This window comes from Methylocystis sp. WRRC1 (assembly GCF_020733155.1).
Taxonomy (GTDB): domain Bacteria; phylum Pseudomonadota; class Alphaproteobacteria; order Rhizobiales; family Beijerinckiaceae; genus Methylocystis.
Genome location: NZ_JAJFZJ010000001.1, coordinates 1,521,583 through 1,577,833, shown reverse-complemented (window position 1 = coordinate 1,577,833; position 56,251 = coordinate 1,521,583). Strand labels below are relative to the sequence as shown.

51 protein-coding genes (2 of these 51 running past the window's edge) are annotated in these 56,251 nt (G+C 64.7%); 30 read left to right on the top strand and 21 right to left on the bottom strand.

Annotated features, from left to right (window positions below; genetic code table 11):
• Positions 1–996, bottom strand: partial view of an AAA family ATPase gene (locus LG047_RS07700; protein WP_227966171.1) — the 5' portion only. 504 nt of this gene lie to the left of the window's left edge; the window shows 996 of its 1,500 coding nt (coding positions 1–996); it begins with the start codon at positions 994–996; its stop codon lies beyond the left edge, outside the window.
• Entirely contained in the window at positions 993–3,623 is a 2,631-nt protein-coding gene (gene mgtA, locus LG047_RS07695) for a magnesium-translocating P-type ATPase (RefSeq protein WP_227966170.1), read from the bottom strand. The genes LG047_RS07700 and mgtA overlap by 4 nt, the downstream gene beginning before the upstream one ends.
• Positions 3,624–3,796: 173 nt before the next feature.
• On the opposite strand from mgtA, the gene LG047_RS07690 reads away from it, so the two are divergent.
• On the top strand, positions 3,797–4,657 hold the full coding sequence (locus LG047_RS07690) for a glycosyltransferase family 2 protein (protein ID WP_227966169.1): 861 nt from the start codon (positions 3,797–3,799) through the stop codon (positions 4,655–4,657).
• Positions 4,658–4,755: 98 nt separating this feature from the next.
• Here the strand turns inward: LG047_RS07690 and LG047_RS07685 are convergent, their stop codons facing one another.
• The 5 genes from LG047_RS07685 to LG047_RS07665 form a co-directional block, all read right to left on the bottom strand.
• A complete protein-coding gene (locus tag LG047_RS07685; RefSeq protein WP_227966168.1) occupies positions 4,756–6,180 on the bottom strand; it encodes a lipopolysaccharide biosynthesis protein in 1,425 nt (474 codons plus the stop codon).
• Between the two features lie 34 nt (positions 6,181–6,214).
• On the bottom strand, positions 6,215–7,870 hold the full coding sequence (locus tag LG047_RS07680) for an outer membrane beta-barrel protein (RefSeq protein ID WP_227966167.1): 1,656 nt from the start codon (positions 7,868–7,870) through the stop codon (positions 6,215–6,217).
• A gap of 95 nt (positions 7,871–7,965) precedes the next feature.
• Positions 7,966–8,208, bottom strand: a complete 243-nt coding sequence (locus LG047_RS07675) for a DUF2312 domain-containing protein (RefSeq protein WP_036283553.1) — start codon at positions 8,206–8,208, stop codon at positions 7,966–7,968.
• A 108-nt stretch (positions 8,209–8,316) separates the two neighbouring features.
• A complete protein-coding gene (locus LG047_RS07670) occupies positions 8,317–10,932 on the bottom strand; it encodes a DUF2235 domain-containing protein (RefSeq protein WP_227966166.1) in 2,616 nt (871 codons plus the stop codon).
• Between the two features lie 143 nt (positions 10,933–11,075).
• Complete coding sequence (locus LG047_RS07665; protein ID WP_227966165.1) at positions 11,076–12,299, bottom strand: histidine decarboxylase; 1,224 nt, start codon at positions 12,297–12,299, stop codon at positions 11,076–11,078.
• A gap of 175 nt (positions 12,300–12,474) precedes the next feature.
• Here LG047_RS07665 and LG047_RS07660 point away from each other — a divergent pair, with 175 nt between their 5' ends.
• The 4 genes from LG047_RS07660 to LG047_RS07645 all read left to right on the top strand — a co-directional run bounded on the left by LG047_RS07660 (position 12,475) and on the right by LG047_RS07645 (position 15,965).
• On the top strand, positions 12,475–12,957 hold the full coding sequence (locus tag LG047_RS07660; protein ID WP_227966164.1) for an RDD family protein: 483 nt from the start codon (positions 12,475–12,477) through the stop codon (positions 12,955–12,957).
• A 65-nt stretch (positions 12,958–13,022) separates the two neighbouring features.
• Positions 13,023–13,760: an arginyltransferase gene (locus tag LG047_RS07655; RefSeq protein WP_227966163.1), complete on the top strand. Its 738-nt coding sequence runs from the start codon at positions 13,023–13,025 to the stop codon at positions 13,758–13,760.
• Between the two features lie 111 nt (positions 13,761–13,871).
• Entirely contained in the window at positions 13,872–14,435 is a 564-nt protein-coding gene (locus LG047_RS07650) for a LemA family protein (RefSeq protein ID WP_227966162.1), read from the top strand.
• 222 nt (positions 14,436–14,657) lie between these two features.
• On the top strand, positions 14,658–15,965 hold the full coding sequence (locus LG047_RS07645; protein WP_370635023.1) for a murein L,D-transpeptidase: 1,308 nt from the start codon (positions 14,658–14,660) through the stop codon (positions 15,963–15,965).
• 36 nt (positions 15,966–16,001) lie between these two features.
• Here LG047_RS07645 and LG047_RS07640 read toward each other — a convergent pair whose 3' ends face one another.
• Positions 16,002–16,400, bottom strand: coding sequence for a hypothetical protein (locus tag LG047_RS07640; protein ID WP_036283541.1), 399 nt, complete (start codon positions 16,398–16,400; stop codon positions 16,002–16,004).
• Entirely contained in the window at positions 16,397–18,262 is a 1,866-nt protein-coding gene (locus LG047_RS07635; protein WP_227966161.1) for a methylmalonyl-CoA mutase family protein, read from the bottom strand. The genes LG047_RS07640 and LG047_RS07635 overlap by 4 nt, the downstream gene beginning before the upstream one ends.
• A 283-nt stretch (positions 18,263–18,545) precedes the next feature.
• Between LG047_RS07635 and LG047_RS07630 the strand changes: the two genes are divergently transcribed.
• Genes LG047_RS07630 through LG047_RS07600 form a run of 7 tightly spaced genes read left to right on the top strand, consistent with a single transcriptional unit; the run spans position 18,546 to position 24,097 of the window.
• Complete coding sequence (locus tag LG047_RS07630) at positions 18,546–18,821, top strand: acyl carrier protein (protein WP_051134195.1); 276 nt, start codon at positions 18,546–18,548, stop codon at positions 18,819–18,821.
• Positions 18,822–20,054, top strand: coding sequence for a beta-ketoacyl synthase (locus LG047_RS07625; protein ID WP_227966160.1), 1,233 nt, complete (start codon positions 18,822–18,824; stop codon positions 20,052–20,054). It abuts the gene before it with no gap.
• Positions 20,044–20,442, top strand: a complete 399-nt coding sequence (locus tag LG047_RS07620) for a hypothetical protein (protein WP_227966159.1) — start codon at positions 20,044–20,046, stop codon at positions 20,440–20,442. Before LG047_RS07625 ends, LG047_RS07620 begins: the two co-directional genes overlap by 11 nt.
• Positions 20,439–20,846, top strand: a complete 408-nt coding sequence (locus LG047_RS07615) for a MaoC family dehydratase (protein WP_227966158.1) — start codon at positions 20,439–20,441, stop codon at positions 20,844–20,846. The genes LG047_RS07620 and LG047_RS07615 overlap by 4 nt, the downstream gene beginning before the upstream one ends.
• Positions 20,843–21,634 carry an SDR family oxidoreductase gene (locus tag LG047_RS07610; protein ID WP_227966157.1) on the top strand — a complete coding sequence of 264 codons (792 nt, stop codon included), beginning with the start codon at positions 20,843–20,845 and terminating at the stop codon, positions 21,632–21,634. Before LG047_RS07615 ends, LG047_RS07610 begins: the two co-directional genes overlap by 4 nt.
• 17 nt (positions 21,635–21,651) lie before the next feature.
• Positions 21,652–22,791: a glycosyltransferase gene (locus LG047_RS07605; protein WP_227966156.1), complete on the top strand. Its 1,140-nt coding sequence runs from the start codon at positions 21,652–21,654 to the stop codon at positions 22,789–22,791.
• Positions 22,792–22,798: 7 nt separating this feature from the next.
• Entirely contained in the window at positions 22,799–24,097 is a 1,299-nt protein-coding gene (locus LG047_RS07600) for a glycosyltransferase family 2 protein (RefSeq protein ID WP_036288061.1), read from the top strand.
• Between the two features lie 4 nt (positions 24,098–24,101).
• Here LG047_RS07600 and LG047_RS07595 read toward each other — a convergent pair whose 3' ends face one another.
• Positions 24,102–24,902 carry a protein-disulfide reductase DsbD domain-containing protein gene (locus tag LG047_RS07595; protein WP_227966154.1) on the bottom strand — a complete coding sequence of 267 codons (801 nt, stop codon included), beginning with the start codon at positions 24,900–24,902 and terminating at the stop codon, positions 24,102–24,104.
• A 109-nt stretch (positions 24,903–25,011) separates the two neighbouring features.
• On the opposite strand from LG047_RS07595, the gene LG047_RS07590 reads away from it, so the two are divergent.
• Complete coding sequence (locus tag LG047_RS07590; protein ID WP_051134522.1) at positions 25,012–25,647, top strand: YqgE/AlgH family protein; 636 nt, start codon at positions 25,012–25,014, stop codon at positions 25,645–25,647.
• Positions 25,648–25,650: 3 nt separating this feature from the next.
• Here LG047_RS07590 and LG047_RS07585 read toward each other — a convergent pair whose 3' ends face one another.
• Genes LG047_RS07585 through LG047_RS07575 form a run of 3 tightly spaced genes read right to left on the bottom strand, consistent with a single transcriptional unit; the run spans position 25,651 to position 28,314 of the window.
• Entirely contained in the window at positions 25,651–26,700 is a 1,050-nt protein-coding gene (locus LG047_RS07585) for an aldo/keto reductase (protein ID WP_227966153.1), read from the bottom strand.
• 9 nt (positions 26,701–26,709) lie between these two features.
• Entirely contained in the window at positions 26,710–27,423 is a 714-nt protein-coding gene (locus LG047_RS07580) for a hypothetical protein (protein WP_036283515.1), read from the bottom strand.
• 39 nt (positions 27,424–27,462) lie between these two features.
• Entirely contained in the window at positions 27,463–28,314 is an 852-nt protein-coding gene (locus tag LG047_RS07575) for a hypothetical protein (protein WP_192815602.1), read from the bottom strand.
• Between the two features lie 278 nt (positions 28,315–28,592).
• On the opposite strand from LG047_RS07575, the gene LG047_RS07570 reads away from it, so the two are divergent.
• The 7 genes from LG047_RS07570 to cysN are packed head-to-tail and all read left to right on the top strand — an operon-like array spanning position 28,593 to position 34,782.
• Entirely contained in the window at positions 28,593–28,964 is a 372-nt protein-coding gene (locus tag LG047_RS07570) for a 2Fe-2S iron-sulfur cluster-binding protein (RefSeq protein ID WP_227966152.1), read from the top strand.
• Positions 28,964–29,281 carry a DUF2849 domain-containing protein gene (locus LG047_RS07565; RefSeq protein ID WP_227966151.1) on the top strand — a complete coding sequence of 106 codons (318 nt, stop codon included), beginning with the start codon at positions 28,964–28,966 and terminating at the stop codon, positions 29,279–29,281. Before LG047_RS07570 ends, LG047_RS07565 begins: the two co-directional genes overlap by 1 nt.
• Entirely contained in the window at positions 29,278–31,002 is a 1,725-nt protein-coding gene (locus LG047_RS07560; RefSeq protein ID WP_227966150.1) for a nitrite/sulfite reductase, read from the top strand. Before LG047_RS07565 ends, LG047_RS07560 begins: the two co-directional genes overlap by 4 nt.
• Positions 30,986–31,492 carry a DUF934 domain-containing protein gene (locus LG047_RS07555; RefSeq protein WP_227966149.1) on the top strand — a complete coding sequence of 169 codons (507 nt, stop codon included), beginning with the start codon at positions 30,986–30,988 and terminating at the stop codon, positions 31,490–31,492. The genes LG047_RS07560 and LG047_RS07555 overlap by 17 nt, the downstream gene beginning before the upstream one ends.
• Positions 31,489–32,247: a phosphoadenylyl-sulfate reductase gene (locus tag LG047_RS07550; protein ID WP_227966148.1), complete on the top strand. Its 759-nt coding sequence runs from the start codon at positions 31,489–31,491 to the stop codon at positions 32,245–32,247. The genes LG047_RS07555 and LG047_RS07550 overlap by 4 nt, the downstream gene beginning before the upstream one ends.
• Complete coding sequence (gene cysD, locus LG047_RS07545; RefSeq protein ID WP_036283502.1) at positions 32,247–33,164, top strand: sulfate adenylyltransferase subunit CysD; 918 nt, start codon at positions 32,247–32,249, stop codon at positions 33,162–33,164. The genes LG047_RS07550 and cysD overlap by 1 nt, the downstream gene beginning before the upstream one ends.
• 1 nt (position 33,165) lies before the next feature.
• Positions 33,166–34,782 carry a sulfate adenylyltransferase subunit CysN gene (gene cysN / locus LG047_RS07540; RefSeq protein ID WP_227966147.1) on the top strand — a complete coding sequence of 539 codons (1,617 nt, stop codon included), beginning with the start codon at positions 33,166–33,168 and terminating at the stop codon, positions 34,780–34,782.
• A gap of 66 nt (positions 34,783–34,848) precedes the next feature.
• On the opposite strand, the gene polA is transcribed toward cysN, so the two are convergent.
• The 3 genes from polA to eno all read right to left on the bottom strand — a co-directional run bounded on the left by polA (position 34,849) and on the right by eno (position 42,060).
• Complete coding sequence (gene polA, locus LG047_RS07535) at positions 34,849–37,839, bottom strand: DNA polymerase I (RefSeq protein ID WP_227966146.1); 2,991 nt, start codon at positions 37,837–37,839, stop codon at positions 34,849–34,851.
• A gap of 141 nt (positions 37,840–37,980) precedes the next feature.
• Positions 37,981–40,692, bottom strand: coding sequence for a valine--tRNA ligase (locus LG047_RS07530; protein ID WP_227968453.1), 2,712 nt, complete (start codon positions 40,690–40,692; stop codon positions 37,981–37,983).
• 84 nt (positions 40,693–40,776) lie between these two features.
• Positions 40,777–42,060, bottom strand: a complete 1,284-nt coding sequence (gene eno / locus LG047_RS07525; protein ID WP_227966145.1) for a phosphopyruvate hydratase — start codon at positions 42,058–42,060, stop codon at positions 40,777–40,779.
• Positions 42,061–42,369: 309 nt separating this feature from the next.
• On the opposite strand from eno, the gene LG047_RS07520 reads away from it, so the two are divergent.
• Positions 42,370–43,137: a hypothetical protein gene (locus LG047_RS07520; RefSeq protein WP_227966144.1), complete on the top strand. Its 768-nt coding sequence runs from the start codon at positions 42,370–42,372 to the stop codon at positions 43,135–43,137.
• Positions 43,138–43,161: 24 nt separating this feature from the next.
• Here the strand turns inward: LG047_RS07520 and LG047_RS07515 are convergent, their stop codons facing one another.
• Positions 43,162–43,695: a ferritin-like domain-containing protein gene (locus LG047_RS07515; protein WP_227966143.1), complete on the bottom strand. Its 534-nt coding sequence runs from the start codon at positions 43,693–43,695 to the stop codon at positions 43,162–43,164.
• A 176-nt stretch (positions 43,696–43,871) separates the two neighbouring features.
• Here LG047_RS07515 and queF point away from each other — a divergent pair, with 176 nt between their 5' ends.
• The 3 genes from queF to LG047_RS07500 all read left to right on the top strand — a co-directional run bounded on the left by queF (position 43,872) and on the right by LG047_RS07500 (position 45,557).
• Positions 43,872–44,333, top strand: coding sequence for a preQ(1) synthase (queF, locus tag LG047_RS07510; protein WP_036283493.1), 462 nt, complete (start codon positions 43,872–43,874; stop codon positions 44,331–44,333).
• Between the two features lie 96 nt (positions 44,334–44,429).
• Positions 44,430–45,086, top strand: a complete 657-nt coding sequence (locus LG047_RS07505; protein ID WP_227966142.1) for a Crp/Fnr family transcriptional regulator — start codon at positions 44,430–44,432, stop codon at positions 45,084–45,086.
• A gap of 96 nt (positions 45,087–45,182) precedes the next feature.
• Positions 45,183–45,557, top strand: coding sequence for a hypothetical protein (locus LG047_RS07500; RefSeq protein ID WP_227966141.1), 375 nt, complete (start codon positions 45,183–45,185; stop codon positions 45,555–45,557).
• 45 nt (positions 45,558–45,602) lie between these two features.
• On the opposite strand, the gene kdsA is transcribed toward LG047_RS07500, so the two are convergent.
• Genes kdsA through LG047_RS07485 form a run of 3 tightly spaced genes read right to left on the bottom strand, consistent with a single transcriptional unit; the run spans position 45,603 to position 47,705 of the window.
• Positions 45,603–46,439, bottom strand: a complete 837-nt coding sequence (gene kdsA, locus LG047_RS07495) for a 3-deoxy-8-phosphooctulonate synthase (RefSeq protein WP_227966140.1) — start codon at positions 46,437–46,439, stop codon at positions 45,603–45,605.
• Between the two features lie 12 nt (positions 46,440–46,451).
• Positions 46,452–47,093 (bottom strand): uracil-DNA glycosylase family protein, encoded by a 642-nt coding sequence (locus LG047_RS07490; protein ID WP_227966139.1) that lies wholly within the window; start codon positions 47,091–47,093, stop codon positions 46,452–46,454.
• On the bottom strand, positions 47,094–47,705 hold the full coding sequence (locus LG047_RS07485; RefSeq protein WP_227966138.1) for a glutathione S-transferase family protein: 612 nt from the start codon (positions 47,703–47,705) through the stop codon (positions 47,094–47,096).
• Between the two features lie 133 nt (positions 47,706–47,838).
• On the opposite strand from LG047_RS07485, the gene LG047_RS07480 reads away from it, so the two are divergent.
• From LG047_RS07480 to LG047_RS07460, 5 genes are all read left to right on the top strand, one after another.
• Positions 47,839–49,374, top strand: coding sequence for a HAMP domain-containing sensor histidine kinase (locus LG047_RS07480; protein WP_036283482.1), 1,536 nt, complete (start codon positions 47,839–47,841; stop codon positions 49,372–49,374).
• A 48-nt stretch (positions 49,375–49,422) separates the two neighbouring features.
• Positions 49,423–50,145, top strand: coding sequence for a 7-cyano-7-deazaguanine synthase QueC (queC, locus tag LG047_RS07475; RefSeq protein WP_227966137.1), 723 nt, complete (start codon positions 49,423–49,425; stop codon positions 50,143–50,145).
• 89 nt (positions 50,146–50,234) lie between these two features.
• On the top strand, positions 50,235–52,484 hold the full coding sequence (locus tag LG047_RS07470) for a TonB-dependent receptor (RefSeq protein ID WP_370635022.1): 2,250 nt from the start codon (positions 50,235–50,237) through the stop codon (positions 52,482–52,484).
• 116 nt (positions 52,485–52,600) lie between these two features.
• Positions 52,601–52,726, top strand: a complete 126-nt coding sequence (ykgO, locus tag LG047_RS07465; RefSeq protein ID WP_036283477.1) for a type B 50S ribosomal protein L36 — start codon at positions 52,601–52,603, stop codon at positions 52,724–52,726.
• Positions 52,727–52,990: 264 nt separating this feature from the next.
• Positions 52,991–54,511, top strand: a complete 1,521-nt coding sequence (locus LG047_RS07460) for a hypothetical protein (protein WP_227966136.1) — start codon at positions 52,991–52,993, stop codon at positions 54,509–54,511.
• Here LG047_RS07460 and LG047_RS07455 read toward each other — a convergent pair.
• Positions 54,498–55,382, bottom strand: coding sequence for a histone deacetylase family protein (locus LG047_RS07455; protein ID WP_227968451.1), 885 nt, complete (start codon positions 55,380–55,382; stop codon positions 54,498–54,500). The two genes, LG047_RS07460 and LG047_RS07455, sit on opposite strands and share 14 nt — an antisense overlap.
• A 305-nt stretch (positions 55,383–55,687) precedes the next feature.
• On the opposite strand from LG047_RS07455, the gene LG047_RS07450 reads away from it, so the two are divergent.
• A protein-coding gene (locus LG047_RS07450; RefSeq protein WP_036283471.1) for a L,D-transpeptidase crosses the window boundary here: on the top strand, positions 55,688–56,251 show its 5' portion. It continues 42 nt past the right edge of the window; only the first 564 of its 606 coding nucleotides appear in the window; the start codon lies at positions 55,688–55,690; its stop codon lies off the right edge, out of view.

Here is a 56,251-nt window from a genome sequence, read left to right as displayed (position 1 = left end):
GCCCGAGCCGCTGAACCCGCCGATGGCGACGATTGCGCCATGCGACGGCGCGAGCAGCTCGCGCGCGAGATTCAGATAGGGGCGTGATTTTTCGGCGTGCCCCTGCGACGCCTCCACATGCGCGCGGATCGACGCGCGCATCGACATGAAGAAGGGCAGGAGCGGCAAGCCGTCGGTCTCGTCGCGCGCATCGAGATAACGGTTCAGAGCCACATTGGCGAGATCGCGCAGATCGACGCGCCACAGATCCATCAGCAGGAAAGCGAAATCATAGAGAACGTCGATCGTCGATATGTCGTCGGAAAATTCCAGACAGTCGAAGGGCGTCGGCTCGCCCTCGAAGAGACAGATGTTGCGCAGGTTCAGATCGCCGTGACAGGGGCGCACCTTGCCCGCAATCCTGCGGGCGTCGAGCCGCGCAGCCTGCGCCTCAAGCGCCCCGCGCAATCGCGCGACATGCGCGTCGATTCCCGCCGGCGCCGCCGCCGAGGCTTCGCGCAGGCTCGCGTCGATGTTGTCGACGATCCTGCCCAACGCCGTCACGCCGCCGCGCACATAATCGGGCGGCTCCGCGTCCTGAACCTGCGCGACATGACGCGCGAGCCGCTCGATCATGTCGCGCGTGAGCCGGCCGGCGAGCGCCATTTTTTCGAAAAGCGCGTCGTCGTCGAAGCGGCGCATCACGACGACGGCGTCTATCGTCTCGCCTGCGCCATCGAGCGCGAGGCTTCCGTCTTTTTCCCGCGTCACGCGCCTTGCGCCGAGATAGAGACGAGGCGCGTATCGGCGATTGAGCGCGACCTCGCGCTCGCACATTTCTAGGCGTAGCTGCGGCGTCGAGAAATCGAGATAAGGAAAGCGCACCGCGCGCTTGAGCTTGTAGACCCGCTTCTTGCCGAGCAGCACGATGGAAATATGCGTCCTGACGGTCTCCTGCGCGCCGCCGTCGAGCGTGGAGAGAAAACGGACAGTCTCATCCTGCGCATTCGTGCTCATGAATGATCCATATCGTTTTCCCAGCGTTTGACGAAAGCGGTCTTCGCAATATGCGCGAGCGCCGCGTAGCCGATCAGGAAGCCGCCGACGACTGGCCAGTAGCTCCACGGGAGCGGCGTGAAGTCGAAGACATTCGCAAACGGCGAATAGGGCAGCGCCGCGCCGAACAGGCAGACCGCAATCGTGGTCGCGATCAGCGCGCCGCTCGCGCGGCTCTGGAAAAAGGGAATCCGGTTGGTGCGTATGATGTGAATGATGAGCGTCTGCGTCAGCAGGGATTCGACGAACCATCCGGTCTGGAAGAGCGAGGGCTTGTTCCAGGCGTCGAAGACGGCGAGCATGAGGATGAATGTCGCATAGTCGAAGATGGAGCTGATCGGCCCGACATAGATCATGAATTTGGCGATGCCGCCGATATCCCATTTGCGCGGGCGCGTGAGATATTCCTCGTCGACATTGTCCGTCGGAATGGCCGTCTGCGAAAAATCGTATAGAAGGTTGTTGGTGAGAATCTGGATGGGCGTCATCGGCAAGAAGGGCAGGAAGACGCTCGCGCCGAGCACGCTGAACATGTTTCCGAAGTTCGAGCTCGCCCCCATCTTCACATATTTGAGAATGTTGGCGAAGACCTTGCGGCCTTCGATGACTCCGTCGTTGAGCACCGCGAGGCTTTTCTCCAGCAGGATGATGTCGGCGGATTCGCGCGCGATGTCGACGGCGGTGTCGACCGAAATGCCGACGTCCGCAGCCTTCAGCGCAGGGCCGTCATTGATGCCGTCGCCGAGATAGCCGACGACATGGCCCTGCCGTCGCAGCGCTGCGACGACGCGGGCCTTCTGCGGCGGCGTCAGCTTGGCGAATACGGTTGTCGACGCGGCGCATGCGGAGAGCTGCGTGTCGTCCATGCGATCGATTTCCGCGCCGAGCGCGAGACGATCGACCTGCAGGCCGACGTCGCGACAGATCTTGCGCGTGATGATGTCATTGTCGCCGGTGAGAATCTTCACGGCCACGCCGCCCTTCGCCAGATTGGCGATGGCCTGCGCGGCGCTATCCTTGGGCGGATCGAGAAAGGCTATGTAGCCCAGTAGCGTCAGACCGGTTTCGTCGGCGGTGGAATAGACGTCCTGTTCCGGCGGCATTTCCTTGTAGGCGACGGCGACGACCCTGAAGCCGTCGACGTTCAGATCCGCCATCTCCTGCTGCGCGGTCGAAAGATGCGAGGGGTCGAGCGGCCCGCAGGCGTCGACGGAATCGAAACGCGTGGAGACGGCGAAGATTTCCTCCACCGCGCCCTTGCAGATGAGTAGATGCTGGCCATCGTCGCGCTGCACGACGACCGACAGCCGACGCCGCTCGAAGTCGAATGGAATTTCGTCGATCTTCGTGAAGCTGTGCCGGGGTTGCAGCCGTTCCTCGATCTCCGCATGTTGCAGGACCGCGATGTCCAGCAGGTTTTTAAGCCCGGACTGGAAATGACTGTTGAGATAGGCGAACTCCAGCACGCGGTCGGAATCTCTTCCGTAAATATCGAGGTGGCGCTTCAGGATGATCCGGTCCTGAGTCAGCGTGCCGGTCTTGTCGGTGCAGAGCACGTCCATCGCGCCGAAATTCTGTATGGCGTTGAGTCGCTTGACGATGACCTTCTCGCGCGAGATCGCCAGCGCGCCCTTGGCGAGATTGACGGTCACGATCATCGGCAACATCTCGGGCGTGAGGCCGACTGCAACCGAGATCGCAAACAGAAGCGCTTCGAACCAGTCGCCTTTCAGATAGCCGTTGATGAGAAAGACGGCGGGCGCCATCACTGTCATGAAGCTGATCATCAGCAGGGTGAATTTCTTCACACTCTCGTCGAAGGCGGTGGAGTCGTCCTGCTCCCCGAGCCTTTCGGCGATCTCGCCGAAAAGCGTGCGGCTTCCCGTCATCAGCACCAGGGCGCGCGCATAGCCGCTGACGACATTCGCGCCCATGAAGGCGAGATTGCCGACGTCGAGCGGCTCGACCGGCGCCGCCACGACATGGGCGAATTTCTCGACCGGCAGGGATTCGCCGGTCAGCGCCGATTGATTGACGTAGAGATCCTTCGCGTCGATGAGCCTGACATCGGCCGGGATCATGTCGCCCGCCGACAGGCGCACGATGTCGCCGGGAACGAGGTCTTCGAGAGACGTCTCCACGAAGCCATCGTCCGCGGCGCCGGCCTCCGGCCGCCGCACGGAGGCGCGGATCCGCACCATGGCGCGCAGCTTTGCCGCTGCGGCGTTGGAGCGATGCTCCTGCACGAAGGCGAGGAGCACGCTCAGGACCACCATCGCCGAAATGACGATCGCCGCGCGCCGATCGCTCAGCGCCCAGGACACGACCGCGAGGGTGAGCAGAAGCGCATTGAGCGGATTGAACAGATGGCCGGCGAATTCGCGCAGCAGGCCGACGCTGGCTTCATGCGCGATGCGGTTCGGTCCATAGACCCTGCGGCGTCCCCGCGCCTCGTCGCGGGTGAGTCCGGCGGTCGTGGTCGCGAAACTGGCGAGAAGCGGATCAACGTCGCTCGACGCCGCGCCGATGAGCAGGGCGCGAACCGCTTCGTCCCCATGGAATCCCCCGGACTCGACTCGACTGGGCATTTCGGCGCTTCCTCGGCGGAGCGGGCAGACCCTTTCGATGTCGCAAATTCGCGCCCCTTCCGCAATGCGTTGCGCCCGCGTCGCCGCGTCGCGCTGGCCGATCCGGCCGGCGCCTAACCTTTCCTAAAGGCCCGCGCGCCATCTTGGACGCGACTGTGAAGGAAGCGCGCCGCATGAAAATCGCCATCGCCATCGCCACCACCGGACGACCGCGAACCGTCGCTGAAACGCTGCGCCGGTTGACTCGCCAGACGCGCGCGCCGGATCGGCTCGTCGTGGTCGGCGCGGCGACGGAGGACGCGCCGCAGGTCACACAGGGCGCCGAATTCTTCATCGCGCCGGGCCGTGGGCTCTCGCTTCAGCGCAACCATGCGCTCGATCTGATCGCGGACGAGGCGGACGTCGTTGTTTTCATCGACGACGATTATGTTCCCGAGCCCGGTTTTCTGGCCGGCGTCGAGCGGCTGTTTACGGACCGCGGCGAGGTCGTCGCCGCTTCCGGCCATCTGATTGCTGACGGCATACATTCACGCGGACTGACCTTCGAGGAAGCCGACGCCCTCATCGCCGCTTATCGGCAGCCGGGCGATTATCGTCTCGTCGACGATACCGGCACCTATGGCTGCAACATGGCGTTCCGGCTGAGCGCGGCGCCGCGGGTGCGCTTCGATGAAAATCTGCCCCTCTATTCCTGGCTGGAGGACACGGACTTCTCCGCCCAATATGCGCGCGTCGGGCGCGTCGTGCGGACCAATCATTTCGCCGGCGTGCATCTGGGCGTGAAATCCGGCCGCACCCCGGGCGTGCGCCTCGGCTATTCGCAGATCGTCAATCCGCTCTATCTCGTGCGCAAGGGCACGGCGGTGCCGCGTTTTGCGCTCGGGCTCGCGTCACGCAATCTGATCGCCAATATCGTGAAGTCGCTGCGTCCCGAGCCATGGATCGACCGGCGCGGCCGTTTGCGCGGCAATCTCCTCGCGCTCGCGGACATCGCGCGCGGCCGCGCCGACCCCCGCCGGGTGCTGGAGCTTTAGCGCAAATCCGGCGAATTTGGATTTGCCGAATTTGCTCTCGCTTCATGTCTCGTCGCGCGTTCGAAAGGAAAACCGCCTACACTTTTCCTGAACGCGCTTTAACGCTTCAGCCGCGCGCGAATCTTCGGCGCGAAGACGCTGCGCATCTCGCCGATGTCGAAGGCGTAGGCGACGGCGCCGTAAACCGCCGCGCCGGCCGTCACCTGCGCGAAAAGCGCCAAGACGCCCGGCGTCATGGCGCGCATCGGCGCGCCGGCCGCGAGCATGGCGACAGTCGCAATCGACGCGCCGAACATGTCGCGCGCGCGCGGCCACATGGGTTCGAGCAGAAACATCATCGCAAGGAGCGCGGCGAGTCCGCTGCATGAAGAGATCGATTGCGCGACGGCGAAGCGCGAAGCGTCGGGCGTCGGCGGCAGATAGATCACGCAAAGCGAATTTGCGATCGAGGCGACGAGGGCGGCGATGACGAGCGGCGAGAGCTTGTGCGAAATCTGAAAGGCGCTGTTGACGCCGTAGTTGATCAGCGCAAAGGCAAGGAGCGCCGGGGTCATCAGCGTGAAATAATGCGCGAAGGGTCCACGGAAATTCTCCGGCACGAAGAGTTCCTGAAAGCTCGGCAGGATGAGCCAGCAACCTGCGACGGCCGGCAACGCCACGGCGAAGACGACGCCGAGATTTCTGGAAATCTGATTATGCGCGGCGCCGACGCCGTCGGTCGTTTCCGCATGCACCGCGATCTGGAACAGGATCACGTCGAGCGCCGAGGCCACGGCGCCGACGATGCGGATGCCGATCTCGAAGGCGAGCGATATGCGGCCGACTTCGGCGAAGCCGTTGATCTGCGACGCCACGGCGCGATTGGTCAGCGGCACTGTCTGATACAGGAAATTCGCCAGCACGATCGGCAGGCCATAGGCCAGAAAGCGCGTGACGAGCGCGCGCTCCGCGGCGCCGAAGCCTGCGTCGGCGTCGATCAGTCCCGCGCGGCCGACGACGAGCGACCCCGCGACGGAAATCATCATGCCGACAAGCGCGACATTGGCCGAACGAAACAGAAGCGCGCCGCCGACGGTGAGCGCGAAGGCGAGGAGGTTCTTCGAGATCACCAGAGCGCCATAGGCCCTGTCCTGAAAACGCGCGCGCACCAGAGCGCTGGCGAAATCGAAGAGCCCGTTGGAGATGGCGACGCCGATGGCGAGCGCGGCGAGATCATGCGTGAGCGTGAGATCGATTCCCAGCGCCCATATGACGATCGCGAGCAGCGCCGCGAGCGCGGCGAGAACGGCGAAGGCTGAGTCCAGCGTCGCGCGGATCTGCGGTCGCTCCCGCCGGTCGCGCTCGGAGTAGAAGCGCGTCGCGGCGAGCCGCAACCAGTCGAAAAGCAGCGTCTGGACGACGACCGCCACCGCGAGCGCCAGCACGAAACGGCCGTATTCGGCGGGACCGAGGAATTTCGCGACGAGCAGGCTGACGACGAAGTTCAGGAGGCTGTTGAGGATGAAAGGAGCCATCATCCACATCGGCGCGAGCCCTCCCGGGAACGCATACGCATGATCAAAGCTGGAACCTCAGGCCCACGAGATAGACGTTCGCCGTATAGTCGGCGTTGGGGAAGCTGCTGTCGAGCAACTCGTGCATATAACTTCCGCGCAGTGAAATCGAGCGTGTGATCTTGTAGTCCAGTTTGACGCCAATACTGCCGCCGCGTTCAACCACATCGGCGCCCTGATAGTTGTTGTTGTAGTAGGAGGCCAGCAGGGAGACGTTGAGATTGCGCAGAAGATCATGCGACAGCTGCAGGCTGACCGATTGCGTCAGCACGCCGCTGGCGTTGGCGAGCGTCGTTTCGTTCAGCGTCGTGGAGCCACGCAGCGTGAGCGTCGTCAGGGCGGAGGGCGTGTAGATCAGCGAGGCGTCGATCACCGGCCCGCGCAGCGGGGGCAGGCGCCAGTCCGCGTAATGGCGCTCGGCGTAGCCGCCGGAGACTTCGCCCTTCACCAGTTCCGTAACGTTGAACGCGGCGCCGCCGCGCAGCAGGAAACCGTTGCTGTCGCGGTAGAAGCCGTTGAAGTCGGTCGGCTGGTCATGGACGCGCCAGCTGTAGGCCCCGTCCACGAAAGGCTTGAGGTCCGGCGACACTTCGTAGGAGACGCGGCCGCCGCCGCCATATCCGTCGTAGCTGGTGCGCGCGAGATCGAGGACGTCGCCGTTTGAATAGCGGGTGTTGTCGTACATGACCCGCTCCAGCGTTCCGCGCAGCGAAACCTCGAGACGATTGAACCTGTGCGTGACGCCAGGCGCCGCGCTCACGCCGAAGACGATCGGCCGGTTGACCACCTGCACGGTCTGGACGCCGGAGAAGAGCGCCGGCGCGCCTGGGCGGATCGTGTCGAGCGACAGGCTGCCTTTCAGGTCGAGCGAAGTGTCGCGAGTCAGTTCGTAGCGGCCGGTCAGCGAGCCGACGGCGTCCGGACGGCTCGCCAGCGGATAATCGAAATATTCCGAATAGCCCCCGCGCATATCGGCGACGAGGCTATGGCGCCCCCACTGGGACTGAAGCGTGAAGCCGCCCTCGGCGCGAAAGAGTTTCGACGGACGCGGATTGAACTGCGGCGCGAGGCGATTGGGGTTGTCGTCATAGCCGCCGGAGGTCTCGACGTAAGGGAAGAGCCGCAGCGAGCCGATCCCGACGCCGACAGGGTCATAAGGCTTTTCCTCTATCTTCGGCCTCGGCCTGACCTTGATCGTCGGCTCCACGGCGACCGTCACGGGCGGCGGCGGGGCGGGGAGCGGCGGCTGCGTCGTCGGGCGCAGCTTCAGCGCCCGTTTGGCGATGGCCGAGGTCTTGTAGGGTTCGAGCGGCGGCAGCGGGTTTTGCGGGCCGAAGGGCTTCGGCAGGCCGATCCGCCGCGGCGGGTAGGGTTTGGGGAGCTTTTGCGGCTTGACCGGCGCGCCGTAATTGGCGGCCCCCGAGCGGCGCGGATCGGCCTCCGGCTGCATCCCGCGCATGAGAGGAGCGGGTCCGGGCGGAATTTCGAGATCGAGCTGGCGCATCGGCGGCGCCGGTTGCGAGAGGGGCGGCAGCGTCGGCTGGCGTTTCGGGGCGGCGGTGGGGCGGGCCTGGCCGGTCGCAGGCGTCGCCGCGAGCGCCGCCAAGGCGGCGCAAAGCGCAGCCCAAGCGACGCGGCTCACCGAATAGACTGACGGCACGTCTTCCCTCGCCCGCGCGCCGGTCGTCCGAGCGGAAGCTTGGCGGCGCTAGCGTAGCGTTAGGGAAATATGGTTAACGAGAGCTTATCCGTAAGCTATTCCATGCCGAGCGCGGAGAGGTAGAGACCGAGGATTTCCTCCTCTTCCTGCCGCTTGCTCTTGTCCTGCCTGCGCAGCGAGACGATCTTGCGGATGATTTTCGCATCGAAGCCCGTGCCCTTGGCCTCCGCATAAACATCCTTGATGTCGTCGGCGATGGCGCGCTTCTCCTCCTCGAGCTTTTCGATTCGCTCGATGAAGGCGCGCAGATGCCCGCCGTCGACGCCGTTGCTGTCCATGAGATTTATCCCGAAACGGTTGCGCCGGCCGGGCGCGAGGACGCCGGGCCGACTGTGTCTCGGAGCCTTGCGACAGGTTTTACGGCGTCGTCAAGGCGGTAACAGGGACTAATCCCCGCTTTCCTCCGGCGCGAGCGCCGTCACCGTGACACGAGCGGCGCCTTTGTTGTCGCCATAGCTATGTCGCCAGGAGCTGTCGGAATTAGAGGAATATTTCCCGGTAAGCCAGGCGATGGGGAGAAAGCCGGTGTAGGCGTCGTTCACGAAGACGAAGAGTTCGCCGTCATTTGGCGCCTTGAACTTTATGGAGAGTTCCTGCCTTGCTGCGCCGTCCGTCGAAGACGCGTCCGCATCGACAGCGAATTCCGCGTCCCCCTTCTCGCCAACCCGGATCATGGGCTTGAGCCAGGGTTGCAACCATTCTCGCCGAAAGAAGATCCCGGCGAGATATTTCATTTTTTCCGAGCCGTCGAGATTCGAAAAGTCCAGGCCGGCGGAAGTCGCCGGGTGAGAGTCGTCTGTCCAGGGCTGCAAAAGCTCGAAGCGCGCCACATAGCTTCGGCCCTTCTCCAGCAGCAGCGCGCTTCGATGGCAGGGGGCGTCGATCGGAAAGTCGAATTGTGTCGGTGTGGAAAGACGCTTGGCGTCGACCGAGCCTTCACACACAGCGCCGAAATATGACTCGCCCAAAAACACCACATGGTCGACCATCACAACAGCCAGGAGCACACCCACCAACACGACGGCATAAGGGAGGGCCGGATACACCGTGGTCTTGATCGCGCGAACCGCCGGAAATTTCCGGAGTAAATTCGAAATGCGCTCCAGCAGGGGCGTTCCGGGCAGTTGGGGGCTCTCCATCATTCCCCACGCGATACGTGATCTGTCGGCAATCTCGCTCTTCAGACTGGCGCCTTGTCGCCAGGACAGGAGACCGATGAGCATGCATCCGGCGAACACGACCGGATGCGCGCGAAACGCGTCGAGCCAGTATTCCGAAAAAGGCGGGGCGAATTTTGCCGCTGTGTCCATGATCCAGTCGACCATGCCGCTCAGCAGAGAGACGGCGCCGCCAACATATCGATCGATTGCAGAAGTTATCGTCGGCGAAATATACGCGCCGATCGTTTCGGCGAGCCTGGCCCTGATTCCCGCGGTCAAATCAAGCCCCGAGAACAATTTGGCGAAAGGCAATGTCAGCAGGACGGAGAGCGAAACGACCGTGCAAACGTAATACAGTCCGCGCCACCACACGGCCGAGTCAATCCATTCCAACTGGTCGCGCGACGGCGTTTTCAGCCTGCCGACTGCCGCCGCCATCGCCGCCATTCGCCCCTCTATGTCGGCATATTCGGAGCGGGCGAACCGGCCGGCGCGGTCTTTCGCGGAATTGATATAATCCGCCAGTTTCTGAATGCGTCCCCGTTCGGAGACGACGCCGCACTCCTCCGGCAGCGCGATCGGCGCATAACCGTCGAAATCGACCGCCATGCGGAAGATTGCGCTTTCATGGACGAGCGGCAGATAATCGACTTCATCGGGACGAAGCGCATCATCCTTGCCCGCTTTGAGCGCCTCGGTGACGCGCTTGCGGCTTTCGCGCATGAATTCGTTGATATCGCGCGGCTTGTATCGATAAAGCACGCCCACGCCCGCGCGTGAGTCGTAGATCTGGCCAAAGGCGGTCGCTTTGGCGTTGATTTCATCGATGACCGGTTGCCGGAAGCAAACGCCATGTTGTCCCGCCTCGAGCATGATCCATTTCAACGGCAACAAGGACATCGTGTCGTTGGGGTATCCGCCGCCGACGTTTGCGTGCACTCCGGGGAACCATAATTGAACAGATCGCTCGGTGACGGTTCTCCATGCCTCGTCCTCCGCCCTTGCTCTCGCTTCGGCGCTCTCCTGGCCGCCGTTTTCCGACAGGAACTTCGAGACGCACGCCTCCCGCGCGCGGCGGGAATTGCTGCGATCCACGGCGTCGTCGAAGAGGACTGGCCTGAAAGACTTTCTTTCATCATCGATGGAGAGTGCGTGGCGGACGCAAGCAACATTCGGCGCAATATCGAAATTGCTGAAAGTCATCGGAAAAATGAGTCTGTCGATTGCGATGCGCAATTCGTCTACCGGCATACCGTAAGCGCCCACGGTGTCCCATAACCCGAGAAAATCGATTTTTATATTATTCTCTCGTTTTGTTTCCTGGTATGTCGCGCCATATCTTCGGCGGTCCAAAATATCGTATATCTTGTCGCGTATCACCCGAAGCGGTGTTTCAATTCTGAGGGCGGTGCGGAAATTCTCCTTGCGATAGGCGTTGTAGGCGCGCCGGGCCAGTCGATCCAGCTCCGCTTCGCTTTTGGCGTGGATTGGAAGCCCCTGTGATTGGACGATTCCGACAAGCACGCGGATGGTGAAGGCGCCACGACTGAAGCCGAAGCAGGCAATCGTCGGCGTCACTCCCGCAGAACGCGCATCGCCGTAATGGCGTGTCAGAAATTTAAAGAGATCGAGGACGTTTCTTTTCAGGCCCACGCCAAAGGCGCCGCCAATCGCGGCGAGAATTTTGTGCGAAGAGGAGCCGACGCCATCGTCGTAATAGGCGATCTGGCCTTTTTCGGGCGACATGTCCAGCGAGTCGTAGACACGAAAAACATTCGTCTTGAAAGGCGAGGATGCGCTGTTTCCGGTTCCATCGGAAAAGAGAAGGATTGTCTTGAACATGGCGGTCTCTAAAAAATAGTTGGGACAATGAAAGCAGATTTACGCATTCGAGAACGAACTGCAACTGTTTTTTGTCACAGCGACACAAGTGTGAAGCTGCGTTCAGGCGGTCCTTCGATCCTTCGAATTTTTCCTTCCGATCCTCACGCCGCCCGGCGTCGCCCCTGCGGTCCGCGGCGTGGTTCGTGCGCCGGCGCGACGCGGCTCAGGTCATCGACGAAGGCGTCGATCTGGGCGGGGCCGACATGCGGCATCAGGATTATGTGGGCGAGCTCATCCTTGACGGCGAGCTGCCACTTGCGAACGATTTCTTGCGGCGGGCGTTTCAGCACGACGATATTGGAGCATCGATTGGCCCAAGCCGGCCAGCCGACGCCGGCGAGCCGCGCGAGCGCATATTGCGTCTGGTCCAGGCAGGCCCTGACGCGCGCCTCGAATCCCTTGCGGCCAAGCGCATGTATCGCGCGCCACAGCATCAGCGTCGACAGGCCGTTGCGCGAGCCGGAAATTGTCGTGTCAGAGGCGCCGATATATTCGATCGCCGACTTCACGCGCTCGACATTGTTGCGCCTCGCGACGACGACGCCGGAAGGCGTCGGCATTCCGATGAATTTATGGCCCGACACGGCGATCGAATCCGCTCCGGCCGCAAAGTCGAAAGCCGGCGCGTCCTTCATGAAGGGGAGCGTCATGCCCGCCAGCGCGGCGTCGCAATGAATGTAATGGTGGTGGATCGCGTTGTCGTGAAGCGCGGCGCGGATTCTGCCAAGGTCGTCGATGGCGCCCTTCATCGTCGTGCCGATGTTGGCGAGCAGGATCGCCGGCTTGTCGCGGTTGAAGCGCAGCATGTCCGAAAGATCGTCGTAGCGCATCTCGCCGTTCTCCTGCGAGCGCAGCACGATGTGCTTCATGTTGAGCACATGCACGATCTTCATGACGCTGTAATGCGTGTCCTCGGAAAAATAGACGACGCCATTGGGGCAAATCTCGCGTGCGAGATAGAGGCCGTACATGTTGCCCTCCGTCCCGCCATTCGTGACGTAACCCCAGTAATTGGGCTTCTGGATGTGGTAGAGCTGCGCGAAGAACTCGATCACCTCGCGCTCGAATTCATGCGTATTGAGCCCGTAGAGATTGTCGTCGAACGGGTCGCCGACGTTGTTGAGCGAAAAGGCGTGGAAGCGTTCGAGCTCGGGATAGTCGAAGCAGAAGTTCGTCGGATAGCCGATCATGGTCGCGGCGCGCGCCTGAAGCTCGTCATGCAGCCGGTCGAGGCGGGCGACGCTCGCGGCGTCGAGCGCGCCGGCCCCGCGGCGCGGGACGTTTTCTTCGATTCCGGTTTCCGCCGCGCGCACCCTGTTCCGCATATGTCGGCTCCTGACCGCAGGCGCGCCGACCGTCCGCCGACCGGCGCCGCTCTACCGGTTATAAATAAGGGCGGCGAATGAAATTGCGACCGGCGTGCATGAGCCTCACCTTGAAAGCGCGGCGCTTTCGTCCGACATTTCGCGAAGCCCACCGGGCGCGAGGAGCGATGAGACGATGAGCGACGGCGATTTCCGCAAGGATTACACGACAGGCGCCCCGGAGCGGGAAGCGCCGGCCGCGCCCTATATTCCGCCGCAGGCGCTCGAGGGCGTGCGAACGCGCCGAATCTTCGCGGTTTGCCTCGACTTCATTCTGGTGTCGGGGCTGTCGGCGGCGTTGTTCGTGGCGCTCTTCGTCCTCAGCGCCGGAATGTCGGCCTTTCTGCTGCCGCCGCTCTTTCCAATCGTGGCTTTCTTCTACAACGGCCTGACCGTTTCGGGATGGCGCATGGCGACTCCCGGAATGGCCTTCATGGACCTCGAGATGCGAACCATGCAGGGCGAGCCCGTCCCCTTCCTGCAGGCGGCGGTGCACGCCGTGCTGTTCTATGTCACATGGCTGCTGCCGCCTCTGTTCCTCGTCTCGCTGGTCGCGAGAGACAAGCGGTGCCTGCACGATATGCTTGCCGACGTCATCGTATTGAGGCGTTCTGCGTAATTTACGCATTGGCGCGGCGGGCTCTCCCGCCCTATGCTGAATGACGAGCAATCATCGAGACGAGCGTGACGAAGGAACCTCGCGACGCGCCCCAGTTCTATCTCACCTCGCCGGCGCCGTGCCCTTACCTGCCGGGCCGCGCCGAGCGAAAGGTGTTCACCCATCTCATCGGCCTGCGGGCTCCGGGGCTCAACGATACGCTTACGCAATCCGGCTTTCGCCGGTCGCAGACCATCGCCTACCGCCCGGCCTGCGAGAATTGCCGCGCCTGCGTGTCCGTGCGCGTGAAGATCGACGAATTCATCCCCTCGCGCGGCCATCGGCGGATCATGCGCCGCAACATGGACGTCGACGGCGAGGGCCGGCCGGCGCGCGCGACGCCCGAGCAATACGCGCTCTTCCGGCGCTATGTCGGCGCGCGCCACTCGGACGGCGGCATGGTGGACATGAGCATGGTCGATTACCAGATGATGGTCGAGGACAGCCATGTGGACACGCGGCTGATCGAGTATCGCCTCGCGCCCGACGCGCCCGGCGGCGACGCTGATCGGCTGGTCGCCTGCTGCCTCACCGATCGGCTCGGCGACGGCCTGTCCATGGTCTACTCGTTCTACGAGCCGGATTTCGAGGAACGCTCGCTCGGCTCCTTCATGATCCTCGACCACATCGCGCGGGCGCGGGCCGCGGGCCTCCCGCACCTTTATCTAGGTTACTGGGTCGAGGGGTCGCGCAAGATGGCCTACAAGGCGCGCTTCCTGCCCCAGGAGCGGCTCGGCATGGACGGGTGGACGCGGGCGGGGTAGAGCGCGAAAGACGTGTTTACCAATCGCTAACTGCGTTTCCTAACGCTATCTTTTGATTGCGCTCTCTAGAAATCCAGGCAGGAGACTGCGGCTGGGGGAGGGGGCCCGCTCATGGCGTTTTTGTCCTGGATCACACTTGCGGGCCTTGCCGGCGCCGCAGGCTTTGCGCTGGTCGCCTACCGCCGTCTCAGGGCGCTCGAAGCGCTTTGCGATCAGGCGGCGGCCGACATCGACAGCCAGTTCAGGGCGCGTCACGCGCTTCTGCCGGACCTCTTCAACGCCGTGCGCGCCTTCACGCAGGATGAGCGCGACACATTCGATTTCGTCTTGAAGGCCCGGGCCGCCGCGCTGCGCGCAACGACGCCGCAAGCCCAGATCCTCGCGGAGACGACGCTGGGCGAAGGCGTGCGCCGACTGCTGATCATCGCCGAGTCTTCTCCGATATTGCAAAACTCCCACGAGTTCGACGCGTTCTGCAGGCGGATCGCCCACGCCGAGTCCGAGCTGGCCGCGGCGCGCCGGCGCCTGAATCTGGCGGTGAAGGACTATAATCTCGCGCTGCGACAGTTCCCGACCGGCCTCCTCGCCGGGCGGCTGCACCTCGCCCGCCGCTCCTTCTACGACGTTGGCGTCGAGCTTTCGCCGGTCGATGAACCGGTGGCGCTAAGGGCTTGAAGAGGCGACAAAATATCGGCCTTCGGCCCGGTTTCGAGCGTCTTCGGGCGCCGGCCCGGACGGAAACCGGCGAGTACAGACACAAAATCGCCGGACTATTCGCGCCTTGTTAACTTTAAAGATGCTCAAGTGAATTGAAAGCCGGCGCGGCCGTGGGCCGGCGCCGCTTTCCGTTTTCCCGCCGCGACATCGCCGGCGACTCGACTGCGACTGGAGCGATTGGTGCGCAAACTAGCGATTTTCCAGCTTTCTCTCGGCCTTTCACTGGCGGCCGGCGCGCCGGCTTTCGCCGGCTCCGACTATGACGGGCAGGCGGAATGGGCGCAGCGCTATGACGCCGACGCGCGTCTGACCGTTTCCCGCTCGACGACGCCGATCCTGTCCACACAGACCGTCGCGGCGACGGAGGCCGCGATCGAACAATTCCGCGAGATCGTCGCCAATGGCGGCTGGCCCCAGGTGCCCGCGGGCCATCAGCTGCGGCTCGGCGTCAGCAGCCCCGCCGTTTCGGCGTTGCGCAAACGCCTGATCGTCTCCGGCGACATCGGTCACGAGACCGGCACGAGCCCGATTTTCGATTCTTATGTCGAAGCGGCGGTGCGCCGTTTTCAGGCCCGCCACGGCATCATCGAAACCGGCGTCGTCAACCAGCAGACTTTCGCGGCGCTGAATGTGCCGGCGGAAACGCGCCTGCGCCAGCTCGAGACCAATCTCGTGCGGCTGCGCAGCTTCTCGCGCGATCTGGGCAACCGATATGTCACGGCGAACATACCGGCGGCCACCGTCGAGACCGTGGAGAACGGTCAGGTCGTGACCCATCACATCGCCGGCGTCGGCAAGATCGACCGACAGTCCCCGGTGATGCAGACCAAGGCGATCCAGGTCAACTTCAATCCGTTCTGGACCGTTCCGGCCTCGGTCATCCGCAAGGATCTGATCCCGAAGATGCAGGCGGATCCGAACTACCTGCACGACAACCACATCCGCGTCTACAACAAGGAAGGCCAGGAGCTGCAGCCCGAGCAGATCAACTGGCGTTCGCTCGACGCGCTCAATTACAAGTTCCGCCAGGACATCGGCGGAGACTTCAACTCGCTGGGCGTGGTGCGCATCGACATCGCGAATCCTTACGGCGTCTATATGCACGACACGCCGGCCAAGGGCGTCTTCGGCGACGACTTCCGCTTCGTCTCCTCGGGCTGCATCCGCCTGCAGAACGTGCGCGACTATGTGGCGTTCCTGCTGCGCGAGACTCCCGGCTGGGACCGCGACCATATCGATCAGGTGATCGCTTCGGGCGAGCGCGTCGATGTGAAGATCACCCCGCCGGTGCCGGTCTATTGGGTTTACGTCACCGCCTGGGGCGCGCCGGACGGCGTTACGCAATTCCGCGACGATATCTATCAGCGCGACGGGCTCGGCGTCTCCCGCGCGGCGGAAATGACCCCGCCGCCAGCCGCGCAGCAGGCCGCCGCGCCGAGGCAGGTGCGCAGCGAGCCTCTGCTGCCGCGTGAAGACGAAGAGAACTGAGCGCCGATTCGCGGTTGGGCGGGATCGCCGCGCGCTTCAGCCGCGCGACGCCCGCCACGCGCCGCCGCACATGTCGGTCGAGGACGACCAGGCCCCCGAGCCCTTGCCCCCGCGCAGCTGACCATGGAAGCGCGCGACGCGGTCCCCGCTCCCCGTGAAGCGCGCGACGATGTTGCCCTCGCCGTCGACATAGCCCCAGGTCGAGACTTCAGCGCCGGCCGCCGAAACAATCCTGTTCCCGGAAATCTGAAGACCGGTCGGGATCAACGCCGGGCAATTCCCGACGCTCGTCGACGCTTCGATCGTCCAGACGCCGTTCGGGTCGCCCGGGGAAGCGACAGCCGCTTCGGCCCCTTCATGTTTCGGCTTGCGCGGCTTGGCGAGGGCCCCACTGGCGGCGAGAGAAGCCGCCAGCGTCAAAAGCCAGAACCTCATTTGGCCTCCTCGAGGGCGCGCTGCAGCACGTCGTGCATGTCGCAGCCCACATAGATGAATTCGCCGACGCCCGAGCGGCGCAGCCGGTCTTCCAGTTCCCCCGGCCGGCCGGCGAGATAGAGCTTCGCGCCCGCGCCCTTGAGAGCGATAGCGACCGCCTCCGCCATATCGCCGTAAATCCGGTCCGACGAACACAGGCAAGCGAGTTTCGCGCCAGAATCGCGAAAAGCCCCGGCGATCTCCGCGCTCGAATCGGTTTCCGGGCCGAAGACCGCTTCGACGCCGCCCGCCTCGAAGAAGTTCTTGGCGAAATTGGCGCGCGCGGTGAAAGCCGCGACCGAGCCGAGATTGGCGAGGAAGACGCGCGGGCGGGCGCCTGTTTTTGCGGCATGGGCGTCGGACGCGTCGCGCAGCCGCTCGAAAGGCTCGGAGAGGCGGCGGGGCGCGAGCGCCGCCGTCTTCAGCGCGCCGGCCGGCGCCTCGGCGTTCTGGCGTGAGGCGTCGAAGGGCGCCAGCACATCGAGCGCCTTCTCGTGGATATCCGGGAACTCATTGGCCCCGATGATCTTCTCACGGGCGCGCGCGACCTTTTTCGCTCGCTCGCCGGCGGTCTCCGCCACACGGCCCTGGAAGGTTCCCTTCTCCAGCGAGGCGGGCAATCCACCCTCGGCCTCGATCTGCTGGAACGCGGCCCAGGCGCGCTCGCAAAGCTCCTGCGTCAGCGTCTCGAAGCCGCCGGCGCCGCTCGTCGGATCGTCGACAACGTCGATATGGGATTCGTCCTGAAGGACCAGCTGCGTGTCGCGGGCGAGGCGATGGGCGAAGCTGTCCGGCGCGCCGAGCGCCTGCGTGAAGGGCAGGACGGTGATCGTGTCGGCGCCGCCGATGGCCGCCGAGAAGGTCGCGAGCGTTCCGCGCAAAATGTTGTTCCACGGGTCGCGACGCGACATCATGCGCCAGGCGGTCTCCGCGAAGATCAGCGCCGGTTTCGGCGTGAGGCCGCAAGCCTCCTCGACGCGCGCCCAGAGGCGGCGGATCGCGCGGAACTTCGCGACGCCCAGGAATTCGTCGGCGTCGGCGGCGAGGCGGAAGGCGATGAGCGCGCGGGCGGTTTCGAGGTCGAGGCCATTGTCGGCCAGCGCGCGCAGATAGGCGACCGCCGCCGAAAGGGCGAAAGCGAGCTCCTGCGTCTCCTCGCCGCCGGCGGCGTGGATCACCCTTGCGTCGGCGACGACGGCGCCGCTCGTGAACCCGGCAGCGGCCGCGGCTTTCGCGGCGGCGGCGAAGGCCTTGGATTCTTGCGGCCATGGCGCCGGCGCAAAGCCGTGCAGCGCCTGCAGGCCGAGCGGGTCGTAGCCCAGAGAGATCCGGGTGATGGACGGGTCGATGTGCTGGCTGTCGACGAGGCGGACGATCGCGGCGGCGGCGCCGGGCGCGCGGGGCGACGCCTCGACCAGCACCGGGATGCCGTAATCCAGCCGGACATTGGCGAGGAGACGCCCGATCGTCTCGTCGCTGTCGCTCGTCAGGCCGCCGCCATAGGCGCCCTGAGAGCCCGCGAAGACGATATGCAGACCATCGGCGCCGCCTTCGAGGTCCTCGATGGCGAAGCGGTTGGCGGCGTCAGCGTCGGCGAGATCGACGCGGCCGAGGATCGACCAGCGGCCGGGGGTGCGGCGCAGGGCGCGCGGGCCGGCGGCCGCCGCGCGGGGGTAGAGCGGGGCGAGAGCGACGCCGCCATAGGTCTTCGAGACGAGCGTGTCGAAGGACGCGCCTTTCAGCGCCTTGTCGACGAGTTTGCGCCATTGTTCTTCGGTCGGCTGTGGAAAAACTCCGGCGATCGCTGTCTCATGCGCAGTCATTTTGGTCTCGACCCCTCATGTTTTGCGCGCCTTTTGCCACGAAGCGCCGGCTTTTGGCCACTGCTAATCGGCAGAAAGCCGTCGGGCTTTATTTTCCCGTTCAAAACCCGTAACCAAGTCGAGGCCGCCCGCAGGGCGGGGGAAGCGCCGGCCTGCGGGGCTCGACCGCGCCAGTCGCCGCGCGGGTCGCCGCCCATCCGGGCCAGATCCCGACGCCCTGCGTCAATGCGCCGCGCGGCCGCCGTCGCCTTTTCAGACGGCCAGACCCCTAACGGAGGGATTCGTGACAGATAATCCGCAAGACATCGCCAGGCTCAAGGAAGAAATCATCGAAGTGATCGCTTCCGAGGGCATGGTGGACCGCACCAAGGTCACGCCCGACGCGACAATCGAGAGCCTCGACCTGAAATCGGTCGACATCGTCATGATCCTCACGGCGCTGGAGGAAAAGTTCAACGTCTACATCCCCATGGACGGGTCGCTGCAGGAGGCGAAGACGGTGGAGAGCCTGATCAGCGCCATCGCCGAGCACATCCAGAAAGAGCGTGAGAACCAGTAAATGGCGGATTCGCGGGCGGACGGAGGACGCCGCGTCGTCATCTCCGGCATGGGCGCGGTCTGCGCCTCCGGCGTCGGCGCGCGCAAGCTGTGGGAGGCTGCCTGCGACGGCGTCAGCCAGGTTCGCGAGCTGAAGACCGAGCGGCCTTATGACGGGCGGATCAAGATCGCGGCGCAGGTGCCGGATTTCGACCCGGCCGAATATATCGAGCCGGAAGTTCTGCCCTTTTGCGATCCCTTCACGCAATTCGCGGTCGTCGCAGCCGATGAGGCGATGGCGCAGGCGGGCTTCGGCCGCATGGACATTGCGGGGCCGCGCACCGCCGTGATTCTGGGCACCGGCATCGGCGGCATGACGACCATCGAGGACGGCATCTACAAATATTATGTCGAACATACGCGTCCCGAGACGCTGAGCGTGCCCAAGCTGATCCCGAGCGCCATGCCGACAACGATCGGCGCGCGCTTCAAGGCGCTCGGCCCCACCTTCGCCATCGGAAGCGCCTGCTCGTCGGCGAGCCAGTCGGTGGGCCTCGGCATGCAGATGATCCGCTCCGGCATGGTCGACAAGGCGATCGTGGGCGGCGCGGAGGCGTGTGTCATCAACGCCACCATCCGCGCCTGGGAGGGCCTCCGGGTGATGACCCCCAATCTCTGCCGGCCTTTCTCGAAGGGGCGCAACGGCATGTCGCTCGGCGAGGGCGCGGCCGTGTTCGTGCTGGAGACGGCGGAGTCGGCGCGCGCGCGCGGCCATGAGCCGCTCTGCGAACTCGCCGGCTATGGCACGACGAGCGACGCCAAGGATCCCGTGCGGCCGGATCTCGACGGGGCGTCGAGCTGCATCTCCGCGGCGCTGGCGGACGCCGGGCTCACGCCGCGGGACATTCATTACATCAACGCCCACGGCACGGCGACGCACGCCAACGACATCACGGAGTCGGAAGCGATCCTGCGCGTCTTCGCAGACTACGGGCGAGAGGTTCCGGTTTCCTCGACGAAACCCATCCACGGCCATGCGCTCGGCGCGAGCGGCGGTCTGGAGCTCGCCATCACGATTCATGCGCTGCGCGAGCAGACCGTCCCGCCGACGATCAATTTCCTCGAACACGATCCCCGATGCCCCATCGACGCCGTGCCCAATGTGGCGCGCCCGCACAGCATCGGCGCGGCCATGTCCAATTCTTTCGCCTTCGGCGGCATCAACGCCGTGCTGATTGTCCGCCATGCCGCCTGACGCGCCGACCACGCTCGGACCATTCCGGCTTCGCGTCGACCCCGAGCGCGCGCGCGCCTATGGACACGAGACCGGGGGCGACGGGAGCGGCGCGCCCCCGCTCTGCTATCCGGCCCTCTGGCTGACTGATCCCGCGCTTTTCGACCGGGTGAAGGATTTGTGCGCGGCGCTGGACGTCGTGCCCGTCCATGAATCGCAGAGCTTCGACTATGAGACGCCGCTCGTCGCGGGCGAGAGCTATGATGTGTCGGTGACGATGCGACGCGAGGAAACGCCGCCGCGCCTCGTCCTCGAAGCGACTGTCGCGACGCCGGCCGGCGCGCGCGTCGCGCGAATCGAGACCGTGCTGCGCCTCGTGCCGCGCGCGGGACTGGGGAGCGCATCATGAGCGTCGCGATCAAGGTCGGCGACAAGCTGCCGGAGACTGTGATCGGCCCCTTCGACGCGCAGGCGCTCGAGCGTTATGCGGCGGTCTCGGGCGACGACAATCCGCTGCATCTCGACGATTCGCTCGCGGCGAAGATCGGCCTCGCCGCGCCGCCGGTGCATGGAATGAAGCTGCTCGCGGCCTTCGAGCCGATGCTGAAGAAATGGCGCGGCGACCTCGTTCTGGTCGGGCTTTCGGGCAAATTCATCCAGCCGATCCTGCGCGGCGAGACAGTGACGCTCTCCGGCCGCGTCCTGCGCGCATCGGAGACGAAGGTTTTCCTGCGCCTTTTCGCCCATGGCGCGGCGCGCACGCCGGGGATCATCGGCGAGGCGACGCTGCGACCCGCGACTTCCGGAGCATGACCCTGCGACTTCTCATCACCGGCGCCTCGAGCGGCATCGGCCGCGCGCTGGCGCTCGCATACGCCAGGGATGGCGCGAGCCTCTGCCTCCTCGGGCGCGACAGGACGCGGCTCGAGGCCGCGGCGGAGGCCTGCCGCGCGGCGGGCGCCTCGGATGTCGAGACGCGCGTCGCCGACGTGCGCGACCGTGAAGCCATGGCGAGGCTCGTGCAGGCCGCCCATGCGGCGCGGCCGATTGACGTGCTCTTCGCCAACGCGGGCGTCGCCACCGGGCTCTCGCCCGGGCAGGTTCTGGAGACGCCGGAAGCCGTGCGGGCCATGCTGGCGATCAATGTGGCGGGCGTCTTCAACACGGTCGAGCCCGCGATCGAGGCCATGTGCGACCGCGGGCGGGGGCAGATCGTCATCGTCGGCTCCATGGCGGGCGTGCGCAGCCTTCCCTATTCGCCCTCCTATTGCGCGGCCAAGGCCAGCGTTCACATGTGGGCCGACTGCCTGCGCGGACGGCTGGCGCCGTACGGCGTCCGGGTCAGTCTGATTGTTCCGGGCTTCGTCGAGACGCCCATGTCGGCGCGCACCAAGTCCTGGCAGCCGGGCGCGATCTCGGACGAGAAGGCGGCGCAAATCATCAAGCGCGGACTGGAGCGAAGAAAGAACGTCATCGCCTTTCCGCGATACATGTATTTCGCAATGCGCTTCTTCACCCTTTTGCCGTCGGGTCTGGTCGACAGCGTCATGCGGCGCTTCCATGTCGAGGTGCCCGAAACCAGCGAGCGCGAACCGTCGTGACGGCGGGTCTCGCCCTCATGTGGTTTGCAGCCGTCTATTGGGTGGTCGCGATCGCGCTTCTGGTCATTTCCGTCGTCGCCACGATCGCGCAGCCCTGGCTCGCGGCGCGGCGCGCGAGGCGGCGCGACCAGCCGCCGGTCTCGATCGTGCTGCCGGTGAAACTGCTGGAGGAGGAGTTCGAGCGCACGCAGGAATCGGCGCTGGCGCAGAACTATCCGGATTTCAAAGTGACGGTCGCGGCCGCCGATCTCGCCTTGCCCGCCGTCGCGAAGATGCGGGAGATCTTCGCCCGCCATCCGGACGTTCCCGCCCGCATCCTTCGCTCGACCGCGAAATTCGCGGCGAGCCCGAAGGTGGACAATCTGTATGCGCCTTTCATGCAGGCCGAAAACGACGTCATCTTCATGAAGGACGCCAATGTCCTGCTGGAGCCGGACGCGCTCGCGGAGCATCTCAAACAGCTCAATGACGATGTGGGCCTCGTCTGCGCCATTCCCTATTGCGCGCGGCTCGACAATTTCGCCGCCCATGTCGAGGCGGCGATCATCAACGGGCCGCATGCGCGCATGCTGTTCCTCGCCTCCTGTCTCGGGCAGGGGCACGGCGTCGGCAAGATCATGCTCTTTCGCCGCTCGGACTTCCTTCGGGCCGGCGGCTTCGGCGCCATTTCGCACACCGTCGGCGAGGACAACGCCCTCGCCAAGGCCATGCGGCGAATCGGTCAGAAACCCGTTTTTTCACATCGGCCGGTGCGGCAGGAGCTTGGCGCGCGCGAATTCGGCGATGTCTACAACCGTCAATTGCGCTGGAGCGTCATACGCCGCAACGACGAGCTGATTTCCTTCCTCGCGGAGCCGATCTGCCAAGCTCTTCCAGCGGTTGCGGCGGGCGCCGTCGCCGCGCCGATGGTCGATTTGAGCCCGATTTCGGGGGCGCTCGTCACATTTGCGGTGTGGTTTGCTTTGGAGACATTGCTTTCCATGGCAAAAGGATGGCAGTTATCTTACGCGGCGCCCGCGGTTTTCATTATACGCGAGGCGATGATGCTTGCGGTCTGGGTGAACGCCTGGATGACCGACCGGGTGGTCTGGGCGAAGGATACGGTCCACGCGCGCGCGGCTGCGCAGCCGGCGCCGACCCCGCACGAAGAAGGATAGCCTTTTGCTGCTCGGACTCCTCCAATTTCTGGTCGACGCGGTCGCGTATGCCTGCGCCCTGATCCTCGTTGCGATCGGTCTCGGCTATCTCGTCGTGATCGGCCGCTTTCTCTATGATCAGCTGCGCGGCGTGCGCGATCCCGAAGCGCCGGCGCGCGCCGACGCCGATCTGCCGCATGTGCTGCTGCAGATCCCCGTGTTCAACGAGCCGCTCGTCACCGAGCAGTCGCTGCGCTGCGTCGCGCAGCTCGACTGGCCGAAGGACAAGCTCCGCATTCAGCTCCTCGACGATTCCACTGACGAGACGAGCGCGCGCGCCGCGGCCGTGGCGGAGGAGTTGCGCGCGGGCGGAACGGTGATCGACCATGTCCGCCGGGCGGATCGCTCCGGCTTCAAGGCCGGCGCCTGCGCCCATGGCCTCACGCTGACGGACGAGCCCTTCATCGCCATGCTGGACGCGGACTTCCGTCCGCCGCCGAACTGGCTCAGGCGCACCGTGCCGCTCTTTCTCACCGACGACCGCGCGGGCTTCGTGCAGTCGCGCTGCGAATTCCAGAATTACGAAACCAACTGGCTCACCCGTGCGCAGGGCTTGGTGCAGGACGGGCATTACATGATCGAGCAGCGCTCGCGCGCTCACGCCGGCTGGCTCTTCCAGTTCAATGGCACGGGCGGGATCTGGCGTCGCGCGACGATCGAGGACGCGGGCGGCTGGTCGGATTATTCGCTATGCGAAGACCTCGATCTCACCGTGCGCGCCGAACTCAAGGGCTGGCACGGCCTCTTCGTTTCGGAGCCGCCGATTCCCGGCCAGGTGCCGGAGGGCATCCGCGACTTCCGCCGCCAGCAGCGGCGCTGGTCCAATGGTTTCGTGCAGGTCGCGCAGAAGACCATCGTTCCGATCTGGCGATCGCCCTGGAGCCTGTCCAAGCGCGTGCTGGCGATTTCGCTCATCGCCCATCAGATCTTTTTCCCGGCCGCCGCGATCGGCCTGATCGCCTTCGTGATCGGCGCGATCCTTCACGGTTCGCTCGCGCCCTACTACGGCATACTAGAGCTCGTCGTCGTGATGACGCTGATGGTCGCCCTCGGCATGACGCTGCCGCCCTATCTCGCGCTGAAGCGCGGCACGGTGGCGGATTACGCCAAAACCGTCGGGTCGGTGCCGCCGCTCTTCATCTATCTCGCCTTCGCCAATGGCGCGAAAATCCTGCAGACGCTGCGCGGCCGCAAATCGACCTTCAAGCGCACGCCCAAGCTCGACCGCGAGACCGGGCCCGCGCCCGTGGATGTCGAGGCGGAGTAAAACCCTATTCGAGGCGCGCCGGCGCCTCGAAAGCCTCCTTGTCGGTGACGACCGTGATGGTTGCGTCGGCGGCCTTGGGCTTCGCCCCGGTCGAGAAGAGCGTCAGCGTAAAATCGGCCCCGTCGCGCTTGCTCTCGATGAAGAGCGGCTCGGCCACCTCGGGGAAGACGTCTTGCGCCTTGCCGGGGCCCTTGTAGCTCAGACGCCACGAATCCTGCGCGTCCTCCTTGCGCAGCGCCAGCCGCTTCTTCGCTTCCGCCGCGCCGACCTTCTGCGGGACGCGCTTCTCGGCCGCCGCGATCTCGGCCGCGAAGGGCGAGGCGCCCGCGCGGGGCAAAGCCAGCGACAGTTCCGCCTTCGCCGGCAGGCAGATCTTGCCGCAGGCGGCGTAATCCAGCGTCAGATTGAGGGTGACCGGCGCCTTGGGGTCCTGCGGCGTCACTTTCAGCGGAAAAACCACTTTCCCGTCATAGCCCGCGACGATTGTTCCGGCCTCGTCGATGTGTTTCGGGGCCGGGAAGGAGGTTTCGACCCTCGCCACATTGACGGATCTGGAGAAATCGAAGACCGGAGGCGAGCCGGCTTCGCCGGGCTGGCGCCAATAGGTGATTGTCGCGGGATTGAGGTCGATCTCGACGCCGGCGCGATAGACGCCGCCCTGCGCCGGCCCGGCCGCGAGGAGTCGCGCGGCGGAGACGGCGCCCTTCGACGGGGGCGAGGCGAAATCCGCCTCGGCGGCGCCAGCGGGCGTCAGCACGGTCGTCGCCAGAAAAACCGCTATATATGTGGGGAAGGCGCGCTTCATCGGCTCCTGCTTCGTCTCGGGCGTTGTTTTCGGGGCGGTTATCGCGCCCGCCGCATTATCGCCGCTTGTGAAGGAAGCGCGGCAAGCGTAGCATGAAATTATGAGCGCAATGGGCAGGAAGCAAGATTTGGATCGACCGGTGGGCGGCGGCCCGCGCGGCGGAGAACGCCGCTATCTCGACGGGCAACTCCTCGTCGCCATGCCCGGCATGGCGGATCCGCGTTTCGCGCGGTCGGTGATCTATCTCTGCGCCCATTCGGAAGACGGGGCCATGGGCATCGTCGTCAACCAGCCGGCGCGGGTGAAGAACTTCCCCGATCTCCTCGTGCAGCTGCAGGTGATCGCCCCGCAGGAGCGCATCAGCCTGCCGCGCCGCGCCGAAGAGATTCAGGTGCTGTCCGGCGGCCCGGTGCAGACCGACCGCGGCTTCGTGCTGCATTCGCCGGATTTCTTCCTCGACAATTCGACCCTGCCGATCGACGACGGCGTGTCGCTCACCGCGACAATCGACATTCTGCGGGCGATCGCCGCTGGCGAGGGCCCGCACCACGCGCTGCTGGCGCTAGGCTATGCCGGATGGGACGCCGGGCAGCTCGAGGACGAAATCCAGCACAATGGCTGGCTTCATTGCCCGGCCGATCCGGAGCTGCTCTTCGATCGCGACCTCGACAGCAAATACAGGCGCGCGCTGCGCTCCATCGGGATCGATCTGGAGCGGCTTTCGTCGAGCGCGGGGCACGCGTAACGGTTACGGCGCAGGATTGCTGTGCAGCTGGTGGATCTGGTCGATCCGCCGCTCGATTTCCGGCGTGATCTTCACCTCCACCGAATCGAGGTCCGTCTTCAGCTGCGCCATCGTCGTCGCGCCGATGATGTTCGACGTCACGAACGGCCGCGAGGTGACATAGGCGATGGCGAGTTGCGCCGGATCGACGCCGATGTCGCGCGCCAACGCAAGATAGGCGTCGATCGCCGCCTCCACTCCCGGCTTTTCATAGCGCTGCGCCCGCTCGAAGAGCGTGGTGCGCGCGCCGGGCGGCCGCGCGCCGCCCTGATATTTGCCCGTGAGATAGCCCTGCGCCAGAGGCGAATAGGCGAGAAGGCCGACGGCGTCGCGCTCGGCGAATTCCGCAAGGCCCATCTCGAAGGTGCGATTGATGAGGTTGTAGGCGTTCTGGATCGAGACGACGCGCGGGCCGCGCCCGAGTTCGGCGGCGCGCAGGAAACGCGCGACGCCCCAGGGCGTCTCGTTGGAAAGGCCGATGTGGCGAACCATGCCGGCCTTCACCAGCCCGGCGAGCGCTTCCAGCGTTTCCTCGATCGGAACTTCCGCGCGCTTGCTCGGGCGGCGGTAGGTCGTGCCGCCCGCGCCCCACAGCGGGAGCGAACGGTCCGGCCAGTGCAGCTGATACAGATCGACATAATCCGTCTGCAGCCGCTTCAGCGACCCCTCGATCGCGTATTGTATGTTCTTCGCGTCGAGGACCGTGCCCGCGCCGCCTTCGCGCAGCCAGTTGGCGTCGCCGCGACCGGCGACTTTCGTCGCGATGATCACCCTGTCGCGGTTCTTTCGCGCGGCGAGCCAGCTTCCGATGATGCGCTCGGTCGAGCCCTGCGTCTCGCGGCGCGGCGGGATCGAATATATTTCCGCCGTGTCGATGAAATTGACGCCGCGCGCGAGCGCGTAATCGAGCTGCGCATGGGCTTCGCTTACCGTATTCTGCTGGCCCCAGGTCATGGAGCCGAGGCAAATGGCGGAGACGGAAAGGTCGGTCGTTCCGAGACGGCGGTATTCCATGTCGCTCCCCTAACGGAGGAACTGGCTCGATTGAAGTTCGAGCCTGAGTTCGAAACTCTGAAACTGGGTGAAGATCGGCGCGAGCCACGCCTTCAGCGCGGCGCGCACCACGATCGACATGTCGAGCGGGGGCTCCGCCAGAAATTCCGACAGCGACAGCTGGAAATCGTCGAGCGTCCGCGCGATCGGGGCTTCGAGCCGCGGGATCACGAATTTCCCCCGCGCCGGGTAGCGCGAGAGGATTTCCATCGCTTCGGCGCCGAGCGGCGCGGCGCCCTCATTGTGGACGACGGTCATCCACAGCTCGGGCCATGTCGTGTTCAGCAGAAGGGCGTTGCGGGCGGCCGACTCAGTGGAGTCGGCCTGAAAGAGCAGGATCGGCGTGATTCCCAGCCGTCGCGCCTCCTCGAAGAAGCCGATCTCGGCGATCGTCGAGAACAGGCGGTCGTAGGAGCGAACCCAGACGTCGACGATCTTGGGCGTCTCGTCGGGAACGAGGAGTCGGTCGAAGAGCGATATCTGACCCCTGATTTCGTCGATGTCCACGACCTGCGAGAGCGTCGGGAAATACATCGCGTAGCAGGGCTCGCGTGAGTCGGTGTCGAACCCCTCCACGCCGACGCCGCGCGAGAGATAGTAGTCGGTGAGAAGCCGCGCCGTCGTCGTGACGCCGGTGCGGGAGTGTGGCGAACAGACGAAGAAGACGAGGGTGCGGCGTCTCATTTGATCCTCGCGGATGCGACAGGCGACGCCGCCGCCGCCTTAACGCCCCTTGCCCCCGCTGTTTATCAGGTCGAGCAGCCCGACCCGCTCGAATTCGTCGGCGACGCGCGCGAGCCATGTGCGGACGTAGCCGCGCAGAACGAAGGAGTGGTCCGCCTGCTCGCCTTCCGCCGTCTGGTTGGCGATGAAGGTGGAGTAGGGCGTGCCCGCGAGTTCGACCTGCTCATAGGCGAGTTCGCCCAGCTTGGGGATGGTGATCTCCCCGGTCGTCTGCACTTCCTCGAAATATTTGGCGTGCGTCTGCGGGTCCCATTCGAAGAATGTGGTGTCGTTGACGTGGTTCTTGACCATGAAATAATTCGCGTCGGCCATATAGGGCGCGATCTCGGCGATCTCGTCGAGCGAGGCGATGGACGGGCCGATGACGTGAAGCAGGATGAAGCGGAATTCGCCGGCCTTGACCGCGTCGAAGAAGCCGATCTCGTCCAGCGCCTCGAGAGCGGGGCTTAGGCCGCCGGCGCGCACGTCGATGACGCTCACCTTGGCCTGCGACGTGTTCAGCGTATCGATGATCTTCATCTGATCCGAGGTCGAGGTCAGATCGACGATCATCGTCTCCTCGGGATGGAAGCGATGCAGCGTGCCGCGGGGCGTCTCGGTGTCGAACGCGCGCGCGTGAATACTGTTGAGGGCGAGAAAATCGAGGACGGCGCGCGCAATGGTCGTCTTGCCGACGCCACCCTTGTCGGCGCCGACGACGATGACGGTCGGTTTCATCAAGGCTCCTGAAGATTGCTGCGACGCCGCGGTTTCGCGAATGTCGCGACGCGATTCCGTCTCCTTTTTCGGAGGCGAGATTTCCTTGGTGGGTTTGAGCGGTCTCTTTACCATGCGGTCTCCTATAGCACTCTATAACGTGCGCCGCCTCGAATCCTTGCGAGATTCTTACCAAGCATAGTTTGCGGTCGCTTGTCATGCCCTCACTAGTTGATTCCTGCGCCATGCGCATGACGGCGGGCAAAAACAACATATTTTTGATGTAATATATTTTTATTGCGCCTCATTTTTAAGTGAATTGACATCGGGCCGATTTAGAGTATTAAACGTTCGAAATACCGAACGCCGGGCGCGCCGAAGGAGCGTCCATCCGCCGTGAGCAAAGCAAGCGTATGAGCACTGCAGTGGATATTGTCGCGGACCCGCCCAACCCGCAGCCGCAGCCCGAGACGCCGGTTCTGCGCGTCGAGGACCGTAATGGCGTGATCCATGAGCTCGAGGCCGTCGAGGGCTGGCGGCTGATGGAAATCCTGCGCGACTATGGTCTGGGCATGGAGAACACCTGCGGCGGCGCCCTCGCCTGCGCGGAGTGCCATGTCGTGCTCGACGCGGAGTCGGCGAAGCGGGTTCCGCCGCCGCGCGAGGACGAACTGGAAAAGCTCGACGAATTGCCGATGCTTTACGAAAACTCGCGCCTCTGCTGCCAGATCATCTGGTCGGACGAAATGAGCGGCCTCTCGCTGAAGATCGCGCAGGAGACGTGATGTCCACGTTGAAAAATCCGCAAATCCTCCTTGCCTCCGATCTCGCGGACGGCGAGGTGCTGTTTCTCGGGGCCAACGGCTGGGAGCGCAACCACGCCAGGGCCCGCGTCGCCCGCGACAAGGACGAGGCCGCCACGCTCGAACAATTCGGCAAGGCCGAGATCGCCGCCAATCACGTCGTCGACGTCTATCTCGCCGATGTCGAAATCGGCGCGGACGGCGTTCCGACGCCGCTCCATTATCGCGAGAAGATGCGGATCAAGGGACCGAGCGTGCGTCTCGATCTCGGCAAGCAGGCCGCAGGAGGCGCCAGATGACCGCCCATGATCCGCAGGCGCTGACGCGTCCCAACGCGCCCACCACGACCTATCGCTACGACGAATTCGACGCCGCCTTCGTGCGCGAACGCGTCGCGGAGTTCCGGGAGCAGGTGCGCCGCCGTCTCTCCGGCGCCCTGACGGAGGACGAATTCCGTCCGTTTCGTCTGATGAACGGGCTCTATCTGCAGCTCCACGCCTATATGCTGCGCGTGGCCATCCCATATGGCACGCTCACCGCGCGGCAGATGCGCCGGCTCGCCGACATCGCCGACAAATACGATCGCGGCTATGGCCATTTCACCACGCGCCAGAACCTGCAGTACAACTGGCCCAAGCTCGTCGATACGCCCGACATTCTGCAGGCGCTCGCCGAGGTCGAGATGCACGCCATCCAGACCTCGGGCAATTGCATCCGCAACGTCACCTCGGATCATTTCGCCGGCGTCGCGCCGGACGAAATCGAAGATCCGCGCCCGACGGCGGAGTTCCTTCGTCAGTGGTCGAGCGCCCATCCCGAATTCTCCTTCCTGCCGCGAAAGTTCAAGATTGCGGTGACGGGCGCCGGGCATGATCGCGCCGCGATCATGGTGCATGACATTGGCCTCGCGATCGTGAAGAACGGCGCCGGCGAGATCGGCTATCGGGTCGTGGTCGGCGGCGGCCTCGGGCGCTCGCCTTTCGTGGGCAAGGTGATCCGCGATTACGTGCCGCGCGCCGATCTGCTCGCCTATCTCGAAGCGATCATGCGCGTCTACAACCGCTTCGGCCGGCGCGACAACAAATACAAGGCGCGCATCAAGATCCTCGTTCACGAGAAGGGGATCGACGAGGTCCGCGCCGCCGTCGAGGCGGAGTTCGCCTCGATGGATCGCTCGGTCTTCTCCTACGATCCCGCCGAGTTCGCGCGGATCGCGGCCTATTTCGCGCCGCCGCCCTATGAAGCGCTGCCCGCCGAGTCGCAGGCGCTGCGCGCTGCGCGGATCGAGACGCCGGCCTTCGGCAATTTCGTCGATGTGAATGTCGCGCCCCACAAGGTTCCGGGCTACGCCATCGTCACCGTGTCGCTGAAGCCCATCGGCGGCATTCCGGGCGACGCGACCTCGCAGCAGATGCGCGTGCTGGCGGAGGCGAGCGAGCGCTTCGGCTTCGGCGAATTGCGCGTCTCCCACGAGCAAAACATCATCCTGCCGCATGTGAAGCAGGACGATCTGTTCGCGCTCTGGCGCATGCTGGACGAGGCGGGACTGGCGACGGCGAACGCCGGCCTCGTCTCCGACATCATCTCCTGCCCGGGGCTCGATTACTGCTCGCTGGCGACGGCGCGATCGATTCCGGTCGCGCAGGCGATCTCGAAGCGCTTCTCCGACCTGTCGCGTCAGCGCCGCATCGGCAAGCTGGGCGTCAAGATTTCGGGCTGCATCAACGCCTGCGGCCATCACCATGTCGGCGCGATCGGCATTCTCGGCCTCGAAAAGAAGGGGCAGGAATCCTACCAGATCACGCTCGGCGGCGATCCGACGCTCTCCGCGTCGATCGGGGAAATTCTCGGTCCGGGCGTGACGGCGGACCAGGTTCCCGACGTGATCGAGCACATCGTCGATTTCTATCTCGCCGAGCGACGCGAAAGCGAGACATTCATCGAAACATGGCGGCGCGTCGGCCATGCGCGATTCAAGAGCGCCGTGCGGCGGGAGGGCGAAGATGGCGCTGATATCTGACGGCCGCTTCATCGAGGACGGCTGGCGCCGGCTCGCCGACGAAGAGGCCTTGCCGAAGGACGGCAGGATCATCGTTTCGCTGCCGCGTCTCGAACATTCGCTCGAAGCGCTCGCTCCCGGCGCGAGCCTCGGCGTCATCGTGCCGAACACGACGGAGCCTTCCGCGCTGGCGAGCGCCTTGCCACGCCTCGGCCTCGTCTCCATCGTTTTTCCCGCCTTCGCGGACGGTCGCGGCTTCTCGCTTGCGCGTCTCATCCGCCGCGCCGGCTTCAATGGCGAATTGCGCGCGAGCGGGCGTCTGCTCGCGGACCAATACGCCCATGCGCTCGGCTGCGGCTTCGACACGGTCGAAATCCCCGACGATCTCGCCGAGCGTCAGGATGAATCGCAGTGGGCCGCGGCCCGCGCCGCCCATGCGCGCAGCTATCAGCGCGGCTATGTCGCGCCGGGCTCCATTCTCGAAGCTCGTCGGAAGGCGGCGGCGAAATGACTGCTTCCATCGCTGAAATTCTCGAGCCGCGTCTCGCGCCGCTCGATCTCCATCACCGTCTGCTGCTGGCGCGGGAGTTCATCCCCGGGCGCATCGTCTTCACGACGAGCTTCGGCATCGAGGATCAGTTCATCACCCATTCGATCTTCACGCAGGGGCTCGACATCGACGTCGTGACGATCGACACGGGCCGGCTTTTTCCCGAGACCTACGAACTCTGGGAGCAGACCGAAGCGCGTTACGCGCGCCGCATTCGCGCCGTTTATCCCAAGGCCGAACCGCTCGAAGCGCTGATCGAGGAGCAGGGGATCAACGGCTTCTATAAATCCGTCGAAGCGCGCAAGGCCTGCTGCCATGTGCGCAAGGTGGAGCCGCTGTCGCGCCTTCTCGCCGGCGTCTCCGCCTGGGTGACGGGCCTGCGCGCCGACCAGTCCGACGCGCGCGCCGATGCGCCGCTCGTCGCTTTCGACGCCGGCCACAAGGTTTTGAAGATCAATCCGCTCGCCGATTATCGGCGCGAGGACGTTGTCGCCGCGGTGGAGGAGTTTTCCGTCCCGATCAACGAGCTTCACGCCAGGGGATTTCTCTCCATCGGCTGCGCGCCCTGCACGCGCGCTGTGCAGCCCGGCGAGAGCGAGCGCGCCGGCCGCTGGTGGTGGGAGGCGGACGACAAGAAAGAATGCGGCCTGCATGTCGGCGAGGATGGCGTTCTGCGCCGCGGCCCGGCGCCGCAAAAGGCCGAGGAGACGTTTTGATGACAGCCATCGCCACCCGCTCTCTCGGCCATCTCGACAGGCTGGAGGCCGAGAGCATTCACATCATGCGCGAGGCCGTCGCCGAATGCGAGCGGCCGGTGATGCTCTTTTCGATCGGCAAGGACTCCATGGCGATGCTGCATGTCGCCATGAAGGCCTTCTACCCATCGAAGCCGCCGTTCCCGTTGATGCACATCAACACGACGTGGAAGTTTCGAGAGATGATCGAGTTTCGCGACAATATCGCGAAACAGTGGGGACTCGAGCTCATCGAATACATCAATCCCAAGGGCATCGAGATGGGCGTCGGCCCCTTCACGCACGGCTCGAAGCTCCATACCGAGATCATGAAGACCGAAGCGCTGAAGCAGGCGCTCGACAAATATAAATTCGACGCGGCTTTCGGCGGCGCGCGGCGCGACGAGGAGAAATCCCGCGCCAAGGAGCGCGTGCTGTCCTTCCGCACCGCGCAGCATCGCTGGGACCCGAAGAATCAGCGGCCCGAATTCTGGCGACTCTACAATACGCGCAAGGCGCCGGGCGAAAGCCTGCGCATCTTCCCCATGTCCAACTGGACGGAAGCGGACATCTGGGACTACATCGCGCGCGAGAACATTCCGGTCGTGCCGCTCTATTTCGCCAAGGAGCGCCCGGTCGTGCGCCGCAGCGGCACGCTGATCATGGTCGACGACGAGCGCATGAAGCTCGAGCCGGGTGAAGTCATCGAGCGCAAGATGGTGCGTTTCCGGACGCTCGGCTGTTATCCGCTGACCGGCGGCATCGAAAGCAACGCCGCCACTCTCGAAGAGATCATTACGGAAATGCGGGAAAGCCGCTCCTCCGAGCGGCAAGGCCGCCTGATCGATCACGACGGCTCCAGCTCCATGGAGCAGAAGAAGCAGGAAGGTTATTTCTGACATGCACGGCGCCGTCGTCACTGCAGAGCCCGCACGCGTCTCGACCAGTCAGGCCAGCGAAAAGCCGCTGCTGCGCTTCATCACCTGCGGTTCGGTCGACGACGGCAAGTCGACGCTGATCGGCCGCCTGCTCTACGACGCGGACCTCGCGCCGGACGATCTCATCGCCGCGCTCGAAACCGACTCCCGGAAGCACGGCACGCAGGGCGACGATCTCGACTTCGCATTGCTCGTCGACGGTCTTGCGGCCGAGCGCGAGCAGGGCATCACCATCGACGTCGCCTATCGCTATTTCGCGACCGACAAGCGCAAGTTCATCGTCGCCGACACGCCCGGCCACGAGCAATACACCCGCAACATGGCGGTCGGCGCCTCCACGGCCGACCTCGCGATCCTGCTCGTCGACGCGCGCAAGGGCATTCTCCCGCAGACGCGCCGGCACAGCGTCATCACGTCGATGTTCGGCGTGCGCCATGTCGTTGTCGCCGTCAACAAGATGGACCTCGTCGGCTATAGCGAGGACGTGTTCCGCAAGATCGAGTCGGACTTCCGCGCATTCGCGGAGAATCTGCGCTTCGCATCGATCTATGTTCTGCCGCTCGTCGCCAAGGACGGCGACAATCTCGTTCACGGCGGCGCGACGAACATGCCCTGGCACGACGGCCCGCCGCTCCTGTCCTATCTCGAAAGCGTCGCGGTCGAGGACACGACGCGCATCGCGCCCTTCCGCATGCCGGTGCAATGGGTGAACCGGCCGAACCTCGATTTCCGCGGCTTCTCCGGCTTCATCAGCGGCGGCAACATCCGTCCCGGCGACATCGTGCGCATCCTGCCCGCCGGCCGCGACACGCGGATTTCGCGCGTCGTCACTTACGATGGCGATCTCGACAGCGCGGTCTCCGGCCAGTCCGTCACCGTCACGCTCGCCGAGGAAATCGACTGCTCGCGCGGCGACATGCTGTCGTCGCCGGTTTCGCCCGCCAAGGTGGGGGACCGGCTGGAGGCGAAACTGCTCTGGCTCGTGCGCGAGCCGCTGAAAGTCGGCGCAGGTTATCTGCTCAAGATCGGAACGAAGCTCACGCCCGCAAGCGTCTCCGCTGTCGACTCGCGCATCGAGATCGAGACCGGACTCGCCGCGCCGGTCGCCCAGGGCGAGACGCTCGCCTTCAACGAAATTGGCGAGGCGAAGCTCTCACTCGAAACAGTCGTCGCCTGCGATCCCTATGTCGAGAATCGCGAGACGGGCGGCTTCATCCTGATCGACCGCATCACCAATGAGACGGTGGCCGTCGGCATGGTGAAGACGGTCGCCTCGTCCAGCGGCCGCGTCGCGCCAGCGCTGGCGGAGCTGAGCTACGCCTCGATGGAAGGAGTGGCGCCCGTGCGCGAGGCGACGACGGTCTCGGGACGTATCGCCCGGTCGCTGAGCTTTGCGCTCGTTGCGGGCGTTGCGACTTTCGCAATCGCTTTCGCGTTCGTGAAAGATGCGTCGCTGGCGGGACAGATCGCGATGGCGGAAACCTTCGCGCTGGCGGTGATCCATTATCTGCACGAGCGCGCATGGTCGCGGTTGCGCGGATCTGAAGGGGCCTCGGCGCTCGACGAGGCGGGCCTTTAGGCCGCGACCTCGTATCGATGCGCTGAAATATGTCCCGGAAAGCTCTTGGGGTTTTCCGGGACTTTTTTAATGCGCCTCGTCCCAGTTGGCCGCGGCGCGCGCGTCCACTTTCAGCGGCACGGCGAGTTGAACGGCCGGCGCCGGCGCCTCTTCCATCACGCGGCGTGCGATCTCGATCGTCGCCTCCGCTTCCTTCTTCGGCGCCTCGAACACCAGTTCGTCATGCACCTGCAACAGCATTTGCGCCTTTAGTCCTTCGCTCGCCAGCGCATCGTCCATGCGGACCATGGCGCGGCGGATGATGTCGGCGGCGGCGCCCTGGATCGGCGCGTTGATCGCCGCCCGCTCATAGAAGGCGCGGTCGGAGGCGTTGGCCGAGCCGATTCGCGGGAAATGGCAGACGCGGCCGAAGATCGTAGTTACCGAGCCCGTTTCGCGAACGAGTTTTTTGGTCGCCTCCATATAGTCGCGTATGCCGGGGAAGCGCTCGAAATAGCGCTTGATATAGGCGCCCGCCTCCTCGCGCGGAATGGAGAGCTGATTGGCGAGGCCGAAGGCGGAAATGCCGTAGATGATGCCGAAATTGATCGCCTTGGCGCGGCGGCGCACCTCGGGCGGCATGTCTTTCACGGGCACGCCGAACATCTCGCTCGCCGTCATGGCGTGAATGTCCATGCCGTCCGCGAAGGCTTTCTTGAGTTGCGGAATATCGGCGATATGCGCGAGAAGCCGCAATTCGATCTGCGAATAATCGGCGCTTATCAGCACATGGCCGGGCGACGCGACGAAAGCCTTGCGAATCTTGCGTCCCGCCTCGTTGCGCACCGGAATGTTCTGCAGATTCGGGTCCGACGACGAGAGCCGCCCCGTGGTTGTCGCGGCGAGCGCATAGGACGTATGGACGCGCCCCGTTTCCTTGTTGACGAAGCCGGGCAGGGCGTCGGTGTAAGTGCTCTTCAATTTCGAGAGCTGCCGCCAGTCGAGAATGCGACGCGCGAAATCATTGCCCTCGTTTGCGAGGTCTTCGAGCACGCTCGCGGATGTCGACCAGGCGCCGGTCGCGGTTTTCTTCGCGCCGGGCAGGCCCATCTTTCCGAAGAGAATGTCGCCCAATTGCTTGGGCGAGCCGAGATTGAAGGTCTCGCCCGCGAGATCGAAAATATCGGCCTCCAGCCGCGCCATGTCCTGAGCGAATTCTCCCGAGAGGCGCGAGAGCATGGCGCGGTCGATGGTTATGCCGCGCCGCTCCATGCCCGCGAGCGTTGCGACCATCGGCCGCTCCAGCGTCTCATAGACATTCGTCATATGCTCGGCGGCGAGACGCGGCTTGAGCGCGCGCCATAGGCGCAGCGTCACATCGGCGTCCTCGGCGGCGTATTCTGTCGCACGATCGAGCGCGACCCGCGCAAAGCCGATGAAATTGCGTCCCGACCCCGCGACGGCGGAGAAGGGGATGTTTTCGTGGCCGAGATGCTTCAGCGTCAGCTCGTCGAGCCCGTGATTGTTGCGGCCGGTGTCGAGCGTATATGAAATCAGCATCGTGTCTTCGATCGGCGCGACGTCTACGCCGTAGCGCGCCAGCACGAGCAGATCGTATTTCATGTTGTGCGCGATCTTGAGAACGGCGTCGTCCTCGAGAAGCGGCTTGAGTGTCGCAATCGCCTTGTCGAGGGGGATCTGTCCCTCGAGCAGCGCGGCGCCGCCAAAGAGATCGCCGTCGCCCGGCTCGCGATGCTGCAACGGAATGTAACAGGCGCGCCCCGGCGTTATTGCGAGCGACACGCCGACGAGCTCGCAGCTCATCGGATCGAGCGAGGTTGTTTCCGTATCGACTGCGACAACACCCGCATCTGTCGCCTCTGCGACCCATTTTTCGAGGCTCGCGAGCGAGGTTACGGTCTCATAAGCGGAACGGTCGATCTTCGTCGCCTGCGCCTCGGCGCGGCGCGCAGCGGAGAGACTCGCAGGCGTCATGCCCTCCGCCTTGCCGCCGTGCTTCGATTTTCCGGCCGTCTTCTCCGCTTTCGGCGCCGCTGCGGGCGCGTCTTCCCGCACCTCCCCATTGCGCGCGCGCCAGCCGGCAGGGCCGACGAAATCGGCATCGGGCTCGATGTCATGCGCGTCGACGCCGTAAAGCTCCGCAACGCGGCGGGTGATCGTCGTGAACTCCATGGCCTGCAGAAAGGAGACAAGCTTTTTCGCGTCGGGCTCTTCGAGACCAAGCTCGTCGAGCTTCGTCTCCACTGGCGCGTCGCGCACGAGCTCGACGAGCTTTTTTGAAAGACGGATGAGCTTGACCGCCTCGGGCTCCGTCAGCGCCTCGCGGCGCTTGGGCTGCTTGATGCCGGGGGCCTTTTCGAGAAGCGTGTCGAGATCGCCATATTCATTGATGAGCTGCGCGGCGGTCTTGACGCCGATGCCCTTTGCGCCCGGCACATTGTCGGTCGAATCGCCGGCGAGCGCCTGAACGTCCACGACCTTCTCTGGCGGCACGCCGAAATAGTCGACGACCTCCGCTTCCGTAATCAGCCGCTCCTCGCGCGCGCCGGACGCCGGATCGTACATCGTCACGCCGGGGCCGACGAGCTGCATGAGATCCTTGTCGGCGGACACGATGAGCACGTCGGCGCCTTTCTTGCGCGCCTGTTCCGCATAGGTCGCAATGAGGTCGTCGGCCTCGTAGAGATCCTGCTCGATCGGCGTGAGGCCGAAGGCGCGCACGGCGGCGCGCATGAGCGGAAATTGCGGGACGAGGTCTTCCGGCGGATCGGGCCGATGCGCCTTGTATTCCGGGTAGATTTCCTTGCGGAAGGATTTCTCGCTCTTGTCGAAGATGATGGCGAGATGGGTCGGCTTCACGCCCGCCGCGCCCTCGCGCACGAATTGCAGGATCTTGGCGCAGAAGAGCCGCACGGCGCCGGTCGGCAGCCGGTCGGAGCGGTAGTTATATTTCGCGTCCTGCCGGATCGACTGGAAATAGGCGCGAAAGACGAAGGACGAGCCGTCGACGAGAAAGACATGGCTGCCGCGGCCAACGGGTTTGTGCTTGGAGCTCATGAGGGCATTGTAGCGGGTCGCTCCTGCCCTGTCCCTCCCCGCAAGGGGGAGGGAGACGTGGCTCGCGAGCAGCGATGTTGATGAGGGCGACAGTCTGCTCCCTCTCCCGCGTAAGCGGGGGAGGGCTGGGGGGAGGGGGCCTTAGCCCAACCGCCCCAGCGCCCCGTTGAGCTTCTCGATGCGCGCGAGAGCTTCTTCGCGGCGCTCCTTGTGTTCCTCGATCACTTCCTCGTCGGCCTTGGCGAGGAAGCCGGGGTTGCCGAGCTTCGCATCGACCTTCTTTACCTCGCCCTCGAGCTTGGCGATTTCCTTGGCGAGACGCGCCTTTTCCGCGCCGAGGTCGATCACGCCCTCGAGCGGGATGGCGACGACGCTTCCGCGCACGATGATCTGCGCCGAGGACTTGGGCGCGGAGTCAGCGAAGCCGACCTTCGACTGGCGGGCGAGCTTGCGGATCGTCTCCTCCCAGCGCGTCGCGCGCGCCTGAAGCGTCGCATCAGCGCCAATCAAGAGAAGCTCGGTCTCGGTGTTGAGGTTCATCTCGGCGCGAAGCGAACGGATTTCCGAGATGAGGTCCACAACCCAGCCGATCTCGCTCTCGGCCGCCGCATCTTCGAGCCCTTCGAGCGACGGCCATCGGGCCAGTACCAGCAGGCTCTCGCGCTTCGGCCCCTCGGCCCCCTTGATCGCCCAGAGCTCCTCCGTGATGAAGGGCATGAAGGGATGCAGCAGCGCGTAGATCTGGTCGAGAACGAAGGCGGTCGTCGCGCGCGTCTCATCCTTTTCGGCGCCGTCGGGGCCGGTGAGGAGCGGCTTCGTCAGCTCCACATACCAGTCGCAGAAGACGTTCCAGACGAAGCGATAGGCGGCGCCCGCCGCCTCGTTGAAACGATAGGCGTCGATCGCCGCGCTCACCTCGCGCACGGTGCGCGCCGCTTCGCCGACGATCCAGCGGTTGAGCGTCACCTTGTTGGCGCGCGGGTCATAGCCCGAAACGCGCGCGCAGCCGTTCATCTCGGCGAAGCGCGAGGCGTTCCAGAGCTTCGTCGCGAAATTGCGGTAGCCTTCGACGCGCTGCGTCGAGAGCTTGATGTCGCGTCCCTGCGCCGCCATCGCCGCGAGCGTGAAACGCAACGCGTCCGCGCCATACTCGTCGATGAGATGCAGCGGGTCGATGACATTGCCCTTCGACTTCGACATCTTTGCGCCTTTCTCGTCGCGGACGAGAGCGTGGATGTAGACGTCCTTGAAGGGGATTTCCTTTTTGAAGTGCAGGCCCATCATCATCATGCGGGCGACCCAGAAGAAGATGATGTCGAAGCCCGTGACGAGAACATTCGTCGGATAGAATCGCGAAAGCTCCGGCGTCTCGTCCGGCCAGCCGAGCGTCGAGAAGGGCCACAGCGCGGAGGAGAACCAGGTGTCGAGCACGTCCTCGTCGCGCGTGAGCATTACGTCGGCGCCGGTGCGCGAGCGCGCGGCGACATGGGCGGCTTCCTCCGTCTCCTCGACATAGACATTGCCGTCTTCGTCATACCAGGCGGGAATGCGATGGCCCCACCAGAGCTGACGCGAAACGCACCAGGGCTGGATGTTCTCGAGCCATTCGAAATAGGTTTTTTCCCAGTTCTTCGGCACGAAGCTTGTTCGGCCCTCGCGCACGGCGGCGAGCGCCGGCTGGGCGAGCGTCTTGGCGTCCACATACCACTGATCGGTCAGGCGCGGCTCCAGCACCGCCTGCGAGCGGTCGCCGTGCGGGACCATGTGCTTATGGTCGTCGATTCCGTCGAGAAGGCCCCTCGCCTCCATCATCTCGACGACGAGCTTGCGCGCGGCGGAACGGTCATGGCCGTCGAGCGCGGCGACGGTCGCGGCGAGTTCTTCCGACGGCTCCACGCCCTCGTGGAAGTCGGCGTTGGCGCCGAGCTGCATGCGCGCCTGCGCGTCGAGCACATTGATGAGCCGAAGGCCGTGGCGTTTGCCGACCTCGAAGTCGTTGAAGTCGTGCGCGGGGGTGATCTTCACCGCGCCCGTGCCCTTCTCGGGATCCGAATATTCGTCGGCGACGATGGGGATCAGACGCCCGACGAGCGGCAGGCGCAGGCGCTTGCCGACGAGCGCCTTGTAGCGCTCATCTTCCGGATGCACGGCCACGGCGGTGTCGCCGAGCATGGTCTCCGGACGCGTCGTCGCGACGACGATGAACTCGCCGGTCTCTTCGCCCGCGTCATCCACGACCGGATATTTGAAGCGCCAAAGATGGCCCTTCACTTCCTGCTGCAGCACTTCGAGATCGGAGATCGCCGTGTGCAGCACGGGATCCCAATTGACGAGGCGCTTGTCCTTGTAGAGCAGCCCGTCGCGATAGAGCTGCACGAAGACCTTGGCGACAGCGCGCGACAGGCCCTCATCGAGCGTGAAGCGCTCGCGCGACCAGTCGCATGAGGCGCCGAGCCGCTTCAACTGCTCGACGATCTTGCCGCCCGACTCCGCCTTCCATTCCCACACGCGCTCGAGGAATTTCTCGCGGCCCATCTCGCGGCGGCCCGGCTCCTGGCGCTCCATGAGCTGGCGCTCGACGACCATCTGCGTGGCGATGCCCGCATGATCCGTGCCCGGCTGCCACAGCACGTCCTCGCCCCTCATGCGGTGGTAGCGCACGAGAATGTCCTGCAGCGTATTGTTGAGCGCATGGCCCATGTGCAGGCTGCCGGTGACGTTGGGCGGCGGGATGACGATGGAATAGGGGGCGGCGCCCGCGCGCTCGGGACGGCCGGCGCGGAACGCCTGCGCGTCTTCCCAGGTGGTGCGGATGCGGCTCTCGATGGAGCGGGGGTCGAAGGTTTTTTCCATGGTCATCGGGTAAGCCGGGCGTTCGTTACAAAAATCCCTCCCCTTTACGGGGAGGGATGGGAGCCCCGAGATTGCGGCTCGCGATCAGGCGAGCTGCTTGATCGCGCCCTTGCCGGCGTAGACGGCCGCGTCGCCAAGCTCTTCCTCGATGCGGATGAGCTGGTTGTATTTCGCGGTGCGGTCGGAGCGCGCGAGCGAGCCGGTCTTGATCTGCCCGCAGTTCAGCGCGACCGCGAGATCGGCGATCGTGCTGTCCTCCGTCTCGCCCGAGCGATGCGACATCACGCTCGTGTAGCCAGCGCGGTGGGCCATATCGACGGCGGAAATCGTCTCCGTGAGCGAGCCGATCTGGTTGACCTTGACGAGAATCGAATTCGCCGTGCCGGTCTTGACGCCCTGAGACAGGCGGCTGGCGTTCGTCACGAAGAGATCGTCGCCGACGAGCTGCACCTTCTTGCCAATGGCGTCGGTGAGCTTCTTCCAGCCCTCCCAATCGTCTTCCGACATGCCGTCCTCGATGGAGACGATCGGATAGGCGCTCGCGAGCTTGGCGAGATAGGCGACCTGCTCGTCGATGGTGCGGGTCACGCCCTCGCCTTCATAGACATATTTGCCGTCCTTGAAGAACTCGGTCGCGGCGCAGTCGGAGGCCAGATGCACGTCGACGCCCGGCTTGAAGCCGGCGGTCTCGATCGCCTTCATGATGAAGTCGAGCGCCGCCTCGGCGGAAGGAAGGTTCGGGGCGAAGCCGCCTTCGTCGCCGACGGAGGTGGAAAGGCCGGCCTTCTTGAGCGCGCTTTTCAGCGTGTGGAAGATTTCCGCGCCCCAGCGGATGCCCTCGCGCACGCTGTCCGCGCCGGTCGGCATGATCATGAATTCCTGAAAGTCGATGGGGTTGTCCGCATGGACGCCGCCATTGACGATGTTCATCATCGGCGTCGGCAGGACGCGCGCCTGCACGCCGCCGACATAGCGGTAGAGCGGCAGGGCGGAAGCCTCGGCGGCCGCCTTGGCGACGGCGAGCGAGACGCCGAGAATGGCGTTGGCGCCGAGACGCGCCTTGTTCGGCGTGCCGTCGAGCTTGATCATGGTCTCGTCGATCGAGACCTGGTCTTCCGCGTCGAGGCCGAGCAGGGCGCCGGCGATTTCGTCGTTCACATTGTCGACCGCCTGCAGCACGCCCTTGCCGAGATAGCGCTTGGGGTCGCCGTCGCGCTTTTCCACGGCTTCATGCGCGCCGGTCGAGGCGCCGGACGGAACCGCGGCGCGGCCCGATGAGCCGTCCTCCAGCGTCACATCGACCTCGACGGTCGGATTCCCGCGCGAGTCGAGAATTTCACGGGCGTGGATGTCGATGATTTCCGTCATTGAAGGGCCTCTTTATGATGCGGCGCGGAGCAGCGCCGCCTTTTAGCCCTATTAGGCCGTGCGGGAAAGCCTCGCAGCGCCCGGAATGTGCGTTTTGCGCTCCGGCGCGCGTCCGATCTTTGTGCGACGCGGAAAGATCGTGGCGGCGAAAGCGGTTGACTGGCGCCGCCGGGCCGCTATCCTTGAGATATATCAAATACAAGAAGCGAATCCACGGCGCTTGTTGCTGCATGATTCGAAGTAAAGCCGGCAAAAGCGCATCGTTCGACTTCACAAACACCAAGAAAAAGCGTCGCGCGGGAGGAACAGATGGCGTTTGGCAACCGACGGTTTACGCTCGCCGCAGCGGCGATTGTTTTCGGCGCTCAGGGCGCTGCGGCGCAGACGGCGGAGCATGTCGCCGCCGTGCAGGGCGTTCTGGAGAAGTCGCCCGTGCGCGCCGGCCAGTGCGCCCCGGTCGCCGAGGACTTCCAGGGCTGGCCGGCCGCGCTCGTGCAGCGCTGCGAATACAAGAACGGCGACATGACCGGCGTCGCCTATGTGCTCGACGTGAAGCCGGAAGTCATGGCCAAATGGATCGAGACCGGCTGCGAGGCCCATATGAGCGGCGTCGCCGCCTGCTTCGACCGCATGCTCCGCTGCGCTGTCGAGAAATCCAACGCGACATTCGCCATTGGCGGCAATGTCATCGCCGCGCGCAAAGGCGCGTTGCAGAACATGTTTTTCCGCAACGGCGTCGCCATCGGCGCCCCGATGAGCGGCAAGCCGGGCGCCGTGCCGACGGAGGAGCAGGAAAAGCTCGCCAGGACGCCCGAGGCCGCCGTCGAGGCGATGCCGGGCGGCGGGGCCGTCGCCTTCTGGCACACCATGCCGTTCCAGTTCGCCGTGAAAGCCATTGACCTCGGCGTGCCGGCCGAGATGAACACGCCCGATCGCCGCCAGAAATGGCTCGAGGTGATCAGGGCCGAGATGCAGACCGCCCTGACCACACCCGTCAACCGCTTCCTCTCAGGCTGGATGACCGCGCATCCGATCACGCTGCGCACCGGCGAATGCGCGGACGACCGCGACCCGTAAGGGCGCGGTCCTTCGCCTTGCGACCTACATCCCGGCGCGCGCGCCTTCCGCCGCCCGATTGGCCTGATCCTCGGCGATCTTGGTCAGCATCTGGTCGGCGGCGTATTCCGCGTCGAGCATTTCGGACAGCATCCGCTCGGCCTCGGGTTTTCCGAGTTCATGCGCCCATTCGCGCAGCGTGCCGAAGCGGTTGATCTCGTAATGCTCGATCGCCTGCGCGACGAAAATCACGGCGGCGTCGGCGGCGTCCGTGTCGCCGAATTCTCCCAGCATCGTTTCCCCCTCGTCGACGATGCCCTTGATCGCCTGACAGGTGATCGATTTCGGCCTGGCGTGGAACATCTCGAAAATCGCTTCGAGCCGTTTCCTCTGCGCCTCCGTCTCGTCGCGATGCGCCGTCAGCGCCGCTTGCAGACCGGGCAGGGTGGCCGCGCCCGCGAGATCCTTCAGCGCCCTGGAGGCGGCATTTTCCGCCGAGTAGATGTCGCCGAGCGCGTGAAGGAAGAGCTTTTCCAGCGCGTTGGTCGTGGTTTTCTTCGATGTGTCTTTCCTTGCCATCGCGTCCTCCTGCGAATGGGATTCGCATGCACGGCTCGGCGCCATCAGGGTGTCGATGTGTGAAGAAGCCGCCCATGCGGCGCTACGGCGTAAATGTCGCGGCGCCCGCCTTTGTCAACGCGAGGGCCGTGCTCTCCCCGGCTTGACGGGCGCTGCGCGTCGTTATCTTTACGGCCATGACCAGAATCCACGAAGGCGCCGCGATGCTCGGCCAACAGACGGTTTTGCCCGCTTCGCCGGACGACGCCGAACTCGATCTCGTGCCCAATCCGCACAAGGACGCAAGCTATCTCGTGCGCTTCACGGCGCCGGAGTTCACCTCGCTCTGCCCGGTGACGGGCCAGCCGGATTTCGCGCATATCGTCATCGATTACGTTCCGGCCGAATGGCTCGTCGAGTCGAAATCGCTGAAGCTCTACCTCGGAAGCTTCCGAAATCACGGCGCCTTTCACGAGGACTGCACGCTGCGGATCGCGCGCGACCTGGTCGCGGCGATGAAGCCCGCTTGGCTGCGCATCGGCGGCTACTGGTATCCGCGCGGCGGCATCCCGATCGACGTTTTCTGGCAAACCGGCGCGCCGCCGGAAGGTCTGTGGCTGCCGGATCAGGGCGTGCCGCCCTATCGCGGGCGGGGGTGAGCGGCGGCGCTGTCGGATGATCCGCGTTTCGTTGCGACGCCGCATCTGCTAGCTTGATCGTCCATCGCTGCGAGCGGCCGGCCCAGAGCGTGGCTCATGCTGAAGGAAGACGACATCGCGGACTGGCGGCGCGTCGCGCCATCGCTTGTCGTCGCGGATGTTGCAGACAGGGCCGTCATCTACAGCCAGGGCGACCATGTCGCCTTTCTCCACTGCGTGCTGAAGGGCGTCGTCAAGCTCTCGCATGTCGCAAAGGATGGCCGTCAACTGACGATCGCCGTCCTGAGTTCGGGCGGAGTTTTCGGGACCGCGGCGGCCATCAGGCCCGCGGAACACGCGGCGACGGCGATTGGCGAGGCCCGTATCGTCAGGATCGCGCATGCGGATATCGCCCGTCTCGTCGGAAAGAATCCGGTCTTCGCCGCGTTTCTCAACCAGGGTCTCGAAGCCTCGCGGGAGCGGGCGGAGCGCAAGCTCGTCGACTGCCAGACAAAGACCGTCGAGGCGCGTCTCATCGAAACGCTCTGCGAACTCGCGCTCGCTTTCGGCGCGCCGTGTTCGCACGGCTATTCGCTCGAGATACCGCTCACGCAACAGGACATCGCCGATCTCGTCTGCGCGAGCCGTCCCGTCGTGACGAAGATCATGAACGCGCTTCGACGCCGCGGCGCGCTCGATTACCAGCGGGAAATGATCTGCGTGAACCACGCCGCGCTTCGGTCGTTCGCCGGATCGAAATCTTTCGAATTGTAACCCGGATGACAGACATCGACGCCGCCGCGCCTTAACGCTTTCTCATAGCGGGCGCCCATGAAAATCGGCGCGCCGCAAGGGAAAAGGAGCGCGATCATGAAGCTCATCACGCCGCGCGCGCATGGCTATCTCGATTATCTCACCGTCGTTGTTTTTCTCGCCGCACCGAGCCTGCTCGGCTTCGACGGCCTGCCGGCTCGACTGGCGTGGACGCTCGCCGCCGTGCATCTCACCATGACGCTGGCGACGAATTTCCCCCTCGGCCTTTTCCGCCGCCTGCCATTCTCGGTTCATGGCTGGATCGAGCGGATCGTCGGCCCCACGCTGCTTGTCGTCGCTTTCCTTCCGGGCTTTTACAGCGTCGGCCCCGCCTTTCTTTTCTTCGCGGGCATGGGGCTTGTCATCGTCGCCGTCGGCTGGCTGACGGATTATGCCGACGCCCCGGAGCCCCGGCTCGTTCAAAACCCCTGAGCGGCAATGGAGGGCTCGCGGTTACTTATTCGCTGCGTGAGGGCGCTATGATATCGCCTTCGCCAGCCGATCGAAGCCCATCAATTGCTCCATCATCGCGCCCAGCTCGCCGAGCGGAACCTGCGTCGCGGGGTCGGAGATGGCGGCGTCGGGATCGGGGTGCGTCTCGACGAAAAGCCCGGCCACGCCGACCGCCACGGCGGCCCGCGCGAGCGTCGCGACAAAGCGCCGCTCGCCGCCCGAGGACGCGCCGCGTCCGCCCGGCTGCTGCACGGAATGTGTGGCGTCGAATATCACCGGCGCGCCGGTCTCCCGCAGGATCGGCAGGGCGCGCATGTCGGCGACGAGGGTGTTGTAGCCGAAGCTCTCGCCGCGCTCGGTGACGAGAACGCCGCCTCCGCCCGCCGCGCGCGCTTTCTCCACCGCATGGATCATGTCCCATGGCGCGAGAAACTGGCCCTTCTTGATGTTCACCGGCCGCCCGGTCCGCGCGGCGGCGACGATCAAGTCGGTCTGACGGCAAAGAAAGGCGGGGATTTGCAGGAGGTCCACGACTTCCGCGACGGGGGCGCATTGTCCGCTCTCATGCACGTCGGTCGTCACCGGCAGTCCCGTCGCGGCCTTGATCTCGGCGAAGATCGGCAGCGCTGCGCTCAGCCCCACACCGCGCGGCGCGTCGCCGCTGGTGCGGTTGGCCTTGTCGAAGGAAGCCTTGAAAACGACGCCGATTCCAAGGCGATCCGACAGCCGCGCGAGTTCACGCGCGACCTCGAGCGCCATCTCCCGGCTCTCCAGAGCGCAGGGGCCGGCGATCAGCGTCAGCGGCCGGTCGGCGCCGATCTCGACGCGGCGTGCGCCTTCTCCGATAGGAACTGTCGTCACGCGCGCTTTCTCTCATGTTTTGACGAGCAGCGCGACCTCCTTGCGCAGCACGGGCAGAACCTCGGCCTCGAACCAGGGATTGCGCTTGAGCCAGCCCGTGTTGCGCCAAGACGGATGCGGCAGCGGAAAGATGAGGGGCCGCGCGTTTTGAAAATCGCGCCAGCGCGCGACGATCTGCGAGACGCCTTGTCCCCTGGGCAGCGCATGACCGAGCCGGGCGAAGTGATAGTCCTGCGCATAGCGTCCGATGGCGAGCACGGTTTCGATCTGCGGCAGGGCGGCGAAGAGTTCGTCGTGCCATCGGGCGCGACATTCGCGCCGCGGCGGTAGGTCGCCGCCCGCCGCGTCATTGCCGGGAAAGCAGAAGCCCATGGGCGCGATGGCGATGCGCGAGACATTGTAGAAAGTCTCGCGGTCCACGCCCATCCATTCGCGCAGCCGGTTGCCGGAAGGGTCGTTGAAAGGGAGGCCGGTCTGATTGACGAGATTGCCCGGCGCCTGGCTCGCGATCAGCAACCGCGCGCTGGATGAAACGCGCAACACCGGGCGGGGCTCATGCGGCAGCGGCGCGCCCTCGGGCGTCTCGACGCAGAAACGGCAGGCGCGGATGCGCGCGACGACTTCGTCGAGTTTCCTTGCCTCGCCACGCGCCATTTACGCGGAGGCTCCCGGTCGCGCCGCGACTTCCGCGCGCCAGCGGGCGAGGTGCCGGAGATCGTCGGGGATTTCGACCCGCGCGAGTTTCGTCAATTCCATGGCGATGAAAGCGGTAATGTCGGCGATGGTGAAATTTTCATTGGCGATGAAGCGACGCTGCGCGAGTTCATCGTTAACAAAACGCATCATGCGAATCGCGCGCGGGCGCTGCGCCTCGGCGAACTCCGGGAACTGCGGCTGCTCCAGCGCCGCCATGCGCGGATGGCTGTGGCGGAAAGCCATCGCGACGGGCGCAAACAGGCCGAATTCCATGCGCCTCTGCCACATTTCGACAAAGGCCTGCTCGCGGCCGCCGCGTCCGAAAAGCGCCGGCTCGGGATAGAGAGATTCGATATAGCGGCAGATTGCGACCGACTCCGTCAGCACGGCGCCGTCGTCGAGCTCGAGCGCCGGCACGGTAAGCAAGGGGTTAATTTTCGCATAGGCGTCCGTCTTGTGTTCGAGCGCCATCAGATTCACGTCGTGCATGGGGATGGAGACGCCCTTCTCGGCGAGAAAAAAGCGGACTCTTCGGGGATTCGGGGCAACGGGCGTCGTGTGGAGAAGCATGGCGTCCTGCGTTTTAGGGAGGCTCTGCCCCAAAATATGCCCGAGTTTACGACGATCGGGCAGGAGGCTGTTAATATTTCTCGACGATTATCCATACAGCCTACCTCAAGCTTCGTACTGCGTATCGTCCAGCATGAGTGAAGTTACCGCAGAAATGATCGAGCGCGGCCGCGGCCTCGATCCGCAGACAGCGACGCAGAAGCGTCGGCTCGGCGCAAAGGTGCGCGAGGCGCGCGAGCGGCTGACGACATCCGACACCGGCCACCGCGCCTGTGATCTGGAACTGCTCCGCGCCTACGCCGAAACAAGGGTCGAGTCCGCCATCTCGGCGGTCGCGCTGATCCTGATGATGACGATGCTCTCGCTCTATTGGGTGAAGACCAACGCCATCTTCATCTGGTCCGTTCTGGCCTTCTCCAGCCTCATCCTGTGCTACGGCATGGCGAAGCGGCTCGCATATTACGACGACTCGAAAATCACCGTGAAACGGTGGCGCACGAAATTCGTCGTCACCGAACTTGTTCATGGCGTCGTCTGGGCGGGCGTGGCGGGGATCCTGCTCAGTTGCAAGGATCCGAATGCGCGCATCTTCGTCATCGCCATGATGCTGCTGTCGGCGGCCTTCAACACCATGGTGACGGCGACCATTCCCGTCGCGGTGTACGCCGCGATCGTGCCGACGTCGCTGACGATCGTCTTCTTCATCGGTTTCACCGGTTTCGGCGACACCTCGGTGGCGCTTCTGGCGATGGTGGCGGTGACGCAGGTGTTTTTCTTCGTCCTCGCCAAGCGCTTCCATCAGCTCGCGTCGGAGAGCCAGTTCTTCCGCGCCGAAAAGAACGAGCTGATCACCGAACTGGAGCAGGCGAAGGCCAATTCCGACGAGGCGCGCCGCCGCGCGGAGGAGGCCAATCTCGCCAAGTCGCGCTTCCTGGCCACGATGAGCCATGAATTGCGCACGCCGCTCAACGCCATCCTCGGCTTTTCCGAAGTGCTCAAGGGCGAATTGTTCGGCCCCCACGCCAATCCGGCCTATCGCGACTATTCCAACGACATTCATTCCAGCGGCCAGCATCTGCTCATGCTGATCAATGAAATCCTCGACCTCTCGCGCGTCGAGGCCGGGCGTTACGAGCTGAAGGAAGAAAGCGTCTCGCTCGTCGGCGTGGCTCAGGAATGTCGCCATCTGCTGACGATCAGGGCGCAAAAGCGCGATATCAGAATGATAGAGGTGGTGGAGCCGAGCCTTCCGCGAATCTGGGCGGATGAGCGCGCGGTGCGGCAGGTGATTCTCAATCTGCTCACCAACGCCATCAAATTCACGCCGCAGGGCGGGCAGGTGACGATCAAGGTCGGCTGGACCAGCGCCGGCGGCCAATATATCGCGATCAAGGACAACGGCCCCGGCATTCCGGAAGACGAGATCGCGGTGGTGATGTCCTCCTTCGGGCGCGGGATGCTCGCGCAGAAAAACGCCGACGAGGGGACGGGCCTCGGCCTGCCGATCGTCAAGGGACTCGTCGAATTGCACGGCGGCCAGTTCGTGCTGAAGTCGAAGGTGCGCGAAGGCACCGACGCGATCGTCGTCTTCCCCGCCCAGCGCGTGATGAACGCCTTGCCGAAGTTCGACACGCCGGCGGACCAGCACACGCGGCGCCCGGCGGCCTGAGCAAGGCTGGCGCAGGACGTTGGTCGGCGCTAGTTTTGGCCGACCAACATGACAGCCGACGACAAGACCCCCCTCTCCGACTCCGCGCTGGTGCTGTTTTCCGGCGGCCAGGATTCGACGACCTGTCTCGCCTGGGCGCTGACGCGCTTTTCTCGCGTCGAGACGCTGGGCTTCGACTACGGTCAGCGCCATCGCGTCGAACTCGAGCGCCGCGCCGCCCTGCGCGAAGGGATCGCGCACATTTCACCCGCCTGGCGCGAACGGCTGGGCGAGGATCACACCATCTCGATCGAGGCGCTCGGCGCCATTTCCGACACGGCGCTCACCCGCGAGGCCGAGATCGCGATGAACGTCGACGGCCTGCCCAACACTTTCGTGCCAGGGCGCAATCTTCTCTTTCTCACATTCGCGGCGGCGCTCGCCTACCGGCGCTCGATTCTCGATCTCGTCGGCGGCATGTGCGAGACCGATTATTCCGGTTATCCCGACTGTCGCGACGGGACGATCCGCGTCATGGCGCAGGCGCTCAGCCTCGGCATGGACCGGGCGTTCGTCATCCACACGCCGCTCATGTGGATCGACAAGGCGGCGACATGGCGACTGGCGCAGGAGCTCGGCGGCGACGCGCTGGTGCAGCTCATCGTCGAGGAGAGCCACACCTGTTACCTCGGGGAGCGCGGCCGGCGCTTCGACTGGGGTTATGGCTGCGGCGAATGTCCCGCCTGCCAGTTGCGCGCGGCGGGGTGGGAGAGGTTCATCCCGCCGGACTGAAGTCGCCCCCGCGGGACTTGACGCCCGCCTTGAACGTAATGTTATAACGTCAATGTAACATTATAACGTTATTACCCGGGCGGACATCGATGAAGCCTTTCGTGCGCTGGCTCGCTGCGCCGACCCTCGGCTGCGCCGTCATGGCGGCCCATCCGGGTTTTGCGCAGCAGGCGCTGCCGTCGATCGACATTGGCGCGGCGAGCCCGGTCAAACGGCGCGCTCCGGCGCGGGTTCAGGCCGCGCAGATCGCCGCGCCCGCGCCTCGCCGTCCCGCCGCGACGCCGTCCGGAACCTCGGCGGCGGCGCCCGAGGCGCCGCCGCGAGGGACGCTTCCCATCGTCACGGATCAGTTCGGAACGGTGACGGTCGTCACCAATGGCGAGCTGCGCCGCTCGACCGGAACGACGCTGGGCGACCTTCTGTTCGCGAAGCCGGGCGTCACCGGCTCCAGCTTCGCGCCCGGCGCCGCGAGCCGCCCGATCGTGCGCGGTCTCGACAATTACCGCGTCCGCATTCAGGAGAACGGCGTCGCGTCGAGCGGCGTTTCCGAACTGGGCGAGGACCACGCCGTCCCGCTCGATCCGCTCGGCGCTAGCCAGGTGGAGGTGGTGCGCGGGCCCGCGACGCTCCGCTGGGGCTCGCAGGCGATCGGCGGCGTCGTGAACGTCTCCAACAACCGCATTCCCGACGCGCCGCCCTGCAGCGATTCAGTCGTTTTCCGCGACAAGGGCTGCGCGCGTTTCGAGACGCGCGCCGCTTTCGCCACCGTCGATCTCGCGCAGGAGGGCGCGGCGCTGCTCGATGCGGGGCAGGGCAATGTTCTGGTGCACGCCGACGTTCAGGGCCGGCGCGCGAACGACTACGCCATTCCCGGCTATCCCTATCTCTACCCGCCTGAGCCGCCGCCCGTCGTCTACGGGCGCCAGCCCAATTCCGCCATGCGCTCCGGCGGGGCCTCGCTCGGCGCGACCTATCTTTTCGACAGCGGCCACGTCGGTTTCGCGGTGACGCAGTTCAATACCCAATACGGCATTCCCGGCGTCGAGCCGGCGGAGACCTCGACGCGCATCAACATGCGCCAGACCAAGGTCAGCGGCAAAGGCGAGTTCCGGCCGCAATCCTCTTATGTCGAGGCCATCCGCTTCTGGGCGGGGCTCTCGGATTACAAACATCATGAAATCGCGAATCTGGACGGCGCCTATGGCGTGCTTCAGACTTTTACGAGCAAGGAGCTGGAGACGCGCGTCGAGGCGCAGTTTCTTCCCCTTCGCCTCCCCTTCGCGACGCTGAAAAGCTTCTTCGGCGTGCAGGGCGCAAACCAGATCCTGACGTCGCAGGGCGTCGAGGGCGGCCTGTTCAATCCGAACACGACGAGAAGCGTCGCCGCCTTTCTGTTCAATGAATTCAGATTCACCGACGCGCTGCGCATGGAGATTGCGGGGCGCGTCGAAAGCGCCAATGTCGCGGGCTCTTCGCCGAATCTTTTCGTCGTCCCGGACATCAACCTGACGCGCTACCGGAATTTCGCGCCCATGAGCGGCGCGATCGGCTTCCTGCAGGACTTGCCAGGCGACATGGTCGCGAGCCTGACCGCCCAATATGTCGAACGCGCCCCTCGCGCGCCGGAGCTTCTGTCGCGCGGTCCGCATGAATCGACGGGCACATTCGACATTGGAAATCCTGATCTGTCGATCGAGGCGGCGAAGACGGTCGAACTGGGCCTGCGCCGCGCCGTCGGGCCATTTCGTTTCGAGGCGTCCGTCTATTACACGCGCTTCGACGGATTCATTTATCGAAATTTCACCGGCCAGAGCTGCGGCGAGGATTTCGCGAGTTGCACGCCGGGCGGCGAGGGAGGCGAACTCGCTCAGGCAGTCTACGCCCAGCGCGACGCGGTGTTTCGCGGCGGCGAGTTCCAGAGCCAGTGGGACGTCGCGCCGCTTGCGGGGGGAACCGTGGGCGTCGAAAACCAGTTCGACGTGGTGCGCGCGAGTTTCACTTACGGCGGCAATGTGCCCCGCATCCCGCCCCTGCGGCTCGGCGGCGGCCTTTTCTGGCGCGACTCCAACTGGCTGGCGCGGGTGAATTTGCTGCACGCCTTCGCCCAGAACAATATCGCGCCCTATGAGACGCCGACCAGCGGCTACAATCTGCTCAAGGCCGAGGTCAGCTATCGGTTGAGGCTGGATCCCAACGATCCGAAGGGCCGCGAGATGATGGTCGGCGTCGTGGGGAACAATCTGCTCAACGATGACATCCGCAACAGCGTCTCCTTCCGCAAGAACGAGGTGTTGATGCCGGGGACGAATGTGCGGTTTTTTGCGAATATCGTGTTCTGAGGCGGGACGCCGTAGCGCTTTCGACTTGATCGGCGGCGCAAAATTTGGCATAGCCACCTCCGAACGATGCGCTGGGCGTTCATCCCGGCCGATGTGTTGTTGCCGAGGATAGATCGATGAAAGTCCGCAACTCTCTGAAATCACTGCGTTCGCGCCACCGCGCCAACCAGATCGTGCGCCGCAAGGGCCGCGTTTATGTGATCAACAAGGTGCAGAAGCGCTACAAGGCCCGCCAGGGCTGATACGGGCGCTTCACGCTTTTCGAAAACAGCCGCGGGCCGCTAAGGCTTCGCGGCTTTTTCATTTGCTGGCCGACCGCCGCAACAGCGGCGGTTTTTTCTTGCAATGAAAGCATCGGGTTAACCGCTTCAAGCTTAGCCTTGTTCTTAAGCTTGTGACTTTAATTGTGTTTTCAGAAAATCTGCCGCATCTTTATGGGCGGGGCTGTTACTCTGCCGCCGCTCCTCCCGGCGGCGGGCGCGTTTTTGCGTGATGGGAACATTGAAATGTCGAGTATCATGATTGCGCCCGCGTCGCCCTCCCCGCAGGATCGGGAAAATCTTCTGACGAAACTGTCGAGCTGGGTCGGCCAGGGCCGCCGTCCCGCCGGACAGGAGCCCAAGGACGCGGCGCTCTCGCAGGAAACGCTCGACCAGATCGGCGCCGAGAACGAAGAGATCAAGAATCGCTGCGTGGATTTCGTCCGCAAGATCGACGAGCTTGCCGCGCTGAGGGAAAATTTCATCGAAATCTCCGGCTGGATAGGGCAGATCCTCGCGGTGCGCGAGCAGACCAATGCGGCGCTCGTCGAACGCGCGATGATGCTCGCGCTCTCCGAGGGCGCGCTCGCCGATCTGAAAGCCGAGTCCCGCGCGCTCCATGACAGCAGGGAAGAGGTTCTTGCGGAAAACAGCCTGCTCCGCGCCGAGAATGATCGCCTGAAGGCTTCGACGCGCAGCCGTGAGGCGCGGATAGAGGCGGTCGAGGCGGATTTGCGCGAGGCCATCGATGACGCCGCGCAACTGCGCCAGACGCTGGAGGCCGAGCGCGGCCAGTCGTTTCATCTCAAGAACGCGCTAGAGGCGGCGCAGGCGACCAACGAAAGAAACGACGCGCAGGTCTCGCAGCTCCAGGGCGACCTCGCCGCGCTTCGCGATCAGCTGGTCTTCGCCCGACAGCATGTCGAGACGCTTCAGGCGAATCTCAACGAAAGCCAGCAGAACCACGCGAAGCTGCAGAACGCCTACAGCGAGAGCGAACTTCAGGCGAAAGGGCTCGCCGACAAGGTTCGCGAACTGGAGATCGCGCTCGAATCCGACGGGCGTCAGCTGACCAGGCTCGACGAACTCTTCACCGCCAATCAGGCCGAGCACCAGAAGGCGCATGCGGCGTGGCGCGAGGAGAAGGAGGCGGACAGCCGCCACATCGCCGAACTCGAGGCGAAGATCGACATGCTGTCCGCCCATGCGCAGGCGCGCGACAAGCTGCTTTCCGAAGTGCGGGCAGAACTGCAGGCGAAGATCGCCGAGAGCCGGGCGACAGAACGCCGCGCGCAGGAGCTCGAAAAGAAAATTTCCGGCCTGTCGGAATATGCGGGAAAAGTCGCGCATGAGGCCGCGCAGCTGAAACAGAGGCTCACCGATCAGGAAGGCGCAAATGCGCGGCTGAGCCAGCGCGCCAAGAGCCTGATCCGCGCCATGCGCGACCTTTCGACGGAGGTCGAGCAATCAAAGCGCAAGGCGGAGCTCGCCGGCGAGCGTCTCGCGGCCGAAACGAAGCGGTTCGACGAGCGCCGCGCGCAACTCGAAAAGACGGTGCACGACCTCACCGAGCAACTCGAAAAGGAGCGGCTCTCCAAGCGGGTGACGGCCGGCGCGCTGGAGGCCGCGCGACAGCAGCGGTTCCAGCCGCCGCGTGACGAGGAAGTGAAGCTCGCCGACATATTGGCGCGCGCCGAAGAGGCGCACAACGCCGCCGAGGCGGAGGCTGTTTTCGCAAATGGGTTGCGCCGTATCACGCCCCCATGAGCGCGAGCACATGGGCCGAGACGCTGCCGCTCAGCGCCTCTAGATCGTATCCGCCTTCGAGGAGTGAGACGAGCCGGCCGCCGCAGCTTTTGTCCGCGACGTCCAGCAGCCGCTTCGTCGCTTCGCCGAAGTCCCGCTCCTTCAGCCGCAGCCCGCCGAGCGGGTCGCGTTCGTGGGCGTCGAACCCCGCGGAAATCAGGATGAGGTCCGGCGCGAAGTCCCGCAGCCGCGGCAGAATCCGGTCGGCCAGCGCTTCGTGAAAGGCGTCGCCGGTTGAACCGGCGAAAAGCGGCGCATTGACGATCGTGCCATGTTCGCCCGTCTCGTTGCGCCCGCCGGTGCCGGGATAGAAGGGCGCCTGATGAGTCGAGCAGAACAGCACGCTGTTGTCGGACCAGAAGATATCCTGCGTGCCATTGCCGTGATGCACGTCGAAATCGACGATGGCGACGCGCTCGGCGCCGTAGGCGGCCTGCGCGTGGCGCGCGGCTACCGCGACATTGTTGACAAAGCAGAAGCCCATCGGATTGCGCGCGCTTGCATGGTGGCCGGGCGGCCGCGCCGCGACGAAAGCCGTGTCGGCGGCGCCGCTCATCACCTCGTCGACCGCGGCGACGGCTCCGCCTGCGGCGCGCCAGATCGCCTCCAGGGTCTTCGGGCACATCAGCGTGTCGCTGTCGAGCGCGGCGTAGCCCTCCCTGGGCGCGGCTTCCTCCAGCGCCGAGACATAGGCTTGCGGATGAACGCGCAATATTGCGTCGAGGGACGCGGCGGGGCTTTCGACGCGCCCAAGCGACTGGAAGCGCTCCGCCTCCAGTCCACGTTCTATGGCGCGCAGCCGCTCGGGCTGCTCCGGATGACCGGGGCCCATCTCATGGGCAAGACCACTAGAATGTGTGAAAATCAGGGTTCTCACCGCAACGCCGCCGTGCGAGTCGGCCTTTGTGACCGCTCTTTTTCATCAGTTTCCGCCGTTCATTCGCTTATGTCCATGAAAATTGGAAGACGCCAAGCTTTGCATTTCCGGCGAGCCGCTTTGTGGCGAAAAATTGGCCGTGGCGCCTGCGCAACACAGCGAGAATATTGCTTCGGCGAGCGTGTTGCACCGATAGGTTGCGGGCAAGTTCGTGGTAAGGCTTTGCTAACGTCTGTTCCGCGGCGGAAAGGGGGACCATTATGAATTTGAGGCTATTGCTTGCTGCGACTCTCTCTGCAGTCGCGCTTTCGGCTTGTAACGGCACGCGGTTGCCGGATCCCAAGCTCTCCGGCCGCGACGCCGAATTCATGGCGCTTGCGCCCCAGGCTCAGATCGGTTCGGAGTTCGAGCGTTATCTGGTCGATTACAAGACGAGCGAACCCGTCGGCTCCATCGTCGTCGATTCGCGTCACCACTTCCTCTATTACGTCATGCCGGGCGGAAAGGCCGTGCGCTACGGCGTCGCGACGGGCCAGGACGCCATGGGCTGGACCGGCCGCGCCTATGTCGGCGCGATGCAGGAGTGGCCGCGCTGGATTCCGCCCAAGGACATGCTGGAGCGCTGGCCGCATCTTCAGCCGACGGCGGACGCCGGCGGCCTCCCGGGCGGGCCGGACAATCCGCTCGGCTCGCGCGCGCTTTATCTCTATCAGGACGGCAAGGACACGCTGTACCGCATCCACGGCACCAATGAGCCGGAGAAGATCGGCCAGGGCGTTTCCTCGGGCTGCATCCGTATGCGCGACATCGACGCCATCGACCTC

What these genes read in the sequence shown, in the direction of transcription:
- LG047_RS07565 (WP_227966151.1), top strand. Translation starts at nt 28,964, where the DNA reads ATGTCCACGTTGAAAAATCCGCAAATCCTCCTTGCCTCCGATCTCGCG.
- LG047_RS07455 (WP_227968451.1), bottom strand. Translation starts at nt 55,382, where the DNA reads ATGGGCCCCGGTCATCCGGAGCAGCCCGAGCGGCTGCGCGCCATAGAA.
- LG047_RS07470 (WP_370635022.1), top strand. Translation starts at nt 50,235, where the DNA reads ATGAAGCCTTTCGTGCGCTGGCTCGCTGCGCCGACCCTCGGCTGCGCC.
- LG047_RS07585 (WP_227966153.1), bottom strand. Translation starts at nt 26,700, where the DNA reads ATGGAATACCGCCGTCTCGGAACGACCGACCTTTCCGTCTCCGCCATT.
- LG047_RS07570 (WP_227966152.1), top strand. Translation starts at nt 28,593, where the DNA reads ATGAGCACTGCAGTGGATATTGTCGCGGACCCGCCCAACCCGCAGCCG.
- LG047_RS07615 (WP_227966158.1), top strand. Translation starts at nt 20,439, where the DNA reads ATGAGCGTCGCGATCAAGGTCGGCGACAAGCTGCCGGAGACTGTGATC.
- LG047_RS07485 (WP_227966138.1), bottom strand. Translation starts at nt 47,705, where the DNA reads ATGCTTCTCCACACGACGCCCGTTGCCCCGAATCCCCGAAGAGTCCGC.
- mgtA (WP_227966170.1), bottom strand. Translation starts at nt 3,623, where the DNA reads ATGCCCAGTCGAGTCGAGTCCGGGGGATTCCATGGGGACGAAGCGGTT.
- LG047_RS07555 (WP_227966149.1), top strand. Translation starts at nt 30,986, where the DNA reads ATGGCGCTGATATCTGACGGCCGCTTCATCGAGGACGGCTGGCGCCGG.
- LG047_RS07670 (WP_227966166.1), bottom strand. Translation starts at nt 10,932, where the DNA reads ATGTTCAAGACAATCCTTCTCTTTTCCGATGGAACCGGAAACAGCGCA.
- LG047_RS07590 (WP_051134522.1), top strand. Translation starts at nt 25,012, where the DNA reads ATGGGCAGGAAGCAAGATTTGGATCGACCGGTGGGCGGCGGCCCGCGC.
- LG047_RS07610 (WP_227966157.1), top strand. Translation starts at nt 20,843, where the DNA reads ATGACCCTGCGACTTCTCATCACCGGCGCCTCGAGCGGCATCGGCCGC.
- LG047_RS07580 (WP_036283515.1), bottom strand. Translation starts at nt 27,423, where the DNA reads ATGAGACGCCGCACCCTCGTCTTCTTCGTCTGTTCGCCACACTCCCGC.
- LG047_RS07500 (WP_227966141.1), top strand. Translation starts at nt 45,183, where the DNA reads ATGAAGCTCATCACGCCGCGCGCGCATGGCTATCTCGATTATCTCACC.
- LG047_RS07625 (WP_227966160.1), top strand. Translation starts at nt 18,822, where the DNA reads ATGGCGGATTCGCGGGCGGACGGAGGACGCCGCGTCGTCATCTCCGGC.
- polA (WP_227966146.1), bottom strand. Translation starts at nt 37,839, where the DNA reads ATGAGCTCCAAGCACAAACCCGTTGGCCGCGGCAGCCATGTCTTTCTC.
- LG047_RS07675 (WP_036283553.1), bottom strand. Translation starts at nt 8,208, where the DNA reads ATGGACAGCAACGGCGTCGACGGCGGGCATCTGCGCGCCTTCATCGAG.
- LG047_RS07575 (WP_192815602.1), bottom strand. Translation starts at nt 28,314, where the DNA reads ATGGTAAAGAGACCGCTCAAACCCACCAAGGAAATCTCGCCTCCGAAA.
- LG047_RS07505 (WP_227966142.1), top strand. Translation starts at nt 44,430, where the DNA reads ATGCTGAAGGAAGACGACATCGCGGACTGGCGGCGCGTCGCGCCATCG.
- LG047_RS07665 (WP_227966165.1), bottom strand. Translation starts at nt 12,299, where the DNA reads ATGCGGAACAGGGTGCGCGCGGCGGAAACCGGAATCGAAGAAAACGTC.
- LG047_RS07605 (WP_227966156.1), top strand. Translation starts at nt 21,652, where the DNA reads ATGTGGTTTGCAGCCGTCTATTGGGTGGTCGCGATCGCGCTTCTGGTC.
- LG047_RS07515 (WP_227966143.1), bottom strand. Translation starts at nt 43,695, where the DNA reads ATGGCAAGGAAAGACACATCGAAGAAAACCACGACCAACGCGCTGGAA.
- ykgO (WP_036283477.1), top strand. Translation starts at nt 52,601, where the DNA reads ATGAAAGTCCGCAACTCTCTGAAATCACTGCGTTCGCGCCACCGCGCC.
- eno (WP_227966145.1), bottom strand. Translation starts at nt 42,060, where the DNA reads ATGACGGAAATCATCGACATCCACGCCCGTGAAATTCTCGACTCGCGC.
- LG047_RS07595 (WP_227966154.1), bottom strand. Translation starts at nt 24,902, where the DNA reads ATGAAGCGCGCCTTCCCCACATATATAGCGGTTTTTCTGGCGACGACC.
- queC (WP_227966137.1), top strand. Translation starts at nt 49,423, where the DNA reads ATGACAGCCGACGACAAGACCCCCCTCTCCGACTCCGCGCTGGTGCTG.
- LG047_RS07460 (WP_227966136.1), top strand. Translation starts at nt 52,991, where the DNA reads ATGTCGAGTATCATGATTGCGCCCGCGTCGCCCTCCCCGCAGGATCGG.
- LG047_RS07650 (WP_227966162.1), top strand. Translation starts at nt 13,872, where the DNA reads ATGGCGTTTTTGTCCTGGATCACACTTGCGGGCCTTGCCGGCGCCGCA.
- LG047_RS07660 (WP_227966164.1), top strand. Translation starts at nt 12,475, where the DNA reads ATGAGCGACGGCGATTTCCGCAAGGATTACACGACAGGCGCCCCGGAG.
- LG047_RS07560 (WP_227966150.1), top strand. Translation starts at nt 29,278, where the DNA reads ATGACCGCCCATGATCCGCAGGCGCTGACGCGTCCCAACGCGCCCACC.
- LG047_RS07640 (WP_036283541.1), bottom strand. Translation starts at nt 16,400, where the DNA reads ATGAGGTTCTGGCTTTTGACGCTGGCGGCTTCTCTCGCCGCCAGTGGG.
- LG047_RS07530 (WP_227968453.1), bottom strand. Translation starts at nt 40,692, where the DNA reads ATGGAAAAAACCTTCGACCCCCGCTCCATCGAGAGCCGCATCCGCACC.
- LG047_RS07520 (WP_227966144.1), top strand. Translation starts at nt 42,370, where the DNA reads ATGGCGTTTGGCAACCGACGGTTTACGCTCGCCGCAGCGGCGATTGTT.
- cysN (WP_227966147.1), top strand. Translation starts at nt 33,166, where the DNA reads ATGCACGGCGCCGTCGTCACTGCAGAGCCCGCACGCGTCTCGACCAGT.
- LG047_RS07620 (WP_227966159.1), top strand. Translation starts at nt 20,044, where the DNA reads ATGCCGCCTGACGCGCCGACCACGCTCGGACCATTCCGGCTTCGCGTC.
- LG047_RS07690 (WP_227966169.1), top strand. Translation starts at nt 3,797, where the DNA reads ATGAAAATCGCCATCGCCATCGCCACCACCGGACGACCGCGAACCGTC.
- queF (WP_036283493.1), top strand. Translation starts at nt 43,872, where the DNA reads ATGACCAGAATCCACGAAGGCGCCGCGATGCTCGGCCAACAGACGGTT.
- LG047_RS07635 (WP_227966161.1), bottom strand. Translation starts at nt 18,262, where the DNA reads ATGACTGCGCATGAGACAGCGATCGCCGGAGTTTTTCCACAGCCGACC.
- LG047_RS07490 (WP_227966139.1), bottom strand. Translation starts at nt 47,093, where the DNA reads ATGGCGCGTGGCGAGGCAAGGAAACTCGACGAAGTCGTCGCGCGCATC.
- LG047_RS07685 (WP_227966168.1), bottom strand. Translation starts at nt 6,180, where the DNA reads ATGTGGATGATGGCTCCTTTCATCCTCAACAGCCTCCTGAACTTCGTC.
- LG047_RS07550 (WP_227966148.1), top strand. Translation starts at nt 31,489, where the DNA reads ATGACTGCTTCCATCGCTGAAATTCTCGAGCCGCGTCTCGCGCCGCTC.
- cysD (WP_036283502.1), top strand. Translation starts at nt 32,247, where the DNA reads ATGACAGCCATCGCCACCCGCTCTCTCGGCCATCTCGACAGGCTGGAG.
- LG047_RS07480 (WP_036283482.1), top strand. Translation starts at nt 47,839, where the DNA reads ATGAGTGAAGTTACCGCAGAAATGATCGAGCGCGGCCGCGGCCTCGAT.